Origin of the sequence: Aedoeadaptatus ivorii, assembly GCF_900638585.1 — a bacterium.
Classification (GTDB): Bacteria; Bacillota; Clostridia; order Tissierellales; family Peptoniphilaceae; genus Aedoeadaptatus; species Aedoeadaptatus ivorii.
Genome location: NZ_LR134523.1, coordinates 228,673 through 285,842 on the forward strand (window position 1 = coordinate 228,673; position 57,170 = coordinate 285,842).

Genomic DNA, 57,170 nt, shown 5'->3' on the forward strand with positions numbered 1-57,170 from the left:
TCGAAGAGCTGTTTCTGGAATTTACCCGGGACGCAGAACTTTAGGAGGCTGTATGCGCGAAAACTTATTTGCCATCGAAAAAAGAAAATACCGCGGCGTGTGGGAAGTTTTGTTCTTCGCATTGGTAAGCGCGGTGAGTTTGGGGATCGCTGCGGCGAATCTCTATGCAGGCGGAGACGGTGATGCGCTCTTTAGGCGGCTTTCGGCGGTGGACAGCTTTTTGTTTATAAAGATCATCGTCGAGCCGATTTTTCTCGCGGCGGTGGCGGGCCGATCGGTAGAAATCGAGAGCGATCGAGATATGTGGAAGATGATCCGTACGGCGGGGATCGATCTCGACAAGGTCTACGCCACAAAGTTTTGCTATTCACTTTCGAAGGTCGCCGTCTACCAAGCGGTGGAATGGGCAGCACTTCTAGTTCTGATCTCGGTATGGGTACCGGGACCGCTTCCGTGGGGGCGCATCGTCTTTTCCTATGCAGGGCAGTTTTGTGTGTCATTTTTGCTACTTGCCGTACACTATGTCCTCGCCCTTCGGCGGGGCGAGGCGCGCACGTCCGCCGCGGTGGCGCTGGTGGGCACGCTCGCGGGGCTGATCTTTCTGTTCTTGCCCGATGTCTTTTCGCTCGTCAATCCCTACAGTTGGTACGGGCGACTGATGCAGGTGGGCTATGACTACACCGGCGGAGAGCCGGTGCGGTATTTGATGGCGCCGTCGTATGGAATTCCGATCGTTGCGGTGCTATTGGGCGTGGCGGTACTCTACGGGGGCATAAAGCGAGGTGTGCGGGAATGAGAGAAGCGATTTTTATCGAATGGCAAAAAATAAAGGGAACCAAGGCGTGGATGCCGCTGTTATTCTTGCCCCTGGTCTCGGTCTTATACGGATCGGTAAACTACGCCAACAATACGGAACTCTTGCAGAGCGAATGGATCAGTCTGTGGACCCAGGTATATTTGTTTTACGGGTTGTTCTTTTTGCCGGGGCTGATCGGGTTTTTCGCATCCTATATATGGAGCGGCGAGCACCGCGGCAACAATATGAACTTGCTGTTGACATCGGCGGTGCCGCCCCGCATCATCATCTTTTCCAAGACGGCGACAGTCTTTCTCGCGGTCCTCTGTGGTCAATGTATACTGGCAGTGCTGTATGCCGTGGCGGGGAGCTTCTTTCACTTTTCATCGGCGTTTCCGGTGGGGCTCTTCCCGTATCTGCTCTTGTCGACGGCGCTTTCCCTTTGTATGATTGCCGTACAGATCTTTCTTTCCCTTAAGATCCGTTCCTTCGGCATACCCGTGGCGATTTCGGTGGCCATCAGCATTCTGGCGGTATTAGTGTCTCAGAATCCAGAGCTTCCGATTTTACAGTACCTTACGCCCAATGTGCTTATCACCCTCGCCATGAACCACTTTCCCGATACGGGCCTTACCGCGGCGGATAGTATAGGCATGGCGATCGGCGCGGCGGCGATTTTTGCACTAGCGACGGCAATGAGCATACGCGCGCTACACAAAAAGATATTATAAAGGCAGATCGAGAGGCCGAGGCCTCTCTTTTTTGCACAAAAAAATCCCGAGGCACATACCTCGGGACTATCATTATTTGTCGTGCAGTTCGAGCACTTTTTGTACGGCTTCGTCTTTTTCCATTCTTTCCATAAACTTCACCAAGTTGGGGTATTCCTTCCAGGACTTGGGGGTCATGGTGGTCCAGCGGGTGAGGATAAAGGCGTAGGGATCGAGGACAGTTTTCTTGTCCTTGTAGACGTGGTCTTTGCCTTCTAAGAGGGAATCCAAATGGCTGACCACTTTGTCGATGGCTTTATAGGACGCCTCTTTTACCTTTTCGAGATCGGCCTCGTCTTCGCTCGTGGTGTATTTTTTGGGGCCGAACATGGGCCAGAAGGCCGGGTGGTAGTCGCCGGTCAAAATGCCGCCCGTTCATTAAACAAAAACCGGTCTTCAGGGCTTTCGTCGGGACCGAGATCCGCTTCGGGATACATATCGGCGATATATTGCAAAATAGCGTTGGCCTGCGTTTTAATATTTCCGTCGCCGGAATCGAGGGCCGGCACGGCGCCTAAGGGATTGATTTTCTTGTATTCGTCCGATCCGAGTTCTACTCTTTCCACTTCGTAGTCGGCGCCCGCCCATTCCAAAGAGATCTATACGGAGAGGGCACAGGTGCCGGGTGCGTAATACAATTTCATCGTAATTCCTCCTTATGTTTCTTCTATACCCGAACCGCCGAAAAATAATTCGCATGAGAACGGGGTAAATATAAAGGGATCACGACATATTTTTATTCCATAAAGGAGCAACTATGAAGCGTATCATCGTATACGGAAGCAAATACGGCACAACGGCGCGCTACGCCCACGAATTGGCCGCGCGCATGGGGATTCCCGCCGTCGCCCACAAAAAGATCCGCGGCGACGAGGAGGCGGATCTCGTCATCCTGCTCGGCGGTCTTTACGCGGGAACGCTGCTGGGTCTAAAGCGGGCCTTGCCGCTGATGCGCCGGGCGAAGGGGTGTATCGTGGCGACGGTGGGGCTCGCGGATCCCGAGGACGAAACGGGCGCCGCAAAGATTCGCGCGGGCATTCGGCGCCAAGTGGACGACGAAATCTTCTCGAAGATGCGGCTATTCCACCTGCGCGGCGGCATCGACTACGACCGCCTGGGTACCGTGGACCGCGTTTTGATGAAGATGCTCTACTACAAAACGAGCCGCGTTCCCGAAGGGGAGCGAACCGAGGAGATGCGCGGTTTTTTGGAGAGCTACAATAAGACGGTGGATTTTGTGGACTTTGGAACCCTGGCGCCCATTCTCAAGGAAATCGGACGTAGCGAACTCTAAAAGGGGGAATGTCGATGGACAATATGAAAGAAAAGATTGCGGATGTGCTCCGCGAAATGTTGAACGAAACAAAATTGGAAAACATCACCGTAAAGGCACTGTGCGAGCGGGCGCAGATTTCGCGGCAGACGTTCTACTATCACTTTCACGATATCTACGACGTGGTGGAGTGGATCTTTCTGTCCGAAGCGGAGACGATTCTCGCCGCCTTCGATACCTTCGACGACTGGCAATATGTATATATGCTGATTATGAAATGGCTCGAGAATCACAAGACTTTGGTGCTCAACTGCTACCGATCGGTGCAGCGAGAGTATATCGAAACCTTTATCGACCGCATTCTCTACCGCTATATTTTCCATATGGTCGATGCCGAGGCGAAAGACGCGCGCATTTCGGAATCGCAAAAGGCGTTTATCGCGCGCTTTTTTACCCTGGCGCTTACCGGGATCTCGTTGGATTGGATCGGGCGGGGCATGAAAGACGATCCCAACGAGCTGGTGGGCCAGGTCTATATCCTTCTGGAAGGGGACTTTCACAAGGCGATCCATAATTTCGAGCGACAAAATCGCTGATCTTCCTTACACCGTGGGCGCGGTGTAAGGATTTTTTATACAGTTAGAGTATCTGTCTATTATCGTTTCATCACATACATCCTATACTGAACACAGAAACAAAAAAGGAGGTCCGGCGGGACGATGCCCGTTCTTTTGTGGCCCTTCGGCGCGAAACGGTATGCAAGGACGTAGCGTTTCGGCCGAAGGTCGCATCGGTTGTATCATTTGTTTACGGCATCTGCCCGCGGGCCGTGTTTCAAAAAGGAGTATGTCTATGAAACTGAAGACTTATGACGAACGACTCAAACTCACCAACGGGAACTACCATTCGCTGGTACAATCCCGTAAGCCCGAAGGCATCGAAAAGAAGACTGCGACCATCATCGGCACCGGCATTGCCGGTCTCGCCGCCGGTTGCTATCTGATCAAAGACGCCCATATGGACGGCAGCCGGATCACGTTTTTGGAACAGCTCGACGTGGCGGGCGGCTCCCTCGACGGCGCCCGCAGAGAAAACGCGGGCTATGTCGCCCGGGGCGGCCGCGAAATGGGGCACCACTTCGAATGTCTGTGGGATCTGTTCAGCGCCATTCCGTCCTACGAGGATCCGGAAAATATGTCGATATTGGATTATTTCTTCTACACCAATCTCGACGACCCCAATTCCAGCAACTGCCGCATTACCAAAAATCGCGGCGAGCGCCACGACAACGGCAAGTTCAACTTGGGTCAAGATGCGGCGAAAGAGCTGATGCACTTTATGAACATCGCCGACGAAGAGCTCGAAGGCAAGGCGATCGACGAATTCCTTTCCGATGCGGTGCTGGAATCCGACTTTTGGACATTCTGGCGTACCATGTTTGCCTTTGAAAACTGGCACAGCGCTTTGGAAATGAAGCTCTATATGAACCGCTTCGTGCACCATGTCGACGGACTGCCCGACCTGAGCGCCCTGCAGTTCTCGCGCTATGACCAGTACCATTCCTTTGTAAAGCCCATGGAAAAATACCTCAAAGACCACGGCGCCGAATTCCGCTATGGCGTTACCGTCGACAATGTGGAATTTTCGCTCTCCGACGACAAAAAATGCGCCCGCCGCATTGTCGCCACCGACGATACGGGGGCGGATGCGTCCATCGAACTCACGGACGACGATCTGGTCTTTATCACCAACGGCTCCCTCACCGAAAACTCCGGCTACGGCGACAACGACAATCCCGCGCCCATGGACAGCGCGCAATCGGGCAGCTGGAAATTGTGGAAGAATATCGCCGCCCAATCCGACGAATTCGGCCATCCCGAGGTATTTTGCGCCGACACCGAAAAGACCAACTGGGAATCCTGTACCATCACTTGCCACGACGAAAGCGCCGCAAAGTATATCGAAAAGATCACCAAGCGCAGTCCCTACGGCGGGCGCACGGTAACCGGCGGCATCGTCACCGCCGTCGATTCCGCATGGCTTTTGAGTTGGACGATAAACCGGCAGGGGCAATATCCCGAACAACCCGAAGGCGACGTGGCCGTGTGGGTATACGGCCTCTTTAGCGACAAAGACGGCGACTATATTCAAAAACCCATGCGCGAATGCACCGGCGAGGAGATCACAAAAGAGTGGCTCTACCACATCGGCGTGCCGGAAGAGGAAATCGAATCGATCGCCGACACCTGCACCGCCGTGCCGGTGATGATGCCCTATATTACCGCGCAATTTATGCCGCGCCACTTCGGCGATCGGCCCTATGTGGTGCCGAAGCACGCCGTAAACTTCGCCTTCCTCGGCCAATTCGCAGAAACCTTGGACATCCCCGCGCGCGACACCGTATTTACCACCGAGTACTCCGGCAGAACCGCCATGGAAGCCGTATATGTCCTCACCGGCGTGGAAAAAGGCGTGCCCGAAGTATACGCTTCCCGCTATGATATGCGCTACTTGATGGCCGGCGCCTCTTCGCTCCTCGACGGCGAAAAGCCCGACATCCACGTGCCCGAACTCGTCAAAAAGAAAGTAGCCGCCGCCCTCGAAGGCACCGACACCCTCAAAATGCTCAAAGAATACAATCTCCTCTAATCTCCTAGACGACAACCTTCTCCTTGGGATGCATACAAAAAACAGGCCCCGCCGCGCGCGAGGCCTGTTTTTGTGTGGCTATTCTTTTGTCTGCGCCCGGCGAATCGCCGCCTGAAAATCCGCCATCGGCGCGGCGCCGGCGATCGTGTATTTCTCGTCGAAGAGGAAAAACGGCACGCCGCGGATCCCGATCTCTTCCGCCCGCACCAAATCGCGAATATAAAAGCCCTCGTATTCGCCCTTGGCGAGCACCGATTCGGCTTCGGCGGGATTCAACCCGACCTCCTTTGCCAGCGCAACCAGCGTCGGGCGGTCGCTGATCAGTGCCCCTTCGAGAAACACCGCCTCTTGCGTCCGGCGAAAGAATTCCGTGCCCTTGCCCTTTGCCTTGGCGTACTGAAACAGCCGGTGCGCGTCCTTCGTATTGCCGCGCACGAGGGCGCGCCAATCGATGGAAAGGCCCGCCTCTGTCGCCAGCGCATCCACATCCGACCGGGCGGCGATAACCTTGTCCTCGCTCCATCCCTTTTCCGCCGCGAGCCGCTCCCAGTAGGGTTCGCCCTCTGCCGGATAGATCGCATCGGAAAGCGAATAACTCATATATTCCACCTCGGCCTCGGCACCCTCGGCGACCATCGCCGCTTCCATTTGCTTCGAGCCGATCAGACAAAACGGGCAGAGAAAATCCGCCCACACTTGAATCTTCATACAACGCCTCCTTTAAACATTTGCATACTATATCTACCCGGAGGCGACCGGCGTTATAGGGGGAGGCTTGTTTTTTCGATTGGCCGTCCTGCCTTTGCTTTTGTGAAATAAAAGCCCACCCCGCATAGCGAGGTGGGTGCTTTCTTATTTCTTCTGATATTCCTTTAGCTTGCGCGTAATCTCTTGGCCGGTCTTTCGATAGTACAAGTAAATTCCCGCCCAGAGGGCAAAGAAAATCACGATATTGATGATGAAAAACCCGATCAACGCAGATGCACCTTGCTGTACCGGCAGCCATCCCCCGTACAAGGCCGCGCCCGCCAACACCGTCGTCCCGATCGCGAGATGGATCAGCGTCTGTACGGGGAGCGAGAGCCGTTCGTCGTCGTAGACGATCGCCGGAAGCCCGAATCCCAAACCGATGAGAATCGACGCCAGCGTCCTTTTGCTGTAGGCGTAGTCGTGCATTTCCAAATGGCCGCCGGCGATCTGCTCGACAATGACATTGGCCAGGCAGAAGATGACCAGAGCGGCGCCGATGCCGATGGCGGCGTTGTACAATAATTTTTTCAACATATACTTCCTCCTTAGAGTCCCAGTCGCTTCTTAAACGCCGGCAGATAATGCCGGGAAATATACTCGCTTTCTCCGTTTTTCAGATAGAGCCGCATCATACCGCCCCAGGTGGCCTCCATCGATTCGCAGGCATTCAGATTGACCACGGCGGATTTCGAGATGCGCACAAAGTCCCTGCCCAGAGCGTCGTGGAGTTCGTACAACCGCCTGGGGGATTGCAGCGTGCGGTTTTTTGTGACAATCTGCGTCTTGCCGCCTTCGACCCGCAGCAGCAGGACATCCTCGGGCTCGACGAGATAGATCCTGTCGTCGCTCGTCGCGGAAAGCGGGCCACCTTCGTCGGTAAAAATCTTAAGAATGCGCTGCACCTCCTCGTCGATTGTCGCGGCATAAATCACCGCGTGGGGCGTTATACAATCGGGGTCGATCTTAATCTCGGCCTTCATCGTCTCTCTCCTTTCTTCTCTGCTTGCAGTATAGCACCCTTTTGGAGGGTTGTATCGTCGATTGCTGTAAGTGGTCCAAATGCGGGGGTGAAATGCAGGGGGAAGGGGAGTATTTTGAAATCCCATCTACTTAATGAATTAATATGTTAAAACAATGGAAAATTTGAATAGTTTCGCCTATAATCGTTTGCAGGAGGTCAATTTTGTTAGCTAAATTTCGATTATATTTTCCCCGTGAAGAATTGCATTATCGCATGGGCAGTGTTTTTCACGGATTCTTATTACAGGCCATGGACGGCAACTTGGCCACGCGATATCACGAAGCCGAACATAAACCGTTTAGACAAGCGATTTCCTTTGAAGGGGAGTTTGCCATTTGGGAGATTTCGACGGTAAATGAAGAAGCGTATGATGCCGTACAGACGGTAATTCAACCGCTATCGTCGATCCACATTGCGCATAGAGATGCCAATTACGAAATTCTCAAAAAGGAGATAGTCACAGAATCGCGCGATCAGTTTGTAAAGCGATTTTTGACACTACAATCGCCCAACCGCTTCGCAAACATTCGCTTTGTGACGCCGGCCGCCTTTAAATCTCAGGGGCGATATGTTCATATGCCGACGGTACATTTGATTTTACAAAGCCTCTTAAAAAAATTCGACGCCTTTGAAAAGAATTATGCGTATTTATCGCAAGAACTCTTGCAGGACATGGAAGAAAAGATCGAGATTCATAATTACCGTTTGAAATCGAATCCATTTCCATTGGAGCGGATTATCGTACCCGCTTTTATGGGAACGGTAGGCCTCAAAATGGCGGCCCCCGATCCCTTAAAATCCTTCGTCCATATGTTGGTCGCCTATGGCGAATATGCGGGAATCGGAATCAAGACGGCACTGGGCATGGGGAAAATTTGCAAAATGGGGAGTGACGCATGGAACGAGAACAATTCAATTTGATACTGGGCTGTCTCTTACATGATTTGGGAAAGATTTTGTATCGCTATGACGATCCCAGAAAGCATGCGAAGAGCGGCGGCGAGTTTTTACAAGAGCATCTGCATATAGACGATCCCACGGTACGAGAAATGGTGCTCTATCACCATTCGGATGCACTGCGTCGTAGCGGTTTGGCAAGAGACCATTTCGCCTACATCTCTTACATAGCGGACAATATCGCGGCATTTTCGGATCGGCGAGGCAGAGAAGGCGAAAACAAGAGATTTTTGCCCGACACGAATTTGGAATCGATCTTTAATATCCTAAACGGAAACAACCGACGCGGCGTATACCCCGCCACAATGCTCGACAGCAATGCGCCGATTTTTCCGCAATCACAGGAGCGCGGGCTGGATCGGGAGTTTTATGGAAAAGTGGTAGATCGCGTGCGAGACAATCTCGCACACTTAAGTCAAGATTTTGCCTATCTACAATCCTATTTGGAGGTGGTAGAGGCAACGATGTCGTTTGTCCCTTCTTCGACCAATACCGCCGAGTTTGCGGACATTTCGCTGTTCGATCACCTAAAGCTGACGACGGCGTATGGCGCGGCAATCTATGCGTATTTGCAAGAATGCGGAGAAAAAGATTATCGGGCCCGCCTTTTGGACGGCGCGGAAGATTTTTACGAAGAAGAGGCGTTTTTGCTGGTATCGCTCGACATGAGCGGAATTCAGAAGTTTATCTACCGGATTATCAAAAAGGGAGCACTCAAATCCCTACGGGCGCGTTCCTTTTATTTGGACATAATGCTCGAAGTCATTGTCGATGAAATCCTTGCGCGGTTAGATTTGATCCGCGCGAATCTCTTGTATATCGGCGGAGGCGGCGCGTATCTGCTCCTTCCCAATACCGAAGAGACGAAGCGGGTGCTCGAGGCCGTGCAAAAAGAGGTCAATGGTTGGTTTATGCAGGAGTTTTCGACCCAATTGTATTTGACCCTTGCCTATACGCCGGCTGCGGCAAATCACTTCCGCAATGTGCCGGAAGGAAGTTATGGCGCGCTGTTTCGGACGCTTTCGGAAAAGATCAGCGCACAAAAACTCAAACGGTATACATATCGGGACATTGTGGCATTCAATGAAGCTGTGGTTGTCGACGGCGATCGGGAATGCAAAAACTGCAACCGTACGGACCACTTGACCGAAGAAGGCATATGCGAAATGTGTGCCGACTTGCAACAGGTATCCGCGGGCATTTTCGAAAGGGACTTTTTCTTATTTACCGAAGAAAAGCTCGACAAAACCGGTCTCGCCTTCCCCTTCGGACAATGGATGTATCCCGTCGGAAAGCGAGATTTGGCAAAATACATGGAATCCGGAAAAGCCTATGTACGCGCTTATGCAAAAAACGAGTTCTATACGGGCGATGCCCTCTCGACCAATCTGTGGGTGGGAGATTATCACTACAACAAGTTTACCGATCAGCTGAGTCGAGGAGAAGGGATCGAACGCATCGGGGTACTGCGCGCCGATGTCGACAATTTGGGACAGACATTTGTAAAGGGCTTTGAACGCAACGGCAATACGGATCTCGTTACGCTGTCCAGGACCTCGACTTTGTCTCGCGTATTTTCCAACTTCTTTAAATCAAATATAAATCATATTTTGGAGCATCCGGAGTACCGCTTTCGCGATGGTGAAATAGAGCCCAGAAAATGCAACATCATCTACTCCGGCGGAGACGATATCTTTTTGATCGGCCATTGGGCGGATGTAATCGAATTTGCCGTGGATCTGCAGCGCGCGTTCCGCCGTTTTACAGAAGACAGCGTTACGATATCTGCAGGCATCGGCATCTATGCCTCTTCCTATCCCATCAGCCATATGGCCGAGGAAACGGGAGAATTGGAAAGCGCCGCCAAGGCATATATCGATCGGTGGGAGAATCCCAAAAATGCGGTCTGCCTGTTTGAAGAAAATATGGCATTTTCGTGGGAAGAGTTTACCGAAAATGTGATCGGTGAAAAATACGATCTGTTGAAGCGTTATTTCCATGCCATGTATCCGGACGATGTCCAATCGGGCCATTCGGCGTTGTATCAGATTTTATATTATCTGCGCGAGATCGAGGACAAGATCAATTTTGCGCGCATACTATATCTCCTTTCTCGAAAAAAACCGAAGGAGAGAGAAGCGCGGGCGGTACAACAAGAATTGATCCAAAAATTGTACGAATGGTTGAAGATTGGGGAAGAGCGCAAAGCATTAGAGATGGCAATGATATTGTTGGTATACGAAAATCGAGGTGACAACGATGTACAATGATCGAACAAACAAAGGGTACAAAAAAAGCAACCATAAGGGGCAGGGGCCTGCGGTGCGCGCGAAAGAGATTAGAATCGACAATTTTTCCGATATGGCGGAAAAGGTGATGGATTCTTATGGCGACAACATCCGCGTAACTTCCAGCCAAATTCGTCCGTTTTTGGCAATGGTCAACCATATTGCGGAAGGGAGCGTAAAGGCGCAGGGCCCCCTCACAGATATAGAGCTAGGGGAAATCCAATATTTAAAAACGCGCTTGGTCTATAGCGCCGGCAAGGAACGAGATACCGCAACTTTTGTAGAGAAGGCAGACATTCTGGCCTTTTTGGACCGCATTACACAGTCGAAAGACAGAGAAGAAATTCAGTTGTTGGGGAAGTATTTCGAATCGTTGGTGGCATTTCATAAATTTAAGGGAGGTCGTGACTAATGGCATACGGAAAAATTGCAATCACTGGAGAAATTGTTTTAAGAAGCGGATTGCATATTGGCGGATCGCAGGCATATTCTGCCATTGGCGCGGTGGATTCTCCGGTAATTAAAGATCCTTTGACGAAACTTCCGATGATTCCCGGCAGCTCTATCAAGGGAAAGCTACGCAGCCTTTTGGCACGAAAATACAATAAGGGCTTTGTGGAACATAAAGACGACGACGAGAGAATCTTACGTCTGTTTGGATCTCAAGAGCGCATAGCGCGTATCCTCGTTTCCGATGCCGTTATGTCGACAGAGGAAGAAGCGCGTCTACTAGCGCTGGGCGCAGAAGCGACCACAGAAGTAAAATTCGAAAATACCATCGGTCGCGTCGATGGGGTCGCCAACCCCAGACAGATTCAAAGAGTGATCGCCGGGGCTCGCTTTCCCTTCGAAATTATTTATGAGTACTACGACGAAGAAGAAGTGTTCGAGGATATGGCCATATTAAAAGAGGGGCTGGAGCTCTTAGAATACGATTTTTTGGGGGGACATGGGACCCGCGGTTATGGGCGGATAGAGTTTGATGCAATCGACATCTGGCCGGTAGTGGGCTCGGAGGCCGAAGCATTGGCGGAACAAGTCAAAGGAAGATGGTGAGATGAAGGCGTTACAGACAGTCGTTTATCGGCTAATATTTCCGAATGGCATTCATTTGGGCGGCAATAAATTGTCCGATGCCGAAAGCACGCTCCGCGCCGACACTTTGTTTTCCGCCCTTTGTCACGAGGCACAGAAGATACAAGTAGACGGAATTGAGAAGTTGGTGGCGCTTATCCGAGAAGGACTTCGGTTTTCCGATGCGTTTCCCTTCGATCGGGAGGAACTCTTCTTACCGAAACCCATGGTATCGATCCGCGGAGAGGACCGAGATTCGTCCCAAAAAAAGAAGTACAAGAAAATCGACTATATTCCGCTAAGCGAATGGAGCGAATATATCGCCGGCAATTCCGATCCCGACGATATACTCGATGTCCTTGAGGAAACGCGGCATCAAACGGTATATACAAAGATCCTTCACCGCCCTGTAGGGGATCACGAAATCTATAATCTCGGCGTGCGCTATTTTCCGGAGAATGCGGGATTGTATTTTATCATGCGCTGCCCCGAATCCCGGCTGGGATGTATGGACGAGTTACTCTATTCCCTATCGTATTCGGGCATCGGCGGCAAGCGCAAATCCGGCTTCGGGAGATTCGAGATCGCCTCCGCAGATACGGAAGTGCCCGTCGATTTGAAGAACCTATTGACGGGCTCCTGGAACAGCTGGATGAGCCTGACAACCTCTCTTCCCGGACGTGAAGAAGGAGAGAAAGTCGTCGACGGCGCCCTCGGGTACGAAGTGATTCGCCGCGGCGGGTTTATCGCCTCGGCGGATGCAAAGGGCAACTTTCGCAAGCCCGTGCGAAAGCGAGACATTTACTTTTTGCGTTCCGGCAGCGTCTTTCGCGATCGATACCGAGGAGAGCTCTACGATGTCTCGCCCGGCTATGGCCATCCTGTATACCGCTATGGAATGCCGATCTTTGTGGGGGTGAAGTCGTGAAAGAAAAAAACTACATCGTTCGCCTCACCGCGAAAGGGCCCGTGCATATCGGAAGCGGCGAGATTGCGCGCAAAAAGGAGTATGTATATAACCAAAAGGAAAATCGTATCGATTTTCTGGATATGCGAAAATTCACCTTTCTTTTGATGCAAGAGGGTCTGATCGAGTCCTATCACCACTTCATTCAAAGGGACAACCATAAAAAGGGGTTGTATGAATTTTTGGTGGACCACGATTTGCAAAAGAAGTATCGGTCTACGATTCGCTACAGCCTCGACAGTTCCACGCTTTCGTTTCGCAAGGGAAAGCCGCTGAACGACATTGCCCTCGCGATAAAAGATCCTTATGCCAATCCCTACATTCCCGGCTCGTCCCTTAAAGGCGCGTTGATCGAAAACCTCCTCTACGCCTGCGCGCTTAAAAATCGCGATCGTTTGGAAAGGAAATACCGCAATCGTTTTGCAGCGGCACGGGAAAAATACAAAAGATGGCGGGCGTATAAGGAAATCGGAGAAAGCCTTTCCGAGGACCTTTCTCGTCTCTTGATTGGCGAACACTATAAAGAGCTCGGAAAATACATCTCCGTCGGCGATTCCGTATCCGTAAAGAAAGACAATTTAATTTTGGCACAAAAGTCGGATTTGATCATCAGTCCGAAAGGGGAGGCGTATGACAAACAGAAGAACTTAAATCTCATTCGCGAATCCATAGACCGGGAAACGGAACTCTCTTTCCCTCTAAAACTCACCGACCCCCATAAAGTATCGGCAAGCAAGCTCTTAGATGCCATAGAGGATACCTTTATCGAACTCGATGGGCTTTATCGGGATTTAGCGGGATTCGACGAAATGCAAGCACGTCATATCTACGTAGGTGGCGGTACGGGCTATATCTCCAAGACCTTGGTCTATAGTTTGTTTGAACGGGACGAAGCGGTGGATGTCGCAATCGATGTATTGCGCGCGAATTTTAAAAAACACAAACGCGAGGAAGATCGAGCGGTCAAATTGGCGCCGCGCACGGTGAAGATGGCAAAGACGGTCCATGGAATCGAAGAGATGGGGCTTTGTAAAATCGACATTGAAGAGGTCTCAAAGTGATCTTGTACCTGACCTCCCAAGGGGCCGACGTGCATATTGAGGAGGGGCGCCTCATCATACAAGAGGCGGATCCCGGCGGCGTGCGCCGCTCCATTCCCAAAGAACAAATCGATGCTATATATGTTTTCGGGCAGATACAACTCACCACCGGCGCCATTCGGCATTGTTTGACAAGAGGCATTCCCGTGTCGTTTTTCTCCACAAAAGGAAAATACTTCGGCAAACTCTACACAACAAGTCACGGAAACATATTCCGACTGAAAAGACAAGTGGAAGCTGCCGAAAACGAGGACTTTGCCTTGGGAATTGCGAAAAAATTTGTGGCGGCAAAGAGCAACAACCAAATTACGATATTGCGCAGGCAGAATCGCGCGAACGGGAAGATGGATTCTAAAATTCGAGAGATTCAGATCCTGCGAAGAAAACTCGATTCCGTCGCGACCGTACCCGAACTCATGGGTTACGAAGGATCTATTGCAAGAATCTATTTCCGAGGACTTTCAAAGTCCGTTCCCCAAGCGTTTGCGTTCTGCGGTCGCAATAAGCAACCGCCGCGCGATCCTTTCAATTCTCTACTCAGTCTCGGGTACAGCATTTTGTTGAACGAGATCGTAGGCAACTTAGAGGCAGTGGGTTTACACCCGTTTTGCGGTTTTCTGCACCAGGACCGAGAGCGGCATATGACCTTGGCAAGCGACATGATCGAAGAGTTGCGTGCGCCCATCGTCGACAGTCTGGCCATAAAATTATGCAATCACGTATTCTCTCCCGAGGACTTCGAAATACAAAATGGGGGATGTTTTTTGAAACAAGAGACCTTAAAGATATTTTTGCGGGAACTCGAGGAAAAATTGATGCGTTTGCAGAACTACCGACAGGATGAAAATCCTATGTCGTTTCGAAAAGCATTGGGTCTGCAATCCCGCGATTTGGTGCGGGCCATCGAAGACATGGATCCCGAGAGGTACACGCCTTTATGGATACGCTAAGAGAGGAATTCTTGGTAGAGGATTTTAGAAAACCCACCGGACAGAAGAAATATCTCTACCTCATCATCTACGATATCGTCGACAACAAGCGAAGGAATCGGCTATTCAAATTTTTGAAAGGCTACGGCACGCCGGTGCAGAGATCCTGCTTTGAAAGCTACCTGACGGAAAGCGAGTACCTAAAAGTGGAAAGACGCATTTGTCGATGGATCGATCCCGAAGAAGACAATGTGCGCACCTATCAATTGCACGGATTGAACCGCGTCTTCAATTACGGAACCGACAACCCCAATGCCTACACTGAATTTATCATTTTCTAGGAGGAAATATGGAAACACGCATCTTATTTTCCTGTGTGGGAAATACCGACCCCATGAATCAAAACAATTTACACGATGGCCCCATACTCCACATCATACGCAACTACCGTCCGGCGAAAGTGTATCTATACCTCTCCCGACAGATGCTCAAGTGCCATAGAGAGGAAAACCGCTATGAACCCTATATTCAAAACTTGGCGGAGCGGGAAGGATTCGAAATTGAAATAGAACGGATCGAACGGTCCGAACTGGTGGACGTGCATCTGTTCGATATCTTATTTCGCGACTTTCGAACACTGATCGAGGACATCCACAAGCAGTACCCCCAAGCGCAGATCCTCTTAAATGCCTCGTCCGGAACCCCCGGCATGAAATCGGCCCTCTCGACCTTGTCGACCTTTATGGATTTTCCGACCACCGTCGTACAAGTCGCCACCCCAAAAACCGGAACCCACGATACGCCGAAAGACGTGGACGAAAACTTTTGGGATCTGCTGTGGGAAATGAACGAGGACAATCACCGTAACTCCAAACGATGTATTGAACTGAAGAATCCAAATCTGAACTACGAAATCAAATCGGGCATTATAGCCAATCTGATAGACAGCTATGATTACGATGCCGCCTACGATATCGCCCTTTCGATTCGCGATCTCTTGGATCCGAAAGCCTTAGAGTATCTGCGGGCGCAGAAGTACAGAAAAAACCTGGACTTTGAAAAGGCAGAAGCGGGACTGAAGCACATTAAGAAAAAAGATCTGTTGACCATAGAGCATAGAGAATATCGAAATATATTCGAGTATTTCTTAAAGTGGCAGAGCGATTTGCGCGTCGGAGATTATCGAGCCTTTATGATCGAAATCTCGCCGCTGTTGGCGGGGCTTCAGAGGCGAATCATAGAAAAATACTATCCCGAGCAGCCCAGAATCAAAGACGATGCGACTTGGGAAAAACAAAAGTTTTGCGAACCTATAGAAAAGCTACTGCATGGACAATTTTCGGGATTTGCAGGTGAATTGCGCGCCTGGCAAATCAATGCGTTACTCAAAAAACTGCCGAAGATACCTTCTGAAATCACAAAAAGACTGGTAGATCTTCGTAGTGTCGAAGAAAGACGCAATCGGTTTGCCCATCAGATCATTAAAATTTCGAAAGAAGATTTAGAAGGAAGAATGAAACAGCTGGACTTTATTGTCAACGACGCCTGGTACTTGGTCAACGAACTCTGCGAATTTAGCTCTACCAGTGAGCAAATCTTCAAAAATGCCTACGATGAAGTGAACAAAAAAATCAAAGCAAGCTTATAATCTTGCGAAGTGCTATACTATAAGAGGAGGAGCAATGTGAGCTGCGGGAACCTTTAAATTTAAGGGCAATTTTTTACAAAATCGGCCTGCCTCCCGCAAATCGCATCTAAGCCCCTCTTGCCGACGGGCGTACAGCGCCCGGGGTAGAACCAAAAAAAGCCCCTAACGGGGACGGAAACAAAATTTTCTTTTTTCATTTTTATATCTCCTTTTCTGATCGTAGAACCAAAAAAAGCCCCTAACGGGGACGGAAACTGTCCTCGACCTCCACCTCGACCCCCTTGCCATATTTGAGGGTAGAACCAAAAAAAGCCCCTAACGGGGACGGAAACCTCAACGATTTTAAGGTCAAGCATGCCACACAAACGTACAAGTAGAACCAAAAAAAGCCCCTAACGGGGACGGAAACTCGGAAAGTTCTTCGTAGGTTCTCGGTTTAATTACTTCAATGGTAGAACCAAAAAAAGCCCCTAACGGGGACGGAAACACAAAGCGGGCATACCCGATGCGGATCGGGCTGCTAAAGAGTAGAACCAAAAAAAGCCCCTAACGGGGACGGAAACTTGATTTGCAAATGATCAGTCAACAAGTCCGCCAAATCGTAGAACCAAAAAAAGCCCCTAACGGGGACGGAAACTTAATGCGCGGCTTTTGTAGTCCAATTTTGTGTTTTTGTGTAGAACCAAAAAAAGCCCCTAACGGGGACGGAAGCTCTTCTTCTCCTCCATTGATTAGTACGAGTTCGTAGTTGTAGAACCAAAAAAAGCCCCTAACGGGGACGGAAACTCTCGACATGACAGTTCTTCTACCAATTCTCGCGTAGAATAGTAGAACCAAAAAAAGCCCCTAACGGGGACGGAAACATACCATCGATTTATCCTTTCTTCGTCGACATCGTAGTGTAGAACCAAAAAAAGCCCCTAACGGGGACGGAAACAGGCTTTCGCAAAAACCTTCATATTCTCATTTTTAATTCTATGAACCAAACAAGCCCCTAACGGGGACGTAAGGCGTACAAGCCAATGGTTTCTTGCAAAAGTCTATGTTCCGCCAACGATGAGAATTCTCTAAAAAAAACAGCCACAGCGATTTCGCTGTGGCTGTTGCTATATGGAAGATTTCTTACCGTAGCCCTTCGATATAGCCGAATAGTTTTTCCAATGTCGATGCCAGTTCGCCGCGGGATACGGGGCGTTCGGCGTCAAAGGTTTTGCCTTCCAATATGCCCATATTTTCCAAGGCGCGCGCCGCATCGGCATACCAATGGCGGAATTCCGTTTTGTCTGTGAATGCAGACGGGGTGGCGCTATCCATGGGAAGGCCCGCGTTTTTAAGGAAACGGTAGAGGATGGCGGTCAGCTCGGCCCGGGTCATTACGCGGTCGCCGCCGAAGCTGCCGTCTTCGTAGCCCTTGGCAATGCCTTTGGCCTTTGCCCAGGTGGCGGCCTCTTCGTACCAGCGGCTTTTGCGTCGGCGAAGGGGACTGCTTTCGCATGGGTCTTGTCCTTGCTCATGCGGTAGAGCATGGTAAAGAATTGGGCGCGGGTGGTGCCGGTCTCGGGCGAGAAGCGATTGTCGCCGATGCCGTTCATCATGCCGCGAGAAGCGGTGTTTTGGATGGCTTGTTCGTAGGGCGTGCCTTTTATATCGATAAAGACGGGTGTTTTTACGATTCCTTTGGGAGGAATGGCGATTTTTGCGAAAAAGGCGACTTTATCGAAAGGCTTGTTGGCTTGAGATCGGGTGTGGTCGTCTTTGCAGGCGGGAGCCAGATGCCCGATGCCCACGGTCTTGCGGGCGGTTGCGGCCATGTGGGTTTTTCGGGGGTAACTGGGCTTTCGGGATCCTTGCCGGCCTCGCTCTTTACAAATGTTCCCTTGTCCTTGTCGCCGTTTTTGATGACGAATTGTACTTTTAATTCGTCGAGCGGTTTCGGTGCCGGATTTTTCGTAAAGGACCAGCTGCCGACGAATTGAATGTGATCGCCTTCGACGTATTGTACGGCGGGGTTCCAACCCTCAAATTTCCACTGAGCGTAAAGCTGCCCGGCTTAGAGGTATCGAAGTTTTCGGTATCCCATATTACAGGGACTTCCATGGTTTCGGTGGCGACCGATGCGGGTGCCGGCTCGATGCCGTCGACGGGAGAAGGTGGTGCAACAGAAGTATTTTTGTCGAGGTTTTTGATCCCCATGTTTTGATCCAGGTCGATAACCAAAGCATGGCGCTCCTCCTCGGAATTGTCTTTTGTCAATCGATATTTTTGACCGCCATTTACCCAGCTCAGTACACTTTTCTCAGAACTTCCGAACTTATAGACGACGCGGTTTTCATATACCACGGAATAGTTTCTGCCGGCCATCCATTCTAGCCTGTCCAGGGTTACATAGCCGTTCTGGACAGTATAGGCATAGAAATTTCCCCAGTGATCTTTTGAGAGACCGAGCTTCAGAGTGATGGGGTCCGTCACTAGCTTTCCGTTTTGTGTAACGGCAAGCTTCAAGACGTCGCGCTTTTTCTTGGTAGAATGTATGAACGTACCCAAAGGTTCTTTGTTCGCTTCCCTATTTGCTCGACTTCTGCTTTTGTTGTTGTGGGCAATCTGCCTTCATTATCGCCGACATAAAGCGTCAAATCGTTAGCTTTTGTAGCGTGAATTCGGTACGCAGTCTGTTCAACTGTGTATGTATTTTCGGAAAGAGCCGAGCTCTTATAGAAGTCGGAGAACGTGCCATTAGCATAGGCTGATTCGGTACCGAAACATAAAATCGCACACATGGTAAATGCGAGTAATAGAGATGCGTGTTGTCTTGCTTGCATGAATGCCTCCCATCTAAACAAAATAAAAATTTATATATCGTACAATCATATAATATTGAATAGACTGATAAATGGGAAGGAGAATACCGAATAACTATCTTGAGTTTTACGGTGAGATATTATATTAAATAGATAATTTCTATTCTAAAGTGGAAGTGTTTTGAATGGTCTTAGGTTTTTGTACTAGCGGCCGGTATTATAATGCGGAGCGAGGAAATTATTCTGAGTCGAAAGATCTCTTTCGCTAGATAGAGTCCGCAAAGAAGCCGGGGCCGAACCGTACGAATAGGATTTTATCGTCAATGTGTCACGCAATAGCCCACTGGAGATCGTTCATGACCTAACAGAAATCTTTGATTTCGTCGTAGGTCAGATGTCGCGCAGTCCAAATCTTTGATTTGGCTAACGAAAGCGGCCCGACTCCGCTCAGGATGACAGGGGCGGGGAGTATGGTGCGCCCGACTTCGCTTCGGATGACAGGGCCTTGTTCTGCACATTTGCTCTTTATTGTCATCTTGAGCAAGGGGCGAAGCCCCGCGTCGAAAGATCTCTTTCGCTAGATAGAGTCCGCAAAGAAGCCGGTGCCGAAACGCACGAATAGGATTTTATCGTCAATATGTCACGCAATAGCCCACTGGAGATCGTTCATGACCTAACAGAAATCTTTGATTTCGTCGTAGGTCAGATGTCGCGCAGCCCAAATCTTTGATTTGGCTAACGAAAGCGGCCCGACTCCGCTCAGGATGACAGGGGCGGGGAGTATGGTGCGCCCGACTTCGCTTCGGATGACAGGGCCTTGTTCTGCACATTTGCTCTTTATTGTCATCTTGAGCAAGGGGCGGAGCCCCGCGTCGAAAGATCTCTTTCCCTACATAGAGTCTGCATAGAAGCCGGTGCCGAAACGCACGACGTCTCTTTCTGTTTGGGGGAATAATACACGCAATAGCCCACTGGAGATCCTTCGACTCCGCTTCGCTCTGCTCAGGATGACATGGATGGGGAGTATGGTGCGGCCCGACTCCGTTCAGGCTGACAGGGGTGGGGGTGCAATAGCCTTTGGAGCGGCGCGACTCCGCTTCACTCCGCTCAGGCTGACAGGGGCGGGGAGTATGGTACGCCCGACCTCGCTTAGGATAATAAGGGTGGGGGCAATAGCCTAAAGAGCGATTGGCTTCCCATCCAAAGATCTCCATTTCGACAAAGCATTGACAGAACCGAGCTGTTATACTACAATTAAAACAGTTATAACACAGGAGGGCCTACGCTGAATATTCACATACGAAATACCGACAACGAGCCGATTTATCTGCAAATCGCCCGTCAGATTCGCGCGCAGATTGTATCCGGCGTTTTGCAGGAAGGGGAACAGTTGCCTTCGATCCGCGTGCTCGCCAAGGAGCTTAAGATCAGTATGCTTACGGCGAAGCGGGCGTATGACGAGCTGGAAGCGGAAGGGTTCGTGAATTCGGTACAGGGAAAGGGAAATTTTGTCGCGCCGCAGAATCGCGAATTTCTGCGGGAGGCGTATTTGAAGAAGATGGAAGCATTGTTGCAGGAGGCATCGGATCTCGCGGCTATGGCGGGGGTCGATGACGAAGCGTTGTTGCGTATGCTGTCGAATATGTTGGAGGGAAGGTATGAATAAATCGGCGATTGCGCTCTACGAAGTGGTGAAGCAGTTGGGAGAATTTCGCCTGGGACCCATTGATTTTTCGGTGCCGCAGGGGTCGGTGGTCGGCTTTATCGGCCAAAACGGAGCGGGTAAGTCGACGACAATGAAGCTGATTTTGGGTTTGTTGCGCGCCGATTCGGGCACGATTACCGTATCGGATGCTCCCATCGGCACGACGCAGTATAAGGATTCTATCGGGGTGGTGTTCGACGATCTCTTTTTGCCGGAGGAGATGGACGCGAAGGCCGTAGAGGCGTTTGCGGCGCGGGTGTATTCCCATTGGTCGAAGGAGCGGTTTTTTTCGTATATCCGGCGCTTCGACATTCCCGAGACGCGCATTCTGAAGCAGTATTCCCGGGGGATGAAGATGAAGCTGTCGATCGCGATGGCACTTTCGCATGAACCGAAGCTATTGCTTTTGGATGAGGCGACGAGTGGGCTGGATCCCATTGTGCGGGAAGAGATTCTCGACATTCTTCGGGATTATATGGCAGATGGCGAGCGGACAATTTTGATTTCATCGCATATTCTTTCGGATTTGGAAAAGATCGCGGATTATATCGCCTTTATTCACAAGGGGCAGTTGCTGTTTATGGAACCGAAGTACAGGCTGGAAGAAGAATACGGCATCTTAAGGATTTCGAAGGAAGAGGCCAAGGAACTGGATCCGGCAGCGGTGATCGGAAGGCGCGACAATGCGTTTGGCGAGGAGATATTGGTTCGTCGCGACCGCATCCCCGCCGGGATGGCGATGGAGAGGCCGTCGATCGAGGAGATTATGATCTTTTTTGTGAAGGGGGCAGAAGTATGCGGGCGTTGATTATTAAGGATTTGGCGACGATGAAAAAGAGCCTTGTGCTGGTGACGGTGCTCGCCGTGGCGATCGGCTATGTGGGCATTTCGCAGGAGTCGCTGTTGATGGTGGCGGGGTTGAGTGTGATGATCCCCATTATTTTGAGTTCGATCTCCTTCGGCTACGATGCGCGCTCGAATTTTCAGCAGCTCGCCTTTTCGATGCCGATTTCGCGTCGCGAATATGTGTTGAGCAAGTTCTTTTTTGCCTTTGTCTTCGGGCTGGCGGGGGCGATCGCGATTTTCTGCGCCCGCATCGCCGGGGGCGAGGGTTCGGTGGCGACGGCGCTGATTCTTTCCCTCGCGGTGCTCTTTATAACGCTATTGGTGCTCGCCGTGCAGCTTCCCTTTATTTTGCGATATGGTGCGGAGAAAGGGCGGCTGATTTTGGTGGTGACGTATTTTGTGATCTTCGGTGCCGTGCGGGTACTCAGGGATTTTCCCGGTCTCTTGCCGAATCGCTTGTTCGGCGGCGTGTCGCTCGTAACGGCGGGGGTGGTGTTTCTGCTCGCAAGTGCCCTCGCTACATATGCGCTGTATCGCGTGTCGGTGAAGGTGATGGAAGAGAAGGAGATATAATCTATCACAAGGCGACGCGTATCCTTTTAGACACAAAAACGGCTCCGTTTTGCCGCGGAGCCGTTTTTGTGTTCTTATTCTTCGTCTTCGTCCTCCTCGAGATCCAGCAGTTTGATCTCCACCCGGGCGATGCGCTTGTCGGTAACGCCGAGGGTGGTGAGTTGAATGCTGTTGTCGTAGAGGACGGTATATTTTTTGGTGTCGCCGGCTTCGGGAATAAAGCCCAGCCGCTCGATGGTAAGGCCCGAGATGGTCTCGTGGTTTTCGCTCTCGAGTTCCAGGTCGAGGAAGTCGTTGATGTCGTCGATGTCGGTCATGCCGTCGGCGACATAGGTGTGTTCGTCGAGCTTTAAGATGGGAAGAATGTCGTCGTCGTATTCGTCTTCGATTTCGCCGACGATTTCTTCGACGATGTCTTCGATGGTGACCATGCCCGCCAGGCCGCCGTATTCGTCGATGAGGATGGCGAGGTAGTTTTTGGTGGTCTGAAGTTCCTGCAGCAGGGTGTCGATGTTTTTGGTTTCGGGCACGAAGTAGGGTTTTTTCATGACCTTATCGATGTCGATGGAGCGATAGTTTGCCTTGGCGTATTCTACAAAGAGGTCTTTGATGTAGATGGTGCCGACGATGTTGTCGGGATTTTCTCGATAGACGGGTGCGCGGGAATAGCCGGAGCGCAGCATTTCTTGAATTTTATCGGTGTCGAATTCGTCGTAGTCGAGCATATATAGGCCCGTGCGGGGGGTCATGATCTCGTAGGCGAGTTTGTCGTCAAACGCCATAATGTTGACCATCATAACTTCGCCGCTTTCGTTGATGACGCCGTGTTGCTGGCCCACTTTGAGATAGCTCTTGATTTCTTCTTCGCTGATGTTTTTTTCCACATCGGTGGAATATTTTCCCATCATTTTCAGAATGCCGGTGGTGGTGAGGCCGGTGAGTGCCACAAAGGGAGAGACCAAGGTATAAAAGCCCGAAATAAATTTAACGCGCTTTAAGGCGATGCGCTCGGCGTCTTGGAGCGCCAACCGCTTGGGAACGAGCTCGCCCAAGACGAGGGTAATGTAGGAAAGCAAGATCAGGACCAGCACAAAGGCGATGGTGTGGCCGTAGGGCACGCCCGCACGCGCTAGCGCCGTGCCGGGATAGGCGGCGAGGTCTTTGGAAGCGATGGCGGCGGCAAAAAACCCCGCAAGGGTGATGGCCACTTGTATGGTCGCCAAAAAACGCGTTTGATCGCGCGTGATCTCCAAAAGCAATTTGGCGCGGCGATTGCCGTCCTCGGCGAGTTCTTTGATGCGCTGGGGATTGGCGGAAACGACGGCCATTTCGGTGGCGGTAAAGAATCCGTTGATCCAGGTGAGCGCGGCGATGATCAAAAGTTGGGGCAGTATCTGCGGGCCCGGGTCCATGTGTGCATTCCTCCTTTGTTCTTAATTTTCATTATACCCCGTATCGTCTTCTGTGCCTACGTTTTGCGGCGTTTCTATCCCATTTTCCTTCTGGTATACTGAACGTATGGAAAACGCATAGAAAGGATGATCCAATGATAGCCAAAGATGTAATGGAATTTATAGATCGCAGTCCCACCTCGTATCATGTGGTGGATAACATCCGCATGATGGCGGCGGGTTTTGTAGAATTAGACCCGGCGGAAGCGTGGCAGCTCGAAAAGGGCGGTCGCTATTTTCTCGTCAACGACGACGGCGCGGTGGTGCTGTTTCGCATGGGGAGCGACGATCCCGAGACGATGCTCTTTCGGATTGCCACCAGCCATTCGGACAGCCCGGGCTTTCGCCTGTTGCCCGGCGGCATAGAAGACGGGGACGACCACGTGCGTTTGGACGTGGAAGTGTACGGATCGCCGATTTTTTCCGCCTGGATGGACCGGCCATTGTCGATCGCGGGGCGGGTGTTGGTCCACGACGGCGACGCGGTACGGAGTCGCTTGGTGGATTTTAATGCGCCGGTAGTGACGATCCCCAATCTTGCGTTGCACTTAAACGGCGAGGTGAACAAAGGGCACGTCTATAAAATAGGAAAAGATCTCGTGCCCATCGGGAGCGCCGCCTGGAAGGACGGCGGATTTTTGCGCGCCTTGGCAGAACTCGCCGATGCGCGCCCCGAAGATGTGCTCGACTACGACTTGTACCTCTACCCCTACGAAGCGTCGTCTGTGATCGGGGCGGAGGAAGAGTGGATTCAGGCGCCGCGCCTCGACAATCTCGCCACCGCCTATACGGCCGTGCGGGCGCTGTTCGATGCCGATGCACCGGCAGATACCACCGCGGTGGTGCTGATTACCGACAACGAAGAGATCGGGAGCACCACCAAAAGCGGCGGCGACAGTACCTTTTTTGCCAATACGCTCCGCCGCATCGCGAGAGGCGCCGGGGAAGAGGGTTTTTACCGCGCGCTGGCACGCAGCTTTATCCTATCGGCCGATATGACCCACGCCTCGCACCCCAACTATCCAGAGCGGGGCAACAAGAGCTGTGCGCCGGTACTGGGCGGGGGCGTCACGGTAAAGGTGGCCGCCAGCCGCAGCTACGCCACCCAGGGCATGAGTGCGGCGCGATTCAAGTATTTGATGCGCACCCTGGGTCTTACGGTGCAGGACTTTGCCAATCCCCACGGCCAACGGGGCGGCACGACCATCGGTCCTTTAGGGCTCCGCCATTTAGATATCCTCTCTGCCGATGTGGGGATTCCGCTTTGGTCTATGCATTCGGTGCGCGAAACCGTCGCCGCAAAGGATGTGGACGATATGTACCGCGCTTTCGTGGGGTACTTCCGGTTTTAGGAACCGCTCAGAATGCCGCCGAGAGGCGGTTTTTTTGATGGAACGGTTCCGAATGCGAAAAAATACGACGCGGTTTTTTGTCGCATTTCCGAAAGATTTTATACTGATAGCCGCCGCAATTTGCAGATTATAAAATATATGGGTGTTTTTACGCCGATATTTCACAAATTTCCCTTATCTTCTATATTCTTTCCCCAAAATTGGTATAGGTTATAGTGTGAATAGGAGGAAATTCTTTTGAAAAAAATAATGATCATCGCCCTGGCCTATGTGGGTGTACTTACCGGTGCCGGACTTGCATCGGGTCAGGAGCTGTTGCAATATTTTACCGCATTCGGCAAAAAGGGCTTGATCGGCGTCCTCCTGGCAGGGGTATTACACGCCCTGGTAGGCGGTGCGATCCTGCAGCTGGGTTCGTATTTTCGCGCCGACGACCATCAGCAGGTCTTAGATGAGATCGCGCCCTCCGGTCTGGCGAAGTTTCTCGACATCGGGCTGGTGATTACCTGTTTTGTGGTCGGCTTTGTCATGATCGCCGGCGCCGGCAGCAACCTGCACCAGCAATACGGGCTCGCCCCGTGGATCGGTTCCGCCATTTGCGTGGCGCTCACCATCGTGATCGGCATGATGGACTTTAAGAAGGTGGCGCAGGCGATCGGCGCCTTTACGCCGGTGATCGTCGCCTTTATCGCGGTCGCCGCGATCTATACGCTGTGGGGATTCGACGGCGATTGGGATGCGCTGGACGCGGTGGCCCGCATCATTCCCACCAATCTCCCCAACTGGCAGCTCTCGCTGGTGAACTACTTCGCCATGTGCATGATCACCGGCACCAGTATGGCGCTGGTGCTCGGCGGGAGCGTAATGTATCCGAAGAAGGCGAAGCGAAGCGGGCTGATCGGCGGCGGCATCGTCGGCGTGATTACGGCACTATTGGGCTTTACGTTATTCGTAAAGGTCGATGCGGTAAAGGATGCGGATCTGCCGCTTCAGCTTTTGGTATCGGAGATCCACCCGGCATTCGGGGTGATTATGTCCGTGGTGATCTACGGCATGATCTTTAATACCTGCATCAGCCTGTTTTATGCCCTCGCCTCCCGCTTTAGCGGCGGCGACGACAAGCGCTTTAAGTGGCTGCTCGTGGGCATCACTTTGGTGGGCTATGCCGTCAGTTTTCTCGGCTTTAAGCGCCTGATCTCGATTATGTATCCGATCCTCGGCTATATGGGTATGGTGCTGATCGCCACTTTGATCTATGGCTGGGCAAAGAGAAAGCGCGCCATTCTCCGCGAAGACAAAAAACGACACGCCATCACACAGATTTTGGCGCGCAAACATACCGACACAAAGAAATTTACCCCGAGGGACCAAGAGCGGCTCGAAGCCATGGCAGAAGATGCCCATGTGGATCTGGAAGATATCGATGCCTTTGTCAAAGAGGTGGTCGAGTTCGGGGAAGCCTATTGAGAAAGTGCCTGCGGGCACTTTTTTGCTTTTTTTGAAGATTTCGGACCGATTCGGTGTAAGTATAGTATAGAGAGGAGTGGGAGAATGAAAAACAGACGGAGGGGACTTTGGGCCTTCGGCCTCGCCGCATTGGCAATTCCCCAAGTGGCGCGCTGGGTGCGCAAGGAGTGCTCGGTCAAAGCGATGCTCGACTGGCAAAAAGAGGGCATGTTCGATGCGGTGCAGATCCTCTACGAAGACGAGGCGCGCATCGACGGCATCTATTATTCGGTGGTGGACCGGCTGCCGCTGTCCTTTTCCATTCTAAAGGCAGAGCGTCCCGAGGGACTTTTGCAGGTGGTACACGGGGCACAGGAGCACAAAGGCTATTACGAGGATTTTGCGCAAAAAATGGCGGAGGCGGGCTTTACCACCCTGCTTTCGGACAACCGGGGGCATGGCGATTCGGTGTCTACGGCGCATCCGCGGGGCTTTATCTCTTCCATAGACGATATCGTCATCGACCAATACGCCCTGGCGGTATATTTTAAGCGGCGCTTCCCCGGGCTTTCTCTCGCCATGTTCGGCCATTCGTTCGGTTCTTTGATCGTACGAAACTTTATCATGCGCCACGACGACATACTCGACAAACTGATAATGACCGGCGTGGTGGCCTATCCCCCTTCGGCGCACTTCGGTCTCTTTGTGGGCAATGTGGAAGGCTTTTATACCGACGAGCAAAAGCGCGGCTTTTTTATCCGCATGATGGACCACAAGACCAAGGCGGCGCTCCATACCGTAAGCAACAACGCCGATTTTCTGCGCGCTTTCAAAGAAGATCCGTTGGTAATCGAAAACTACACCAATGGCGGCGCCATGGCGATTTGGGAGGCGGCGGCGCGGCTCAAGGACTACGGCCGGTATTTGGTCAAAAACCCAAATCTCGAAGTCCTCGCCCTAAACGGCACCCGCGACCCGTTGACCGCAGGCGCCAAGGGACTCGCGGATACGGCGAAGACATTTTACCGCTTGGGGTATCATAATTACGAGAACATCGTCTACCCCGCGATGTGCCACGACTTGCTGCACGAATCGGCGAGTCGGTATATTTTTGAAGACATGCAGGAATTTTTACAACGATAACAGGAGGCATACTATGGCAGTACTGGAACTTACCCTCGTGCCCATCGGCACCCAAACGACATCTTGCAGCGGCTATGTGGCAAAGGCATACGACGCGGTCAAAGACGACGAGAAGATCGACATCCGCCTAAATCCCATGGGGACCGTGCTCGAAGGCGAGATCGACGATCTGTTCGCCGCCGTACGCAAAATGCAGGAAGCGGTTTTTACCGCCGGCGCTCACCGGGTGTATTCGGTGGTAAAAATCGACGATAGGCGCGACAAAAAAGCGAATCTCGACCAAAAGGTCAATTCCGTAATGGAGAAACTCATCTAGGTCCGTAAACGGAGATTCTTTGTGTTAAAATATCCCCATGGAAGGGATGAGTTATGGATAAAAAACAATCGTTAAAAAAACCGCTGAACGAACATTCCAAGATCGATAAGGCCATCGCGGTCTTAAGCGGAAAGGGCGGGGTCGGCAAGTCCATGTTTACGGGCCTGTTGTCCTCGGAAATGCGCCGCCGAGGCCATTCCGTGGGCGTGCTCGATGCCGACATTTTGGGGCCTTCAATCCCCAAAATCTTTGGCGCGGACGAGACGGTCTTTCAGACGGAAAAGGGGATTCGCCCCATCAAGACCTCTTCGGGCCTGGAGCTGATGAGCGTCAACTTGATCCTCGAAAGCCCCACCGATCCCGTGCTGTGGCGCGCGCCGGTGGTGGGCAATATGCTGACCACCTTTTGGAGCGACGTATATTGGGGTGAGAAGGACTATCTCTTTGTGGACATGCCGCCGGGCACCGGCGATGTGGCGCTCACCGTGTTTCAGACCATGGACATCGACGGCATCGTCATCGTTACCTCTCCCCAGGATCTGGTGTCGATGATCGTGGAAAAGGCGCTGAATATGGCGAAGATGATGGGTATTCCCGTGGTGGGGATCGTCGAGAATATGAGCTATTTTGTGGCGCCCGACACCGGCGTTCGATACGATATCTTCGGCAAGAGCAAAACCGAGGCGATCGCAAAAGAGCGGGGCATTCCCTTTTTGGGGGCGCTTCCCATCGATCCCAAACTCGCCGAAGCGGCGGATGGAGGCTCTATCGAATATTACCAAAACGACGCCCTACAAGCCGTGGGCGATGCGCTGGAAGCCTTCGAAAAGAGACAAAAATAGAGAAAACGCCCGCGGGGGCGTTTTTTTATGACGAGTTTTAACAATGGCAAAAATATGTCTAAATCGGCGGTTTTTTGCCCCTTTCGACGCATTCGGACGGCCGGTGCGGTTTTTTCCCACGCGGTTTCGGTATATACTATAAATAGAAACAGTACAATCGAACAGGAGGAAAAAAGATGGATAGGGATGTAATCATCGCCTTGGACTTTTCTTCCCGCGACGAAGCGGCGCGTTTTCTCGCCCCCTTTGCCGATGCGGAACAAAAGCCCTATGTAAAGGTGGGAATGGAATTGTTTTATGCCGCCGGGGCGGATTTTGTGCGGGATCTGAAGGCGAAGGGATATAAAGTCTTTCTCGACCTGAAACTCCACGACATCCCCAACACCGTCGCTGGGGCGGTGGCCTCTCTTGCGGCGCTCTCTGCAGATATGCTGACCCTGCACGCATCGGGCGGGCGCGAAATGATTCGCCGCGCCCGAGAAGCGGCGGATGCGTGGGACCGGGCGCCGATCCTATTGGGCGTCACCGTCCTCACCTCCTTCGACGACGCGTCCCGAAGCGAGGTGCTCTTGGGCGAAGGCCATACCGCCGAAGAAGCGGTACTCGCCCTGGCCGATGTGGCGCTCGATGCGGGCTGTGGGGGCATCGTGTCCTCGGCCATGGAGGGAAAGGTGCTCCGGGAAAAGCTCGGCACAGATTTTCCCCTCGTGTGCCCGGGCATTCGGCCCGCGGGTACAGAGGTCGGCGATCAAAAGCGAGTTGTCACCCCGGCGGATGCCCGCGATCTCGGCGTAGACTATATCGTCGTCGGACGGCCCATTACCCGGGCAGAGGACCCCTTGGCCGCGTATCGCGCGATTTGTGAAGAATTTTTAGGAGGAAATCGGTGAAAGAAGTATGTGAGATCTTATTGGACATCGGGGCGGTAAGCCTTTCGCCCCAGGCGCCCTTTACCTGGGCGAGCGGCATCAAAAGCCCCATCTACTGCGACAACCGCCTTATCCTCTCGTATCCCGAGGAGCGCGAAGTGGTCGAAAAGGCACTGGCGGAGACCGTGCAGATGCAGTTTCCCGGTGCCGAGGGCATTTTGGGAACCGCCACAGCGGGCATTCCCCACGCCTCTTATATTTCGTGGATCCTTCACTTGCCGGCGGGCTTTATTCGCTCCAAGGCCAAGGATCACGGCAAGAACAAGCGCATTGAAGGGGCGTTCCGCCGCGGACAAAAGGTCGTGATCGTCGAAGACCTGTTTTCCACCGGCGGCAGCTCCATCGACGCCGCCAAAGCGGCAGAAGAAGAGGGGCTCGAGGTAATGGGCATCCTCGCCATCTTCAGCTATGATCTGAAGGCGGCGGAGGAAAACTTCCGCGCGGCGGGCTTTCGCCACGTGGCCCTCGCGAACTTTCCCGAACTCGCCCTGGTGGCGCGCGAACGGGGCGATCTCACCGCAGAAGACATCGAAAAACTGGAGAAATGGAGAATGAACCCCCGCGACGAAGGGTGGTTCCGATAGGAGGTCCCATGAACTGGTCCGGATTGTTACAACGCAAAATGCCCGGGGCGTCCCGGGTGGTGTCCGATCCCGATCGCCTAAAAAAATTGGCGAAGGACGGGTTTTCCATCGTAAAGGGAAAAAAGAAATTTTCCGAAGTGCAAAACGAGATCACGACCCTGATCACCATGGTCACCGATTCCGTGCGGGGCAGCTACAAGGGCTTGGGCAAAAAGAACCTGCTGATGATCGTGGCGGGGTTGATCTACTTGGTCAATCCCCTGGATATCGTACCGGATTTTATCTTCGGCATCGGTTTTGCCGACGACTTGAGCGTGTTGGTGTATATCATCTCCAAACTCAGCGAGGAAATGGCGAAATATAGATTTTGGAAGAAAGGGGAGGTCGAGACCGAAGAAGCGCCCGATTTGGAGGGCTATACGGTCATCGAAGATGAAAAATAACAGGAGGAACCCATGAAAAAGACAGCGACTTTGTTGGCAGCACTCCTTTTGGCGACGAGCGCGGCCGCATCGTACGAAAGCGTCGCCTACGCCTCCGCCGTCGAGGCGCGCGTCGATAAGGGCGTCGTCGCCGTACACCACGGCAGGGTCGCCGAAGACGGCAGCGTGCGCGGCATATTTATCGACAAAATTCTCTCCGGCGCCCGGACCGTCACCGGCATCGCCGCCGTAGAAAAAGACATCGTCGTAAAAAACGAAAAGGGCGTCGTGCTCGGGCAGGGCAAAAGCGACGAAAACGGCAGATTTTCCGTCGCCCTCAGCCGCAGCATCCAAAAGGGCGAAAAAATCGTCGTAGAGGATGCCTCCCAAGGCGCGGCGGAAGAAGTCGCGGTCGCCGTCGCTTCCGAGGGGCGCGCCGCCTATGTTCGGGGAAAGAACAACCGTATGCGTCCGGACGACGGCGTATCCCGCGCCGAGGTGGCCATGATGCTCGCACGGTTGCGCGCGGGGCGTATGGACATTTACGGCAAGAAAAAGACCGGCTACAAAGACGCCTCCCACGCGTGGTTTACCACCGCCGTCGACGATATGAGCCGAATCGGCGTCTTAAAGGGCTACCCGGGCAACAGCTTTCGGCCCCACCGCAACATGAGTCGGGGCGAATTCGCCGCCGTGCTTTCGCGCATGGCGCCCGTATCCGATCGCGATACGCACCCCTTTACCGACGCCGCCCGCCACTGGTCGAGCAAGTCCGTGGGACGCGCCTACAACGCCGGCTACTTACAGGGCTATCCCGACGGGCGCTTTCAGCCCGAGAAGAAAATCACCCGCGCCGAAGCCGTCGCCATACTCAACCGCGCAGCGCATCGCAATACCGCCGCCGCGAGCTTTCGCGACACGCGGGATATGCACAAACTCACCGGCTTTATCGACGTGCGCCCCGATCACTGGGCGTACTTCCACATCCTCGATGCGGCAAACGACCACCGCATTGGCGAGAAGAGCGATGCCAAGGACGTCGATCAATGGATTCGCGTGGAGTGATCGAGAAGAACCCGAAAGGGTTCTTTTTTATTGTGGGGATTGGTATTTGGTATCTTGAGCGGGGGAGGGGCGTGCGCTCCGGCAACAGCTTCTTTGCGGGCTTTAGGTTGGGGAGAGATTCTTCGACTCGGAACGAGTTCCTCGCTCAGAATGACAAAGGGGCGTGACAAGAACCTATCATCCTGAGCGGAGCGCAGCGAAGTCGGGCCGCTGCGTTGGCCAAATCAAAGATTTGGACTGCGCGGCATCTGACCTACGACGAAATCGAAGATTTCTGTTAGGTCATGAACAATCTCCGTCGGCTATTGCGGGTCGACAGGTTACACGGTACCCACTTCGGGTCTTATTGCCCGAAAGAGAAGGTACATCGTGCGGTTCGGCAATGGCTTTGTTGTGTACTCTGTATAGGGAAAGAGATCTTTCGACGCGGGGCTTCGCCCCTTGCTCAAGATGACAATAGGGGGTGTGGTCGACGGGTTGCGCGGTCTCTACGGTGTGTTCTATTGCTCAAAATAAAGGAGGGTCGTGCGTTTCAGCCCCGGCTTCTATGCGGGCTTTAGGTAGGGAAAGAGATTCTTCGACTCGGAACTAAAGTTCCTCGCTCAGAATGACAAAGAGGGAGGATCGTGTGTGGCGGCAGAGGCCATTGCGTTTAATATCCTTGTCATCCTGAGCGACGCCGAAGACGGAGTCGAATGGATCTCCGTCGGCTATTGCGGGTTGAAGGATTGTACGGTACCTATTGCGTGATGTATTACCTGAAACAGGAGGAGGGGGAGGCTCGTGCGCTCCTGCAATGGCTTTGTTGTGTACCCCGTGTAAAGAGAGAGATCTTTCGAAGCGGGGCTTCGCCCCTTGCTTAAGATGACAATAGGGGGTGTGGTCGACGGGTTGCGCGGTCTCTACGGTGTGTTCTATTGCTCAAAATAAAGGAGGGTCGTGCGTTTCGGCACCGGCTTCCTTGCGGGCTTTAGGTAGGGAGAGAGATTCTTCGACTCGGAACGAGTTCCTCGCTCAGAATGACAATGGGGGAGGGTCGTTCGTTTCGCACCGGCTCCCTCTTCTCCACAAAAAAACCGCCCCTTGGGGCGGTCCTCTTTCCACTATTCCTTTGAAAGGTCGGTCTGTTTCTTTTTGGTCTGTCCGTCGCCGGTCTTGGCATCGGTCTTAGTCGAGTTCGCCTTGGTCCCGGTTTTGGTCGCGGTGCTGTCTTTTGTCGCAGCGGTCTTTTTGTTATCCGTATCGTTCGAGGTTTTCTTTGTATCGTTCGTAGTCGTCGTCTTTTTCGTATCGTTTGTCGTGGTCGCGGACGGTTTCGTATCGGTTTTGGTATCCTTTTTATCGGTCTTTTCGTCGTCGCTTAGGCGATCGTCGACTTCGGCGTACTTTTTTTCCATATAGCGAAGCAAGGCGTCGTCGCTTCCGTCGACGCGGTAGAATCCGTTGGTGGCGTGGGTGGGCGCCACGGTGCCGTCGGCTTCATCGCGGTAGAAGATGATGTATTCTCGGTTGGGGGTAAGTCCCTTGGGGGCGGGAAGTTCAACGGTGCTCAGGGCGCCTTTGTAGTTTTTCACGAACTCGAGCCCCACCTCTCCGTTGGCGGCGGTGGAAAGTTCCACCAGGGCGATATAGTCGCTGGCGTCTTCCAATGCGGCGTAGCGGGTTTTTTCATCTTCGCTTTCAAAGAGCTCTTTTTCCTTTTTTTCCCGATCGCCTTCGGGGTCGTAGTCCGCATTTTCGTCGGCGGTGTCTTTGTCTTCTTCGCCATTCGTCGTATTTTTTTCGCCGGCGGCATCCCGTTCGGCGGCGAGGGCCTCTTCGCGCTGTGCCTCTGCATCGGCGGTGTCTTTGGCACCGTTGCCGCAGCCGAATAGGAAGAGGCAGGCCGCCAAGAGGGGTACGAGTTTTCTGAATTTCATGCTAAACCTCCGTCAGTGCCCGGTGGGCGTTTCGCAAGTCTTCGATTATACTCAGGTGCTGGGGACATATGGATTCGCAGCGGCCGCAGGCGACGCAGGCGCTTTGGTCGGTGCCGGCGGCGGTGAGCTTTGTATAGCTCGCTTTGTTCTTGAGTTCGCCGTAGGTATATAGGTTGTTGTAGAGTTTAAAGATTTTGGGGATCTCTACGCCGGCGGGGCAGGGCAGGCAGTATTCGCAGGCGGTACAGCCCACGGCGGTGCGGGCGTCCAAAATCTGCTTTGCCATGCGGTAGCTTTCGGTTTCTTCGCTCGAAAGACAGCCCGGCGTCGCCTCCGAGGCGGTGGCGATATTGTCCTTTACCTGCTCCATGGTACTCATGCCACTCAAGACCACCGAAACCTCGGGGCGGTTGAACAAAAAGCGCAGGGCGTGGGAGGCCATGGTGCGCTCGTCGGAAAAGAGCGCCCGCACGTCGTTCGGCGGATAGGCGAGTTTGCCGCCCTTGACCGGCTCCATAATCACGACCGAGATGCCGCGCTCGCCGGCGGTCGAAAGGCCCGTCAGGCCCGCTTGGTGGTAGATGTCCATGTAGTTCAGCTGGATCTGGCAAAAATCCCAATCCCGATAGGAGAGGATTTCTTCGAATACGCTGTATTCGTCGTGGAAGGAAAATCCCAGATTGCCGATCAGCCCCTCGGACAGAGCGCGTTCCATATCGGAAAAGGCATCGAGGGCGAGGAGGGCCTCCCATCGTTCTTTATCCAGTGCGTGGAGCAGATAAAAATCCAGGCGATCGGTCTGAAGCCGCGCGAGTTGCGATTTCAGCAGGCGGTAAAAGTCACCCTTTTCCTTTGCCTTCCATACGGGACATTTGGAGACGAGAAAGATCTCGTCGCGCCGCCCGTTTTTGCGAAAGTATTCGCCCAAAAAGATCTCCGATTGTTCTCCGTGGTAGGGATATGCGGTATCTATGTAGTTGACGCCGTGGTCGATGGCGTAATCCAAAATCTCTGTGGTGAGCGCTTCGTCGATGTGGCTGTTGTCGCCGTCTACGACGGGAAATCGCATACATCCGAAGCCCAGTTGCGAGACCCGATGCTCGTCGGGGGTAAAACTTCTGTATAACATAGATGACCTCCTTTTCATGATTATACCATAGGGACAGAGGGCGGACTGTGGGAAAACGGAGAAAAAACTTGCGAGATAGTGATATAATATCCCTATGAAACTACCGGCTGATATAAAATATATATGGAACCGCTTTGCCCAAGCGGGCGCAGAAGTGTATGTGGTGGGCGGCGCGGTGCGGGACTCACTTATGGGTAGAGTCCCCCACGACTACGACCTCACCACGGCAGCGCTTCCCAACGAGATCGTGGAAATGTTTGCCGATCACACCACCTTTCGCGCCGGCGCAGCCTATGGCACCGTGGGCGTCGCGATGGATTCGGGGGTGGTGGAAATCACCACCTTTCGGGTGGACGGCACCTACGGCGATAGCCGCAGGCCCGATTCGGTGCGCTTTACCCGCTCTTTGGAAGAGGACCTGGCGCGGCGCGATTTCACCGTAAACGCCATGGCATACAGCCCGGAGCGGGGCATTGTGGATCCCTTCGGCGGACGTGACGCCATTCGAAGACGCGCGATCGAGACGGTGGGGGATGCGGAGCTGCGCTTTCGAGAAGATGCATTGCGCATACTTCGAGCGCTGCGCTTTCGGGGACAACTGGGTTTCGATTTGACGGAATCGGTACGAACGGCCATCCGCCGAGAGCGGGACCGCCTCAGCGCCCTTTCCGGCGAGAGAATCGCCGATGAAATGGGTAAAATACTAGCAATCGAGCGGCCGTCCACGGTGTTTTACGAAATGGAAGCCCTGGGCGTGCTAGCGGTGCTTTTTCCCGAACTCGTGCCCACCGTAGGCTACGACCAAAGGAGTCCCTACCACGACAAGACGCTGTTCGACCATATTTTGTGTGTGGTGGATCATACACCGCCCAAGCTCCCCGTCCGCTATGCGGCGCTCTTTCACGATGTGAAAAAGCCCGACACATTGAGCATAGACGAAGACGGCAAAGGCCACTTTTTCGGCCACGACACCTTGGGCGCCGAGACGGCGGCCGAGATCCTTCGGCGCTACAAGGCGTCAAAGCGCCTGGTGCACGAGGTTTCGGCGCTGATCCGCGAGCATATGAAGGTGCACGATGTGATGACCGACCGGGCGCTCCGGCGGCAGATTCGGCGGGTGGGCGAAGAGTATATTTTAGACCTATACGATCTGATGGCGGCGGATATGGCTTGTACCTACGGCGCCAGAGATATTTCCTTTATAATAGAACGCAAGGCGCGCATACGCGCGTTGATGGAAGAAGGCGTGCCCAAGCGATGCGATCTCGCCGTAGACGGCAACGATTTGATCGAAATCGGCATCGCGCCCGGCCCCCTTATGGGGAAAATCCTCGGGGAAATGGAAGCGCGCTTTATCGACAATCCGGAGGAGAACGACAAGGCGCATTGGCTCGCCTATGCCGAGCGGCGCTACGACGAGCTCCGAGGAGACGACAGGAGGAACAGATGAAACTTTTCGGAACCGACGGAATACGCGGCGTGGCCAACGAGGACCTTACGCCCGAACTCGCCATGCGCACCGGCGCCGTCCTGGGCGATCGGATTGCAAAGAACAGCGCGGAGCGTGGCTTTGTGCTCTTGGGGCGAGACACGAGAAAGTCCGGGGAGATGCTCGCCTCCGCCGTCGCGGCGGGTATTATGTCCGCCGGCGTGGACGTGGTGGACCTTTCGGTCATCCCCACCCCGGGCGTGGCGTATTTGGTGCGCAAATACGGCGCCCGGGCGGGCATCGTCATCTCCGCCTCCCACAATCCCTATCCCTATAACGGCATCAAAATCTTTGCCGATACCGGCTACAAACTGCCCGATGCCGTAGAAGAGGAGATCGAAGCCCATATCGTCGACGATCACTTTCAACCCCGCCGCGCGGTGGGGGCGGCGGTGGGGACCTACCGCCGGGAATTTACCGGCGCGGGCGACTACGAGGCCTATCTGAAAAGCCTTATCGGCGGCGACCTGAAGGGCTTAAAAATCGCCATCGATCCCGGAAACGGCGCGCTCTATGCCATGGCGCCACGGGTGCTCACCGAACTCGGCGCCGAGGTGATCGCCATCTCCACCGCACCGGACGGCGAAAACATCAACGCCGAATGCGGCTCCACCGCGCCGGAAAAGATCCAACTACTGGTCAAACAAACCGGCGCCCATATCGGATTTTCCTTCGACGGCGACGCCGACCGCATCATCGCCGTCGACGAGACCGGCGCCATCGTAGACGGCGACCACATCCTCGCCATCTGCGCCGCCCAACTCAAGGAAAAGGGCGAACTCGACGGCAACACCGTCGTCGGCACCGTGATGACCAATATCGGACTGGATCGCTACTTGAAGGAACAGGGCATCGACCTCATCAAGACCAAAGTCGGCGACCGCTACGTATTGGAAGCCATGCGCGATGCGGGCTATGTACTCGGCGGCGAGCAGTCGGGGCATATTATCTTCAGCCGCTACAACACCACCGGCGACGGCCTCGCTACGGGCCTGCACCTATTGGACGTCCTAAAGGAGCGGGGCGTTCCCATGAGCGCGCTGAACGGCCTGATGACATCCTATCCCCAGGTCCTCGTCAACGCCACGGTGGACAAACACAAAAAAGAAGCCTATAAAGAACATCCTGGCATACAAAAGCGCATTCGCGAAATCGAAGCCCGCTTTCAAGACGAAGGACGCGTCGTCATCCGCCCCTCCGGCACCGAACCCTTGGTGCGGGTGATGATCGAAGGCGAGGACCAAGCGGTGTTGGACCGGGAAGCCCGGGCCCTGGCCGCGTACATCGAAAAGGAGTTGCAATGACAAAGATCAGAATCATCGCGGATACCTCCGCGGACTTTACCCGAGAAGAAGCGGAAGCCATAGATCTTATCTTCGTGCCCTTTACCATCGAAGTGGGGGGAAAGACCTATGTGGACGATTACGACGTAGACATTGACGCCATGTATAAAGATATGGCGGCGTCGAAAGATCCCATCCGCACCGCCTGCCCCTCGCCTTACCATTATGAGACGGCACTGGAAGAAGCGGATGCCGACGCGGTGTTCGTCGTCACCATCTCCTCGAAACTTTCCGGCAGCTACAACGCCGCCTATACCGCCGTGGAGCGCTATAAGCGCGAACACCCCGATCGCAAAGTCGCCTTGATCGACTCCAAATCCGCCTCCGCCGGCACCGCCAATGTGGTGGATCGGATCGCATCGGGCATCGAAAAGGGTGCGGACTTCGACGAAATCTTGCGCGATGTCGAACGCTATGTCGACGAGCAGACCACCTTCTTTATCCTCGAGACCATGGACCAACTCGTGAAAAACGGCCGCGTCCGCAAACTCACCGGACGCGCCATGAACGCCTTAAATGTAAAGCCCATCATGCGTTCTAACGACGGCAACATCGAACTGCACCAGGTCAACCGGGGCTTCAAAAAGAGCCTGGCGCGCTTGGGCGAGCACATCGTAAAAATGGCAAAGGAGAAGAGCTACGAGCTCATCACCATCTCCCATTCCGAGGCGGAAGAGAAGGCGAAAGAGCTCAAAGACATCATCGCCAAAGAGATCTTCGACGTCACCATCCGCATCGTACACACCAAGGCATTGGCAAGCGGTTACGCCGACTTCGGGGGCATCGTCGTCGCCCTATAGAAATCTTGCATTTTCCCGAAATTTGGGGTAACATACACGTATATACTCTGCGAAAATTAGGAGGACAATTATGGCAAAAGGAAAATTTGAAAGAACGAAACCGCACGTAAACGTCGGCACCATCGGTCACGTCGACCACGGCAAGACCACCCTGACCGCAGCGATCACCTACGTTCTCAACAAGAGATTCGGCAGCGGTGAATTCGTAGACTACGAAAACATCGACAAAGCCCCCGAAGAAAGAGAACGCGGCATCACCATCTCCACCTCCCACGTGGAATACGAAACCGACAAGCGTCACTACGCCCACGTGGACTGCCCGGGTCACGCCGACTACGTCAAGAACATGATCACCGGCGCGGCACAAATGGACGGTGCGATCCTCGTCGTCAGCGCGGCAGACGGCCCCATGCCCCAAACCCGTGAACACATCCTCTTGTCCCGTCAAGTAGGCGTACCCAAAATCGTCGTCTTCTTGAACAAACAAGACCAAGTCGACGACGACGAACTCATCGAACTCGTCGAAATGGAAGTGCGCGACCTCTTGAACGAATACGACTTCGACGGCGACAACACCCCCATCACCGTGGGTAGCGCCCTGAAAGCCCTCGAAGATCCGGACGGAGAATGGGGAGACAAAATCGTCGCCCTTATGGAAACCGTCGACGAATACATCGACGACCCCGTTCGCGACGTCGACCACCCCTTCCTCATGCCCGTAGAAGACATCTTCTCCATCACCGGTCGCGGTACCGTAGCCACCGGTCGTGTTGAAATGGGTACCATCAAAGTCAACGACAACGTAGAAATCGTCGGCCTTACCAACGAAAAGAGAAGCGTCGTCGTCACCGGTGTGGAAATGTTCCGCAAACAACTCGACCAAGCAGAAGCTGGCGACAACGTAGGCCTCCTCTTGCGTGGTGTTCAAAGAGACGAAATCGAACGTGGACAAGTATTGGCAGCCCCCGGCACCATTCACCCCCACACCAAATTCGAAGCCGAAGTCTACGTCCTGAGCAAAGAAGAAGGTGGACGTCACACCCCGTTCTTCAACGGCTACCGTCCCCAATTCTACTTCAGAACCACCGACGTAACCGGTAACATCAGCCTGCAAGAAGGCGTAGAAATGGTAATGCCCGGAGACAACGCAACCTTCTCCGTAGAACTCATTACCCCCGTCGCCATGGACGAAGGCCTGCGCTTCGCAATCCGCGAAGGTGGCAGAACCGTCGCATCCGGCGTCGTTTCCAAAATCGTCGAATAAGAACCGAAAGAAAAAGAGCGCGGCACGCCGCGTTCTTTTTTGTGGGTAAAAAGGCTGTTGGTGGCGTTGTGCGCTATTAAAAACAAAAGGTACGTCGTGCGTTTCGGCAATGGCTTCGTTGCATACCCCTTGTAGGGAGAGAGATTCTTCGACTCGGAACTAAAGTTCCTCGCTCAGAATGACAAAGAGGGCGGTTCGTGAAAAAACAATTGTCATCCTGAGCGGAGTGTAGCGAAGTCGGCCGCTCCGTTAGCCAAATCAAAGATATGGACTGCGCGGCATCTGACCTACGACGAAATCGAAGATTTCTGTTAGGTCATGAAAGGATCTCAAGTTGGCTATTGCGGGTCGACTGCTTGCATGGTGTCGATTGCGTGTCTTATGGTCCGAACCAGAAATGTACATCGTGCGTTTCGGCAATGGCCTCGTCGTGTACCCCATGTCGGGAGAGAGATCTTTCGACGTGGGGCTTCGCCCCTTGCTCAAGATGACAATGTGGTTGCGGTTTTCCGCACACAAAAAGAGCGAGGGGGTCCCTCGCTCTGTATCCGCGCGGCATCAGCGGGCGTGCACTTTTTCTTTTCGTTCGCGTAAGGTCTTTTCCCAAAGCTTGCCGGAGGTCTCGGCCCACATATCGGCGGTGTCGTGGCATTTGGCGCAGAGGTCGTCGACGTTTTCGGGGTTAAGCAGATCGGTCGACTTGGCGCCGGAGGCGTGGACCATATCCGCCAAGCGGTCTTTGTTGTCCAAGAGGGGACAGGGACGCAGCAGATTGTCGTTGAAGGGCTGTCCGTCTCGGTAGGCCCGAAAGAGGGGGTTGGTGAGGGCATCGAGCAGCGAAACTTCGCGGATGTTGGCGTCGGAGTAGTGGATAAAGGCACAGGGCTCCACGTCGCCATTGGCGTTGATGTGCAGATAGTTGCGGCCGCCGGCGATACAACCGTGTACGTATTCGCTGTCGTTCCAGAAGTCAATGGTAAAGATCGGCTTTTCGTTGCGGAATTTGCGGATGGTGTGATAGATCTCTTCCCGCTGTTCGGGCGTCGCCATCAGTTCGGTGGGAGAGCCGACTCCGACGGGCATAAAGGTGAAGAACCAAGCGAAGAGGGCGCCCTTTTCGACCATAAAGTCGAAATATTCTTCGGAGGCGATGGCCTCGGTATTTTGCGAAGTATAGGCGCAGGATACGCCGAAGGGCAAATGGTGGGCCTTCAAAATATCCATGGCGCGCTCGATTTGGGCAAAGGTGCCGCTGCCGCGGCGGCCGTCGGTGGCGGCTTCAAAACCTTCCACGCTGATGGCGGGCACGAAGTTTTTGACCCGGAGCATCTCCTCGGCAAAGGCGTCGTCGATCAGGGTGCCGTTGGTAAAGGCGAGGAAAAAGCAGTCGTCGTGCTTTTCACAGAGCCGGATGACGTCGTCTTTGCGCACCAAGGGCTCGCCGCCCGAGAACAAGAACACGTGCATGCCCAGTTCTTTGCCCTGGCGGATGATGTCGTCGAGCTCCTCGAATCGCAAATTCAAGTGGTCGTCATACTGCGCCGCCCAGCAGCCATCGCAGGCCAGGTTGCAGGCGGTGGTGGGGTCGATGAGCATTGTCCAGGGAATATTGCAGTCGTATTTTTTCTCGAGGGCGTCTTTTTTCGGCGCCCAGTCCACGAATCCGTTGATGACGAAGTTTTGGAAAAAGGCGTCGATGACGCCGGGGTCGATGTCTTCGAACACGTGGTCCATAAGTATATGCCAATTGTTGTTCGGGTCCTTGACCATGGGACGCAGGAACTGAAATTGGGAGTAACCCGCGAGTTTGGGATAGAATTTCTCTAAGAAATCGTATGCCTTTTCTATATTGTCGGCGGGATCTTCTTGCACAAATTGAATCAGTTTTTTGACCGTAAAATTTTTTAACATAAGAACCTCCCTTGTAGCTATATCATAGTCTCCACCGGGTCGGATTGATATAGACAAATGAAGCGTTCTGTCTGAAAATCGCGTTTTTTGTAGATTTACGAAGATTTTGCCATGGAATCGAGGGTATGAGAAAGGCTTTCTTTGAGCAAAAAGCGAATCTGATCCCGATACACCTGAAAATTCTCGTCCATATTGCGCTGTACCCAGTAGAGATAGATGCCGGTAAAGCTGTAGGTAAAAAAGTCGACGAGGAGTTCGGCGGCGTCCGGATCGACGGGGCGCCGCGGCGCATCCGCTTCGATGCGCTTGCGAATAAAAGGCCGCATATGGCCCATGATATAGTCGCCGATCCACTTGGGGTTGACGGAGTGGTAGATGTTTAAGATGATTTTTTTCTGCTTCAACGACTCCTCGAAGATCTTGAGCAGAAGATCGTCACCGCCCGCGAACAAAGGCGAAATGTCTTCGTCCAGGGTGTATCGCAAGAGGTCATAAATGTCTTCGAAGTGGTAGTAAAAGGTCTGCCGGTTGACCCCCGCCTGATCGGAGATTTCTTTGACGGTGATCTCGTCGAGACTGCGGGTCTTTAGGCAATCGACCAATGCCTCCGCCAATGCGTTTTTCGTATCGTGGGCCACGGTGTCCCTCCTTTCTGCGGTTTTTTCGCCGTTACTATATCTTTACCCAATCGCAGCATGAAAATTTGTCGCAAAGAAAAGCGGAAATACGGTTGACAGCGTACGGATCTATGTAGTATCCTTTCTAACAACAGCAAACCACAGAAAAGAAGAGTACCCTTCCGAGATGCGTACAGAGAGCTTTGTTTGGTGAGAAAAGCGGATTCGACGGAGGCGAAGATGGTCTTTTGTCCGGGAGACTTCGATACTAGGGGTCTACGGGGGCGCCCGTTATAGCGCTAGGGTATGATGGTACCTGAAGAGGCTTTTGCCGCGAGGCATAGGCGAAATAAGGTGGTAACACGGAGTAAAACTCTCGTCCTTTGGGACGGGAGTTTTTTTGTTGGCAAAAGGAGGATTTACAATGACGGATTTGAATCGCATCGACATCGAGAGCTTGTGTGTGCAGGGCGGCTATCAGCCGAAGAGCGGCGCGCTCAGAACGCTTCCGATCGCGCAGGGCACTACCTACAAATACGACGACGCCGACGAAGTGGCGGAGCTGTTCGACTTAAAGCGCGAAGGGCATTTGTATACGCGCATCTCCAACCCCACCACGGCGGCATTTGAAGAAAAGATCGCCCAACTGGAAGGCGGCATCGGCGCCGTCGCCACGGCATCGGGACAGGCGGCGAATTTGATGGCGGTCCTCACCATCACCAAGGCCGGCGAAAATGTCGTCGCCATGAACAATATTTACGGCGGCACCTATACGTTGTTGGGTTCCACCCTAGAAAAATTCGGCATCGAATGCCGCTTTGTGGCCCTAAACGATTTCGAAGCGCTCGATGCCGCCATCGACGAGAACACCAAGCTCGTATTCGGCGAAACCGTAGGCAACCCCGGCGTCGCGGTGTTGGATATCGAAGGGGCGGCGGAAATCGCCCACGCCCACGACATTCCCCTCGTGGTCGACAACACCTTTGCCACGCCGTATCTGTGCCGGCCCTTCCGATTTGGCGCCGACATCGTCACCCATTCCGCGAGCAAATATATCGACGGTCATTCCTTCTGCATGGGCGGGGTCGTCATCGACGGCGGCCGCTTCGACTGGACCGGCGGCAAATTCCCCTGCCTGACCGAAGCGGACCCGAACTACCACGGCCTCAGCTATACCGAGACCTTCGGCGATGCCGCCTATATCACCAAGGCGCGGGCGGTGTTTCTGAGGGATTTGGGCGCATCGCTCAGCCCCCTGCACGCCGCGAGCTTTCACAAAAGCCTAGAAACGCTGGCGCTGCGTATGGAACGCCACAGCGCCAACGCCCTCGAGATCGCGAAATATCTGGCGAATCACTCCAAGGTGGAATGGGTGCACTACCCCCATCTGCCCGATTCCGAAAGCTATGCGCTCGCCCAAAAGTACCTGCCCGACGGCGGAAGCGGCGTGATCTCCTTCGGCGTAAAGGGCGGTTTGGAAGAGACCAAGGCGTGGATCAACGGCCTCGAGATGGTGAGCCTGGTGGTGCACGTGGCAGATACGAGAAGCCATGCCCTTCACCCAGCGAGCATGACCCATCGCCAGCTCAGCGACGAAGCCCTAAAGGCGGCGGGGATCTCGCCCAATATGGTGCGACTCTCCGTGGGAATCGAAAAAGTAGACGACATCATTCGCGATTTGGACGCATCGTTTTCGAAGCTATAACAAGACGAAATCAGGAGGGAAGGATGACGGCGTTGTTTGGTACAAAGGAAGGGAAACAGAATATAGACACACGAAAGAGCGCGCGGCATAACGCGCCGCTTCGCATCGCGCTGGTCAATCTGATGCCCGACAAACGCGCGACCGAAATGCAGTTTCGCGCCCTGCTTTCGCGGAGCGGGGCCGAAATCGACTGTATCCGCATGGCGAGCTATACGAGCAAGCGCGGCAGAGATCTGGACTGCGTGCGGCGGTACAAAACCTACGACGAGATCCAAGGCGAGCACTACGACGCCATGATCTTTACCGGCGCGCCGGTGGAATGCATCGACTACGCGGATATCGTCTACTGGGAGGAACTGACCCGGCTTTTCGACTACGCCGAGAGGCGCGTCGAGAGCACCATGTTTATCTGCTGGGCGGCGCAGGCGGCCCTCCACTACTTTTACGGCATCGGCCATCGAACCGCGTCGCACAAAATCTTCGGCGTATACGACTACCCGCGGCGCGAGGAAAATGCCCTATTTGCGGGCTTCGACGACCGCTACTATATTCCCCATTCCCGCCACACCTATGTGCGAAGTGGGGATGTGGCAGTGGATTCCATCGACATCCTGGCGGCGAGAGAAGAGACCGGCATCAGCCTCGCGGCAGATGGTAACCGCGGCTTTCTCTTCAACTTCGGCCACTGGGAATACGACCGCAACACCCTCCACCGGGAATACCTGCGCGATCTGTCCCGCCAAAAACCCATACGTCCGCCCGAAAACTACTACCGCGGCGACGATCCGGCGGCGGAAATCTGCGTGCGCTGGCGGGCATCGGCGACGCTGTTTTTCGAAAACTGGGCGCATCTCGCCCGCCAAAAGGCAAGAGCGGTGCAGTAAGACGAAAAAAACATCTCCTGTCAACACGGGAGATGTTTTTGATTGCGCAGATTATAGATACGGAATCACCGCCGTCGCCAGGCCGAAATAGACGATCAGTGCAAAGGCGTCGCAGAGGGTGGTGATAAAGGGGCCCGATGCCACCGCGGGATCGATCCCGATTTTGTCGAAGAGCGTGGGGATAATATAGCCGATGGCGGCAGAAATCGTAAGCGTCAACAGGATCGACGTGCCCACCACCGCGGCGAGCAGCAGATTGCCTTCCACCACCAGCACCACGATCCCGATGGCGAGAAAAGCCGCCATCCCGATAAAAAAGCCCGAAGCGAGTTCGCGGAGAATGCTCTTTATAAAGCTCTGGTTGCGGTCTTGGTGAAACGCCAAGCGGCGAATGGCGAGGGCGAGGGATTGGGTGCCCACATTGCCGGCGCTGTCCAAAATAATCGGCATAAAAATCGCGAGCGCCACTACTTCCTCGATCGTGTCTTCAAAGAACGAAATCAGATTGGCGGAGATTAGGCCCAAAAAAATCAAAGTCACGATCCAGGGCACCCGCGCCTTTACCGCTTCGAACACGGAATCCGCGGGGGAAGGCCGGCTATCTGTGTCTTCTACCAGCGTAAACAACCGCGTGAGCTCGTCGCCGTCCAAGCAGGCGGTAAGGCGGGTTTTGTTGACGGGGTAGAGGGATTGGAACAGCCGCTTTTGTTCGTTCGTTCGCAGGGAAAAAAACATATCCCGGAACTTTTCGTACTCTTCGTATTTTAAGAACCGATACATCAGGTCGAATTTCTTTTCGGTGGTCATATTTCTATCTCCTTTCGGTCGTGCGTTATTCGCGCTTCCAGTAGCGTCTCTCTCGGGGAAGAGGGTCTGACATAGTATGCTCCTTTCTGTGGGAGGACGATACAGAAACCCCGGAAGATAGAAAACCCCCACTGCGCAAGTGGGGGCATAACCGATACTTTCTATTGAGTTTCAGCACTTTACAACGTAACGTGAGGTAGCTGCATTATGTCTTTCCTTGGCGAAAAGACCTGTTCGACCCGTTGGCGTCTCTCGACATTTCCGGGCAGCAGCGTGTATTTGTAAAGGAGCCTCCCTTAATAACTGTATGATATTCATTTTTACTATGTCATCATATCATGGATTCCGAATCGGGGCAAGGTGTGAAAATTTACATGGGGATCACGCAAATTTTAACCACCCCGTATTGTTTTTTTTCCTCGGAAGCGTATAATGGGGAACAATATATTTTAGCACGGTAATGTGTGAATTGATCCAGGAGGGATTGCTATGGCGAGAAAACGAAACTTCTCAGCGGGTCCGGCGACTCTGCCCGAGGCGGTATTGAACAGAGCCGCGGCGGAGATGACGAATTTCAAGGACAGCGGTATGTCTGTGATGGAGCTGAGCCACCGCAGCGCGCTGTACGAGTCTATCCACGACGAAGTAAAAAGTCGGCTCTCTCGTTTGCTCTCACTTCCGGCGGATCGGGAGGTTCTCCTCCTACAAGGCGGGGCATCTTTACAGTTTGCCATGGTTCCCATGAATCTATTAGAACCGGAGGATAGGGCGTCCTATCTGATCACCGGATCTTGGGCAAAGAAGGCCTATAAGGAAGCGCAGTTTTTCGGCCATCCCGAGATCCTCGCCTCGACGGAAGCGGAGGGATTTCGACGGATTCCGTCCTTTTCGGTAGAGGACGTGCCGAAGGCCGCCCGCTATCTCTATCTATGTACCAACAACACCATCTACGGCACCCGCATTGCCCCGGAAACGATCCCCGAGGTGGGGGTGCCCTTGGTGGCGGATATGTCGTCGAACATTTTGTCGGAACCTTACGATATGCGCCACTTCGACCTCGTCTTTGCCGGGGCCCAAAAAAATCTGGGGCCTGCAGGGCTTACGGTGGTCATTCTTAAAAAGGGGCTGCTCCGCAAAGCGTCGGGGGCCCTGCCCGCTATACTGGACTACCGCACCCATATGGAGAAGGGGTCTTTGTATAACACGCCCCCGACCTACGCCATCTATATCTGCAATCTGGTTTTGGCGTGGATCGAGGAGATGGGCGGATTGGATGCCGTGGCGGAACGAAATCGGGACAAAGTGCAGATGCTCTACGATTGCATCGACGAGAGCGATCTGTTTTTTAACGACCGCGCCCGAGAAGATCGCTCCCGCACCAATGTGGTCTTTACCACAGGGGACGCAGACATCGACCGCGCCTTTGTGGATGGGGCGGCGGAGCGGGGGCTTATAAACCTCAAGGGGCATCGAAGCGTCGGCGGTATGCGGGCGAGTTTGTATAACGCCATGGAACCGGAAGGGGTGGCGGAATTGGTGACTTACATGAAGGAATTTGAGGTGCGAAATGGACGCTGAGCGGAAAAAAGAAAGCAGAATGTATAAGATTCGAACCATCAACGAGATCTCCAAGGAGGGACTGAAGCTCTTGCCGCCGAACTTTTTTGCCAGCCCGGAGGAGCCGAATCCGGATGCGATCCTGGTGCGTAGTGCCGACCTCCACGATTTTGATTTTACCGAGAACATTCGCTTTATCGGCAGAGCCGGTGCCGGGGTGAATAACATCCCCGTGGCGCGCTGTTCGGAAAAAGGCATCGTCGTCTCCAAAGCGCCGGGGGCCAATGCCAACGGCGTCAAGGAACTGGCCCTTTGCGCCCTGCTCTTGGCTTCAAGAAATATCGTCGGGGGCATCGATTGGGTGCGGGGCTGCGAGGAGATCGACCTGCCCAAGGCCGTGGAGTCCAACAAAAAGCGATTTGCCGGCCCCGAACTCGCCGGAAAGACCTTGGGGGTGATAGGGCTCGGAGCCACCGGGCGTTTGGTGGCCAAGGCGGCCATCGATCTGGGCATGGATGTATTCGGCTACGATCCCTACCTTTCCGTAGAAAACGCCCTTCATTTGGACAGCCGGGTCTCTGTCGTAAACTTTAGCCGCACCTTGTTCAAAAATTGCGACTACATTTCCCTACATTTGCCCCTGACCGAGGAAAACAAACACTTCGTCGGCGCCGAACTCCTCTCCGTCGCCAAGCCCGGCTTGCGTCTGATCAACATCGCCCGGGGCGGATTGGTGGACCACGCCGCCTTAAAGGCGTATATCGATTCCGACATCGTCGCCGCCTATGTGGTGGACTTTCCCGACGCCGAAACCCTGGCTTTGCCGAACACCGTCAACATTCCCCATTTGGGGGCATCCACCCCGGAAAGCGAGGAAAACTCCGTGCGCCTGGTAGTGCGGCAGCTCGTCGACTATCTGAACAACGGGAATATCAAAAACTCGGTGAATTTTCCCGATTCCGATATGGGCGTCTGCAAAAGCGCTTGGCGAATCACCGTGAACCACCGCAACATCCCCAATATGATCGGGCAGATCACCACCGTACTGGCGGAGGAAGGCATCAACATCGCCAATCTGCTGAATCGACACAAAAATGGTTGGGCCTACACCATGATCGACGTCGATTCCCCGGTAGACGAGACCATGCGCGATCGCCTGTGGGCCATCGACGGCGTCGTGCGGGTTCGCTTTATGAAATAGGAGGAAATATGGTACAGATACGAGGATTTCGGGCCTTACGGCCGATGCCGAAAGAGGCGGCACAGATTGCGGCCCTGCCCTATGATGTGTATTCGCGAGAAGAAGCCCGGCGGGAGATCGAAAGCCATCCCCTGTCCTTCTTGCGCATCGACCTTCCCGAGGCGATGATGGCGCCGAAAGAGGCATACGGCGATAGGAATCGCCGCGCCCGTAGAGAACTCGATGCCATGGTGGCGGAGGGGCATTTTTATCGGGAAGAGGTGCCGGGCCTGTATATCTACGAATTGGAAAGGGAGGGGCGGCGCCAAAAGGGTTTGGTGTGCTTAGCGTCGGTGGCGGAATACGAAAACGGCACCATTCGACGCCACGAAAAGACCCGCCGAAAAAAAGAAGCCGACCGGGTGGATCACATCCGCGCCCTGAACGCCCAAACCGGGCCCATCTTCCTCGCCTATCTGGAGCGGGACGAAATACGGAGACGGATCGACGAGGAGAGTGCCCGCCCGCCGGAGATCGAATTTACCACAGACGACAAGGTGGTGCACCGCATTTGGAGCCTGCGGGATTCCGATACCGTAACCGCCATCGAAAACCTTTTTCGCGCCGTGCCGTCGATGTATATCGCCGACGGACACCATCGCTGCGCTGCCGCCGCGCGGGTTGCCGCCGAGACCGAGAAGGAGAATGCGGGCTTCCTCGCCATCCTCTTCTCCCATAGGGATTTGCAGGTCTACGATTACAACCGCGTCGTAGCGGATCTGGGCGGCCTCAGCGAAAGGGCGTTTTTCGAAAAGCTCGGGGCGCACTTTGCGGTAATAGAAGCAGAAGGTCCCCTTCGGCCCGCGCAAAAAGCCACATTCGGCATGTATACGGGGGGCCGGTGGTACCGACTGGAATTTACGGGTCAAATGCCACGCGATCCCGTGGCCGCTTTGGACGTATCCCTTTTGCAAGACAATGTCTTGGGGCCGATACTGGGCATCGACGATCCCCGCACCTCTGAGCGCATCGACTTCGTCGGCGGCGTGCGGGGCATGGAAGCGCTCGAGCGGAGAGTGGATGCGGGCATGGCCGTCGCATTTTCCCTGTATCCCACCGCCCTGGAGGAACTTATGGACGTCGCCGATGCCGGTCGCGTAATGCCGCCCAAATCCACATGGTTTGAACCCAAACCTCGATCGGGATTGTTTATTCACGAACTGAGGTGAGTACGGCAACGGGAGAATTGGCGAGATGCACATTCGTTCCCTATTGTCCGGGCGACAAGACACGCAGAAGGTAACGTGCAAACCGTCGACCCGCAATAGTTCTCGGAGATCCTTCGACTCCGCTGCGCTCCGCTCAGGATGACAAATTCTTGTCACGCCTCATATTGTCATTCTGAGCGAGGAATTTATTCCGAGTCGAAGAATCTCTTTCCCTATATGGGGTACGCAAAAAAGCCCATGCCGAACCGCACGATGTACCTTCTCTTTCGGACAACAAGACCCGCAGTAGGTACCGTGCAAACAGGCAACCCGCAATAGCTGTCGGAGATCCTTCGACTCCGCTTCGCTCCGCTCAGGATGACAGGGTTGGGGGTGCAATAGCCTACGGAGCGTCCGACTTTACTTAGGATGACAAGTATATTTCCACGTTACACCCTTATTGTCATCTTGAGCAAGGGGCGAAGCCCCGCGTCGAAAGATCTCTTTCCCTACACGGGGCCCGAAACGAAGCCATAGCTGAACCGCTCGATGTACCTTCTCTTTCGGGCAATAAGATCCGAAGTGGGTACTGTGAAATCCGTCGACCCGCAATAGTTCTCGGAGATCCTTCGACTCCGCTGCGCTCCGCTCAGGATGACAAAGGGGATTCGCGACCCGCCCCTTATTGTCATCTTGAGCAAGGGGCGAAGCCCCGCGTCGAAAGATCTCTTTCCCTATATGGGGTACGCAAAAAAGCCCATGCCGAACCGCACGATGTACCTTCTCTTTCGGACAACAAGACCCGCAGTAGGTACCGTGCAAACAGGCAACCCGCAATAGCTGTCGGAGATCCTTCGACTCCGCTGCGCTCCGCTCAGGATGACAAAGGGGATTCGCGACCCGCCCCTTATTGTCATCTTGAGCAAGGGGCGAAGCCCCGCGTCGAAAGATCTCTCTTCCTACACGGGATCCGAAACGAGGCCATTGCCGAGCCGCACGAATAGGATTTTATCGTAAATTTCCACACAAAAAGAGGTATACCACACGGTATACCTCTTCTCTTTCCCCTATCGACAGAAGGCGGTGGCGCCGACGAGGATGCCGACGTTTTTTGCCCCCGGCTCTTCGCGCATTTCCTCTCCCGCGTAGAGTTGTACGTTCACGGTAGAGTAGAGGGGCGACAGCATGTTCTCCCGGTGTCCGGGGCTCTTCCACCAGGCGTTAAAGCTGTGGTGGGCGAGATACACGGGATCGGTCATGATCTGCCGCGTATTCTCGTCCATTTCTTTTTTGAGGGGCACCTGAATCAGGTTTTCGCCCACAAAGTAGCGGGGATTCAGCACGGGCAGGTAGGTGTAGGCGGTGTAGTAGGGCGTGCCGTCGGGACGCACGTGGCGATTGCCGCGGATCCGCATATTGCCGTAGAGGGCGAGTTCCTTTGCCCGCACATACGCGCCCTGCTGCAAATCCACTGTGAGGCGGAGCGGCTTTTGTCCCGCCGAGGCGCGGGCGTCGTTGATGAGTTTCAGCAGTTCCTTCTGGTACACGCGGTGGTCGAAGGTGGAGCGGGTGTTAAAGCTGTCTTTGTAGTCGCTGAAGCCCGGCGCCTTTTCTTTTTCCGGCGGCACGACGAGGGTCGCAAAGCCCTCTTCGTCGGCCATGGCGTCGTAGAGCATGACGAACACATCGCGGCGGAGTGCCGGCGCATTGCCCGCCACATCCTCGGGGGCGAGACCCAGTTCCCGCGCCCGGTGCATCCACCCGTCGGGCCAAGGTTCGGACGGATCGGGGTAGCGCGCCTCTTTGTCGTCGAGGACGACGAGGATTTTTGCCACCTCGCCATAGCTCGCTTTGCGATCGGGCTGAAATTTGCCGTCTGCGTAGCCATTCAGTACCGGGGCGGGCCGCTTTGCATTGGCGCCTTCAAGGGCGGCGATATATCCCTTCGCCCAGTGGGCATCCGCCACGTCGGGGAAGGGGGAGGGGAGCGACTTGGCGGCATCGGCGCTGTCTTTCAAACCCATGGCGAGCACGATCAGTTTGCTGAGCTCCGCCCGGCTTACGGCGCGGTCGAGCCCTAAGTCGTCGTCTCCGTAGCCGCGCACGATGTTTTTTTCCTGCAAAATGCGGATCTTTTGCGCTTCGGGGGCGGCGTCCGATTCTGCCGCAAAGGCGCCCGAAGCACAAGAGAAGAGCATCCCCGCGGCGAGGGCCGCCGCGGCAAGGCCGGATTTGAAAGATGATAACATAGCTACCTCCTAAATTTTACCTGCATTTCATGTAGTACTAGGATTATAACCGAAAATGGGGTCCCGCTAACAGGAAAATTGCAGTTTGCAGAGACCTCGCGGCGAGATTTTGGGCAAAACACGGGTATGTACCCCATAGACACAGAAAGGAGATTATCTATATGAAACGTTCGTTGTCTCCGAGCGTGATCGTCATATTGATTTTTGGCGTCATCAGTTTGTTCGGGGATATGGTATACGAAAGCGCCCGCAGCGCCAACCCCCAATACTTCCAGTTGCTGGGAATCGGGGCGGCAAAGGTCGGTCTCGTGTTCGGGATCGGCGAATTTTTAGGCTATTTTTTGCGATTGGTGGCGGGCATTTTATCGGATAAAACCCAGCGGCCTTGGCTGTTTATGTTTATCGGCTACGGCATGTTGATCGCCGTGCCGATTATGGGGCTCTATTACGATTGGAACATCCTCGTGGTGCTCATCCTCGCCGAGCGGATCGGCAAGGCGCTGAGAAACCCCGCCAAGGACACGGTCCTGTCGGGCGTCGCCCAGGGCGAGGTGGGCGTCGGCTTTGCCTTTGGCCTGCAGGAAGCCCTCGACCAGCTGGGCGCCTTTTTGGGGCCGCTGATTTTTACCGCGGTGTTTTATTTTTCCGGCGCGCGGGGCGTAGGCGCCTATCGGCAGGGGTACCGGCTGTTGGCGATTCCCTTTGTCGCCCTTATGCTCTTTTTGTTCTTTGCCTACCGCAAAGTAGAGGGAAACCGCCTCTTGCCCGATGCCGATACAGCGGGGCTTCGGCAGCAGCGCTTTGAGCCGGTCTTTTGGCTCTATACCGCCTTTACCTTTTTCGCCACATTGGGCTTTGTAAACTTCAGCACCATCGGGTATCATCTCAAGGCGGCGAATCTGTTTACCGACGCGCAGATTCCCATGCTCTACGCCTTTGCCATGGTGGTCGACGCCGTCACCGCCCTCGTGGTGGGGCGCGCCTACGACAAGAAAAAGGAACAATCCGGCGCCCGGGCGGGCCTCGGCGTGTTGATCGTCATCCCCGTCCTCTCGGCGCTATTGCCCCTGGTTTCCATCACAAAGAACAAAGCCGTCATCGTGGCGGGGATGTTCGTATTCGGCGTCATCCTCGGCATTCACGAGACCATTATGCGCTCGGCGATTTCGGATTTGACGCCGTACCACAAGCGGGGCACGGGCTACGGCATCTTTAACGGCGCCTACGGGCTCGCCCTGCTGGGCGGTGCGGCGTCGATGGGCGCCTTTTACGAAGCGGGGCAGATCGGTGCCATCATCGCCTTTGCCCTCGCGGTAGAAGCGGTGGCGCTCCTTCTGTACTTCCGCATGCGAAAGGTCGCCGGTTAAAATACGATTGCACACAAAAAGAGACGAGCCATTTTTTTGGCTCGTCTCTTTCTTTTGCCTTCGATTATGATTCCGTGCGCACCGCGTGGATCACCATGCGGTCGTCCCGGTCGGAACAGGTGGAGAGGGTGAGTATTTTTCCGTTTCGCGGCATCGTGTAGGGAAGCAGATTCTCCGCGTCGATCCGCGAAAGGAAGCGCGCCTTGTCTTCGCCGCTATACTGCGGCTTGCGGTAGTCCGCATAGGCGGAGACGTCGTAGGCCGCCACCACCCGATACGCCATTTGCCCGCGGGGCGTATCGACATAGATCAGCGGGTGCGCGGCGCGAAATTCTTCGTCGCCATACTGCACCAACTCGTGGAACACGTGGCCGCTGCGGACATTGTGCCCGTAGAGCACCGTGTTATAGTCCGAAAAATCCGCCGCGTCTCGCGCGTCCATAAACACCGCGCCGAAGGGGTGGTACTCGCCCTTGTAGTTGTGGTCCAGGTAAAAGGCATTGTCCTCGCCCTGCACCACCGGAAAGTCCACCGCCGTGCCCGGCACGCGAATGCGGCCCACCACATCGGGGTAGCGGTCTTTTAGGGAGCGGATGGCATTTTTAGAAGAAGCGGGCGCCGCCTCTGTGCGCGCTTTCTCTGCGGCGGGGGCGGGCGCTTCCTCCCGTGCCGCTTCCCGTGTCTCGGACGCGGGTGCCGCCTCTTCCGGCTTTGCCTCGGCAGACTTGGCGGGGAGAGGAAGGGCGGGCGTCTCTTCCTTTGCCGCTGGCTCTGCGGGATTCTCGGGCGGGGTAGCGGCAGGCGAAGCGGCCTCCGCCCTTTCCATCGCCTGCACAAATTCCGCCTGATCCGCCTGAAAGCTTTGGTTGGAATGGTAATAATCGAAGATCTTATAGGCCGAGAATAGAATACACAGGACCAACGCCAATTCTACGGCGCGTATCAGATATTTTTTCATGGACGGTCCTTTCTATAACCGGCAAATATCGTGCTTATTTCTTTCTGCGCTTGGATTCGAAGAAACCGAGAATCGCAGATGCCAAAACGCTCAGCCGAAGTAGCCGCTTACACCGGCATCGAAGGTTTGGGGCGCCTTGTCGGCGTCGTCCTTCGCCTTGGTTTCGACCTTCTTCGTCGTATCGCCCTTGTCGGATTTCTTTACCACGCCGGTCTTTTCGGGGGCGTAGGGTTTGTCCGTAGAGGGCTTGTCTTTGGGTTGCTTTTCGGGAGCAGTGGGTTCACCCGGCTTATTGGGCGTGGGTTCACTCGGCTTGTTGGGGGTGGGATCTACCGGTCCGCCAGGAGTGCCGGGGTTCCAGGGCTTGCCGGGCGTCGGGTCGGACGGCGTTCCCGGGGTCGGATCGGACGGACCTTCCGGCGTGGTCGTCTTCGTGTCTTTCTTGTAGACATAAGTGACCTTGAGTTCTTTTTTGGGAACAAAGTTGTCCTTCACTTCGCTGCCGTCGATGGTCTTCGTGATTTCATCAGACTTTTCAATTCGTTCGGGAACGAGTTCAAAGTCTTCTTTAGGATTCTCTTCAGTACCGTTAGGTTTGGCAGCGGTAGTAAACTGTTCGTCTTTTGTACCTTCTGTTTTCGGAATGGTGATGGTATTGGTATTTACCAACTTTCCGTCCTTGTCATATTCATAGTATTCATGAATTTCAGTAAAGGAACCTCTTTCTTCCATGGGATCTTCGGAAGTGATATCTTTTCTATAGACATAGGTAACTTCAAGATCTTCGTTCGGGATAAAGTGGATGTCTTTTGGTTCTCCATCCAATTCGTCGGTAATCTTATCAGACTTTTTGATCTCTTCTTTTACTAGGGTAAATCCTTCTTTTTTGTTATCATCGGTCCCATCGGGCTTGGCAGAAGTGGTAAAAGTTTCTTCCTCTGTACCTTCGACCTTGTCGAGGTGGATGTTTGTGGTTTGATCTTCTTGCTTTTCACCATCTTTGTATACTTCGTAAATGTGGTGTTCAGTGAAAGAACCCTTTTCTTCCACGGGATCTTCGGAAGTGATGTCTTTTCTATAGACATAGGTAACTTCAAGATCTTCGTTCGGGATAAAGTGGATGTCTTTCGGTTCTCCATCCAATTCGTCGGTAATCTTATCAGACTTTTTGATCTCTTCTTTTACTAGGGTAAATCCTTCTTTTTTGTTATCATCGGTCCCGTCGGGCTTGGCAGAAGTGGTAAAATTTCCGTCGTTGCCGTAGAATTTAGCGGCGGAATATAGATTTATATTCTCTTTTTTGGGATCGACTTTAGAGACGACTTTAATGACATAGGGATTGTCAATGGTCTTTCTATTAAAATTCACTCTGGCCTTGCCGGTTTGATTGTTAAAACCCACCTCACTAGCGGTATCGATCTTGTCATCGGTGAGCCAGTCTCCGTAGACGGCATGGGGCATAACGGTATCTTTATCGAGTTTGTATACGGTTACCTTGGTGTTGTCATTGGTGAAGAATACGTTGCTGCGGTAGCCGGTAACTGTTTCTGCCTCGTTTTCATCGTTTCCATTGTGAAGAATAACGCCGACAGATAGTTGAAGATCGTTTTCCGAAGAATAGTTTACATCTTTAGAGTTGGGGTTAATATAGTAGATTTGGGTAAATTCGCCGGTTTCCGGATTCCATTCGGTGAATTCACTCTTTCCCTCTAAGCCTTCATGATTATAAGGTTCACCATAATCCACATTTAAGGTAATGGAATCAGTGGTCTCGCCCATATCAACAGTAAAAGTTTGCTCTTGACTGTTTTGGATCTTCTCTTCCCGGTCAAAAGCGACGTGTTCGGCGCGTGCCTTAGCGTAGCCTCTTCCATTGATGGCATCGGTAAAAGTATAGACGATTGTGTTTTTATCCACGTCATACTTTCCAGTTGCAATGACGGTATCGCCGAATGTGATGTCTAAAAGATCGGTGGGTACCGGCTCGAGTCCCTTTAATCCGAAGTTATCGGAGTGGGTAATGGTTACGGTGTCTCCGTCCCGGGTGTCCTTCGGAGTGACAAAGGAAATTCAAAGGAGAGGGCTTCGCCACCGGCTACGTCTAGCGTGCCTTCAGTATCCTTTGTTTCCGTCTCGCGAATCTTTACCACGGGGTTAATTAGTTCGTTGGTAATATCCTTAGCATCTCTTGTAACTTCTTCGGCCAGTGTGGAGGGATCGACTTCGACGGGTGCGATTTCGAGCTTTTCGGGTTGCAGGGCCTCTGCTTTGAGGAGGGCGTCTTTTTCTTCTTGGGTTCGATCGGCGGGGTCTTTTGCCAAGGCGGCGGCGAGGCGTTCGTCGTTCGCGTCGGCTTCTTTGGCCTCGGCGGCGGGCGCTTTTTCTTCTGCGGGCTTTGTGTCGGCCTCTTCGATTTCTTCGGGCGCTACCGCTTTGGCGGGCGCTTCTTGTGCCGGTGCCGATTGGGGCTTGGCGCTTACGGTTTCGTAGGCGGTCTCTGCCACGGATTGGGTGGCAACGAGTGCTGCCACGTCTTCTGCCTCTTGGGCGTGGACGGTGATTGGCGCCGCCAGTACGGTCATGATGAGAACGTTACGAATGGCGTTCTTTTTAAAGTTGTTCATGGATCATCTTTTCTCCTTTACAATTGACGTTCGAGAACCCCGTGTACCCGTGTATATGAATGTATACACTTAGTTCTATATGTTACTATACCACGATTGACGGTGTTCAATCTATTGAATTATACAAAGCATGTGTAGTTTTCTGGCGGGAAAGGTTTCCCGTATTTACAGTATTTAAAACCATTTTCACATTATTCAATAAATTAATTTTTGAATTCTCGAAGAAAACACGCCTTGCATCGGATCGTACGGCGGATGTGGGGCAGGTATATAAAATTTATATATAGATGTCATCCTATGGATTTTGAGGATATATGGTTGCCTTGTTTTCCCGCCAAAAAAACCGACGCCCATAAATTTGTAATCAGAATGACTTAAATTGCCTTCGGTTTTGCGGATTGCTATACTATTTATGTAGGCTCCTTCGGGATAAAAGGGGAAGTCGCCGTTTGCGCACGGTCCCGC

Annotated in this window: 56 protein-coding genes, 1 CRISPR repeat array and 2 riboswitches (2 of these 59 only partly in view); of the genes, 37 read left to right on the top strand and 19 right to left on the bottom strand. The window is 53.6% G+C overall.

Translation table 11 applies throughout. From position 1 onward, the window contains the following. The 3 genes in view from EL294_RS01075 to EL294_RS01085 are tightly spaced (at most 8 nt apart) and all read left to right on the top strand, a layout consistent with a single transcriptional unit that may run on beyond the window. Positions 1-44 carry the end of an ABC transporter ATP-binding protein gene (locus EL294_RS01075; protein ID WP_232006511.1) on the top strand. It extends 853 nt beyond the left edge of the window, so the window shows 44 of its 897 coding nt (coding positions 854-897); its start codon lies beyond the left edge, outside the window; its stop codon occupies positions 42-44. A gap of 8 nt (positions 45-52) precedes the next feature. Further along, complete coding sequence (locus EL294_RS01080; protein ID WP_126464692.1) at positions 53-796, top strand: ABC transporter permease; 744 nt, start codon at positions 53-55, stop codon at positions 794-796. Further along, on the top strand, positions 793-1,527 hold the full coding sequence (locus EL294_RS01085; RefSeq protein ID WP_126464693.1) for an ABC transporter permease: 735 nt from the start codon (positions 793-795) through the stop codon (positions 1,525-1,527). Before EL294_RS01080 ends, EL294_RS01085 begins: the two co-directional genes overlap by 4 nt. Positions 1,528-1,599: 72 nt before the next feature. Here EL294_RS01085 and EL294_RS07985 read toward each other — a convergent pair whose 3' ends face one another. After that, entirely contained in the window at positions 1,600-1,929 is a 330-nt protein-coding gene (locus tag EL294_RS07985) for a glutathione S-transferase family protein (RefSeq protein ID WP_232006485.1), read from the bottom strand. Continuing rightward, positions 1,926-2,159, bottom strand: coding sequence for a glutathione S-transferase N-terminal domain-containing protein (locus tag EL294_RS07990; RefSeq protein ID WP_232006486.1), 234 nt, complete (start codon positions 2,157-2,159; stop codon positions 1,926-1,928). The genes EL294_RS07985 and EL294_RS07990 overlap by 4 nt, the downstream gene beginning before the upstream one ends. A gap of 164 nt (positions 2,160-2,323) precedes the next feature. Here EL294_RS07990 and EL294_RS01095 point away from each other — a divergent pair, with 164 nt between their 5' ends. The 3 genes from EL294_RS01095 to EL294_RS01105 all read left to right on the top strand — a co-directional run bounded on the left by EL294_RS01095 (position 2,324) and on the right by EL294_RS01105 (position 5,488). Continuing rightward, positions 2,324-2,860: a flavodoxin domain-containing protein gene (locus tag EL294_RS01095; RefSeq protein ID WP_126464694.1), complete on the top strand. Its 537-nt coding sequence runs from the start codon at positions 2,324-2,326 to the stop codon at positions 2,858-2,860. Positions 2,861-2,874: 14 nt separating this feature from the next. Then, on the top strand, positions 2,875-3,435 hold the full coding sequence (locus EL294_RS01100; protein WP_164715168.1) for a TetR/AcrR family transcriptional regulator: 561 nt from the start codon (positions 2,875-2,877) through the stop codon (positions 3,433-3,435). Between the two features lie 256 nt (positions 3,436-3,691). Beyond that, positions 3,692-5,488 (top strand): oleate hydratase, encoded by a 1,797-nt coding sequence (locus EL294_RS01105; RefSeq protein ID WP_126464696.1) that lies wholly within the window; start codon positions 3,692-3,694, stop codon positions 5,486-5,488. Between the two features lie 78 nt (positions 5,489-5,566). Here the strand turns inward: EL294_RS01105 and EL294_RS01110 are convergent, their stop codons facing one another. From EL294_RS01110 to EL294_RS01120, 3 genes are all read right to left on the bottom strand, one after another. Continuing rightward, a complete protein-coding gene (locus EL294_RS01110; protein WP_126464697.1) occupies positions 5,567-6,196 on the bottom strand; it encodes a DsbA family oxidoreductase in 630 nt (209 codons plus the stop codon). A gap of 144 nt (positions 6,197-6,340) precedes the next feature. Beyond that, complete coding sequence (locus EL294_RS01115; protein WP_126464698.1) at positions 6,341-6,772, bottom strand: DUF3021 domain-containing protein; 432 nt, start codon at positions 6,770-6,772, stop codon at positions 6,341-6,343. Positions 6,773-6,783: 11 nt separating this feature from the next. After that, a complete protein-coding gene (locus tag EL294_RS01120) occupies positions 6,784-7,218 on the bottom strand; it encodes a LytTR family DNA-binding domain-containing protein (protein ID WP_164715169.1) in 435 nt (144 codons plus the stop codon). Positions 7,219-7,421: 203 nt separating this feature from the next. Between EL294_RS01120 and cas6 the strand changes: the two genes are divergently transcribed. Genes cas6 through csm6 form a run of 9 tightly spaced genes read left to right on the top strand, consistent with a single transcriptional unit; the run spans position 7,422 to position 16,222 of the window. Then, positions 7,422-8,180, top strand: coding sequence for a CRISPR system precrRNA processing endoribonuclease RAMP protein Cas6 (cas6, locus tag EL294_RS01125; protein WP_126464700.1), 759 nt, complete (start codon positions 7,422-7,424; stop codon positions 8,178-8,180). Continuing rightward, a complete protein-coding gene (gene cas10, locus EL294_RS01130) occupies positions 8,156-10,486 on the top strand; it encodes a type III-A CRISPR-associated protein Cas10/Csm1 (protein WP_126464701.1) in 2,331 nt (776 codons plus the stop codon). The genes cas6 and cas10 overlap by 25 nt, the downstream gene beginning before the upstream one ends. A 52-nt stretch (positions 10,487-10,538) precedes the next feature. Next, positions 10,539-10,916 (top strand): type III-A CRISPR-associated protein Csm2, encoded by a 378-nt coding sequence (gene csm2, locus EL294_RS01135; RefSeq protein ID WP_164715170.1) that lies wholly within the window; start codon positions 10,539-10,541, stop codon positions 10,914-10,916. Beyond that, positions 10,916-11,560, top strand: a complete 645-nt coding sequence (gene csm3, locus EL294_RS01140; protein ID WP_126464703.1) for a type III-A CRISPR-associated RAMP protein Csm3 — start codon at positions 10,916-10,918, stop codon at positions 11,558-11,560. The genes csm2 and csm3 overlap by 1 nt, the downstream gene beginning before the upstream one ends. Before the next feature lies 1 nt (position 11,561). After that, positions 11,562-12,506, top strand: coding sequence for a type III-A CRISPR-associated RAMP protein Csm4 (csm4, locus tag EL294_RS01145; protein WP_126464704.1), 945 nt, complete (start codon positions 11,562-11,564; stop codon positions 12,504-12,506). Continuing rightward, the gene (gene csm5 / locus EL294_RS01150; protein WP_164715171.1) at positions 12,503-13,606 is read left to right on the top strand and encodes a type III-A CRISPR-associated RAMP protein Csm5; all 1,104 of its coding nucleotides are present in this window, start codon (positions 12,503-12,505) and stop codon (positions 13,604-13,606) included. The genes csm4 and csm5 overlap by 4 nt, the downstream gene beginning before the upstream one ends. Beyond that, complete coding sequence (gene cas1, locus EL294_RS01155) at positions 13,603-14,595, top strand: CRISPR-associated endonuclease Cas1 (protein ID WP_126464706.1); 993 nt, start codon at positions 13,603-13,605, stop codon at positions 14,593-14,595. Before csm5 ends, cas1 begins: the two co-directional genes overlap by 4 nt. Continuing rightward, positions 14,583-14,915 carry a CRISPR-associated endonuclease Cas2 gene (cas2, locus tag EL294_RS01160; RefSeq protein ID WP_126464707.1) on the top strand — a complete coding sequence of 111 codons (333 nt, stop codon included), beginning with the start codon at positions 14,583-14,585 and terminating at the stop codon, positions 14,913-14,915. Before cas1 ends, cas2 begins: the two co-directional genes overlap by 13 nt. 8 nt (positions 14,916-14,923) lie before the next feature. Next, a complete protein-coding gene (gene csm6, locus EL294_RS01165) occupies positions 14,924-16,222 on the top strand; it encodes a type III-A CRISPR-associated CARF protein Csm6 (RefSeq protein ID WP_126464708.1) in 1,299 nt (432 codons plus the stop codon). 143 nt (positions 16,223-16,365) lie between these two features. After that, positions 16,366-17,159: a CRISPR direct-repeat array (repeat unit 36 nt; unit sequence GTAGAACCAAAAAAAGCCCCTAACGGGGACGGAAAC). 185 nt (positions 17,160-17,344) lie between these two features. On the opposite strand, the gene EL294_RS01170 is transcribed toward csm6, so the two are convergent. The 4 genes from EL294_RS01170 to EL294_RS01185 form a co-directional block, all read right to left on the bottom strand. Then, complete coding sequence (locus tag EL294_RS01170) at positions 17,345-17,641, bottom strand: S-layer homology domain-containing protein (protein ID WP_503487458.1); 297 nt, start codon at positions 17,639-17,641, stop codon at positions 17,345-17,347. After that, positions 17,596-18,033, bottom strand: a complete 438-nt coding sequence (locus EL294_RS08230; RefSeq protein ID WP_126464710.1) for an S-layer homology domain-containing protein — start codon at positions 18,031-18,033, stop codon at positions 17,596-17,598. Before EL294_RS08230 ends, EL294_RS01170 begins: the two co-directional genes overlap by 46 nt. A 103-nt stretch (positions 18,034-18,136) precedes the next feature. Then, positions 18,137-18,691, bottom strand: coding sequence for an Ig-like domain-containing protein (locus EL294_RS01180; protein ID WP_126464711.1), 555 nt, complete (start codon positions 18,689-18,691; stop codon positions 18,137-18,139). Positions 18,692-18,720: 29 nt separating this feature from the next. Then, positions 18,721-19,041 carry a hypothetical protein gene (locus tag EL294_RS01185; RefSeq protein WP_126464712.1) on the bottom strand — a complete coding sequence of 107 codons (321 nt, stop codon included), beginning with the start codon at positions 19,039-19,041 and terminating at the stop codon, positions 18,721-18,723. A gap of 1,312 nt (positions 19,042-20,353) precedes the next feature. Here EL294_RS01185 and EL294_RS01190 point away from each other — a divergent pair. From EL294_RS01190 to EL294_RS01200, 3 genes are read left to right on the top strand one after another with little or no spacing between them, the layout of a single operon-like run. Next, positions 20,354-20,686 carry a GntR family transcriptional regulator gene (locus EL294_RS01190; RefSeq protein ID WP_269471187.1) on the top strand — a complete coding sequence of 111 codons (333 nt, stop codon included), beginning with the start codon at positions 20,354-20,356 and terminating at the stop codon, positions 20,684-20,686. Beyond that, positions 20,679-21,533, top strand: a complete 855-nt coding sequence (locus tag EL294_RS01195; RefSeq protein ID WP_126464714.1) for an ABC transporter ATP-binding protein — start codon at positions 20,679-20,681, stop codon at positions 21,531-21,533. Before EL294_RS01190 ends, EL294_RS01195 begins: the two co-directional genes overlap by 8 nt. After that, positions 21,521-22,144, top strand: coding sequence for an ABC-2 transporter permease (locus EL294_RS01200; protein ID WP_126464715.1), 624 nt, complete (start codon positions 21,521-21,523; stop codon positions 22,142-22,144). The genes EL294_RS01195 and EL294_RS01200 overlap by 13 nt, the downstream gene beginning before the upstream one ends. Before the next feature lie 74 nt (positions 22,145-22,218). Here EL294_RS01200 and EL294_RS01205 read toward each other — a convergent pair whose 3' ends face one another. Beyond that, positions 22,219-23,556 (bottom strand): hemolysin family protein, encoded by a 1,338-nt coding sequence (locus EL294_RS01205; protein ID WP_126464716.1) that lies wholly within the window; start codon positions 23,554-23,556, stop codon positions 22,219-22,221. A 134-nt stretch (positions 23,557-23,690) separates the two neighbouring features. On the opposite strand from EL294_RS01205, the gene EL294_RS01210 reads away from it, so the two are divergent. The 9 genes from EL294_RS01210 to EL294_RS01250 all read left to right on the top strand — a co-directional run bounded on the left by EL294_RS01210 (position 23,691) and on the right by EL294_RS01250 (position 31,694). After that, positions 23,691-24,947 carry a M18 family aminopeptidase gene (locus EL294_RS01210; RefSeq protein ID WP_126464717.1) on the top strand — a complete coding sequence of 419 codons (1,257 nt, stop codon included), beginning with the start codon at positions 23,691-23,693 and terminating at the stop codon, positions 24,945-24,947. A 237-nt stretch (positions 24,948-25,184) separates the two neighbouring features. After that, the gene (locus tag EL294_RS01215; protein ID WP_232006488.1) at positions 25,185-26,414 is read left to right on the top strand and encodes a YkvI family membrane protein; all 1,230 of its coding nucleotides are present in this window, start codon (positions 25,185-25,187) and stop codon (positions 26,412-26,414) included. A gap of 84 nt (positions 26,415-26,498) precedes the next feature. Next, complete coding sequence (locus EL294_RS01220) at positions 26,499-27,536, top strand: alpha/beta fold hydrolase (protein WP_126464718.1); 1,038 nt, start codon at positions 26,499-26,501, stop codon at positions 27,534-27,536. Between the two features lie 13 nt (positions 27,537-27,549). Then, positions 27,550-27,852, top strand: coding sequence for an MTH1187 family thiamine-binding protein (locus EL294_RS01225; protein ID WP_126464719.1), 303 nt, complete (start codon positions 27,550-27,552; stop codon positions 27,850-27,852). Between the two features lie 53 nt (positions 27,853-27,905). Further along, positions 27,906-28,694: an Mrp/NBP35 family ATP-binding protein gene (locus EL294_RS01230; RefSeq protein WP_126464720.1), complete on the top strand. Its 789-nt coding sequence runs from the start codon at positions 27,906-27,908 to the stop codon at positions 28,692-28,694. 176 nt (positions 28,695-28,870) lie between these two features. After that, complete coding sequence (gene pyrF, locus EL294_RS01235) at positions 28,871-29,584, top strand: orotidine-5'-phosphate decarboxylase (RefSeq protein WP_126464721.1); 714 nt, start codon at positions 28,871-28,873, stop codon at positions 29,582-29,584. Next, positions 29,581-30,207, top strand: a complete 627-nt coding sequence (gene pyrE / locus EL294_RS01240; RefSeq protein ID WP_126464722.1) for an orotate phosphoribosyltransferase — start codon at positions 29,581-29,583, stop codon at positions 30,205-30,207. The genes pyrF and pyrE overlap by 4 nt, the downstream gene beginning before the upstream one ends. An 8-nt stretch (positions 30,208-30,215) precedes the next feature. Continuing rightward, on the top strand, positions 30,216-30,650 hold the full coding sequence (locus EL294_RS08000; RefSeq protein ID WP_232006489.1) for a YkvA family protein: 435 nt from the start codon (positions 30,216-30,218) through the stop codon (positions 30,648-30,650). 12 nt (positions 30,651-30,662) lie between these two features. Next, a complete protein-coding gene (locus EL294_RS01250; RefSeq protein WP_126464723.1) occupies positions 30,663-31,694 on the top strand; it encodes an S-layer homology domain-containing protein in 1,032 nt (343 codons plus the stop codon). 1,103 nt (positions 31,695-32,797) lie between these two features. Here EL294_RS01250 and EL294_RS01255 read toward each other — a convergent pair. After that, entirely contained in the window at positions 32,798-33,613 is an 816-nt protein-coding gene (locus EL294_RS01255; protein ID WP_126464724.1) for a hypothetical protein, read from the bottom strand. 1 nt (position 33,614) lies between these two features. Beyond that, positions 33,615-34,742: an aldo/keto reductase gene (locus EL294_RS01260; protein WP_126464725.1), complete on the bottom strand. Its 1,128-nt coding sequence runs from the start codon at positions 34,740-34,742 to the stop codon at positions 33,615-33,617. A 94-nt stretch (positions 34,743-34,836) separates the two neighbouring features. Between EL294_RS01260 and EL294_RS01265 the strand changes: the two genes are divergently transcribed. The 4 genes from EL294_RS01265 (at position 34,837) to tuf (ending at position 39,638) form a co-directional block, all read left to right on the top strand. Next, a complete protein-coding gene (locus tag EL294_RS01265; RefSeq protein ID WP_126464726.1) occupies positions 34,837-36,192 on the top strand; it encodes a CCA tRNA nucleotidyltransferase in 1,356 nt (451 codons plus the stop codon). Further along, on the top strand, positions 36,189-37,535 hold the full coding sequence (gene glmM / locus EL294_RS01270) for a phosphoglucosamine mutase (RefSeq protein ID WP_126464727.1): 1,347 nt from the start codon (positions 36,189-36,191) through the stop codon (positions 37,533-37,535). The genes EL294_RS01265 and glmM overlap by 4 nt, the downstream gene beginning before the upstream one ends. After that, complete coding sequence (locus tag EL294_RS01275) at positions 37,532-38,374, top strand: DegV family protein (RefSeq protein WP_126464728.1); 843 nt, start codon at positions 37,532-37,534, stop codon at positions 38,372-38,374. Before glmM ends, EL294_RS01275 begins: the two co-directional genes overlap by 4 nt. A 70-nt stretch (positions 38,375-38,444) precedes the next feature. Then, positions 38,445-39,638, top strand: coding sequence for an elongation factor Tu (gene tuf, locus EL294_RS01280; protein ID WP_126464729.1), 1,194 nt, complete (start codon positions 38,445-38,447; stop codon positions 39,636-39,638). A gap of 558 nt (positions 39,639-40,196) precedes the next feature. Here tuf and EL294_RS01285 read toward each other — a convergent pair. Both EL294_RS01285 and EL294_RS01290 read right to left on the bottom strand, forming a co-directional pair. Next, complete coding sequence (locus EL294_RS01285) at positions 40,197-41,549, bottom strand: radical SAM/SPASM domain-containing protein (RefSeq protein ID WP_126464730.1); 1,353 nt, start codon at positions 41,547-41,549, stop codon at positions 40,197-40,199. A 95-nt stretch (positions 41,550-41,644) separates the two neighbouring features. Further along, positions 41,645-42,187 carry a TetR/AcrR family transcriptional regulator gene (locus EL294_RS01290; protein WP_126464731.1) on the bottom strand — a complete coding sequence of 181 codons (543 nt, stop codon included), beginning with the start codon at positions 42,185-42,187 and terminating at the stop codon, positions 41,645-41,647. A 403-nt stretch (positions 42,188-42,590) separates the two neighbouring features. Between EL294_RS01290 and EL294_RS01295 the strand changes: the two genes are divergently transcribed. Both EL294_RS01295 and EL294_RS01300 read left to right on the top strand, forming a co-directional pair. Beyond that, positions 42,591-43,871 (top strand): O-acetylhomoserine aminocarboxypropyltransferase/cysteine synthase family protein, encoded by a 1,281-nt coding sequence (locus EL294_RS01295; protein ID WP_126464732.1) that lies wholly within the window; start codon positions 42,591-42,593, stop codon positions 43,869-43,871. 23 nt (positions 43,872-43,894) lie between these two features. Continuing rightward, positions 43,895-44,755, top strand: a complete 861-nt coding sequence (locus EL294_RS01300; RefSeq protein ID WP_126464733.1) for a homoserine O-acetyltransferase/O-succinyltransferase family protein — start codon at positions 43,895-43,897, stop codon at positions 44,753-44,755. A 51-nt stretch (positions 44,756-44,806) separates the two neighbouring features. On the opposite strand, the gene EL294_RS01305 is transcribed toward EL294_RS01300, so the two are convergent. Further along, entirely contained in the window at positions 44,807-45,562 is a 756-nt protein-coding gene (locus EL294_RS01305) for a magnesium transporter (protein ID WP_126464734.1), read from the bottom strand. Between the two features lie 150 nt (positions 45,563-45,712). Continuing rightward, positions 45,713-45,873, bottom strand: a riboswitch (M-box (ykoK) riboswitch). A 178-nt stretch (positions 45,874-46,051) separates the two neighbouring features. On the opposite strand from EL294_RS01305, the gene serC reads away from it, so the two are divergent. The 3 genes from serC to EL294_RS01320 are packed head-to-tail and all read left to right on the top strand — an operon-like array spanning position 46,052 to position 49,528. After that, positions 46,052-47,140, top strand: a complete 1,089-nt coding sequence (gene serC / locus EL294_RS01310) for a 3-phosphoserine/phosphohydroxythreonine transaminase (protein WP_126464735.1) — start codon at positions 46,052-46,054, stop codon at positions 47,138-47,140. 19 nt (positions 47,141-47,159) lie between these two features. After that, the gene (locus EL294_RS01315; protein ID WP_126464736.1) at positions 47,160-48,320 is read left to right on the top strand and encodes a phosphoglycerate dehydrogenase; all 1,161 of its coding nucleotides are present in this window, start codon (positions 47,160-47,162) and stop codon (positions 48,318-48,320) included. A gap of 8 nt (positions 48,321-48,328) precedes the next feature. Next, on the top strand, positions 48,329-49,528 hold the full coding sequence (locus EL294_RS01320; protein WP_126464737.1) for a DUF1015 domain-containing protein: 1,200 nt from the start codon (positions 48,329-48,331) through the stop codon (positions 49,526-49,528). A gap of 1,046 nt (positions 49,529-50,574) precedes the next feature. On the opposite strand, the gene EL294_RS01325 is transcribed toward EL294_RS01320, so the two are convergent. Beyond that, positions 50,575-51,756 carry a CAP and S-layer homology domain-containing protein gene (locus EL294_RS01325; RefSeq protein ID WP_126464738.1) on the bottom strand — a complete coding sequence of 394 codons (1,182 nt, stop codon included), beginning with the start codon at positions 51,754-51,756 and terminating at the stop codon, positions 50,575-50,577. Between the two features lie 161 nt (positions 51,757-51,917). Here EL294_RS01325 and EL294_RS01330 point away from each other — a divergent pair, with 161 nt between their 5' ends. Beyond that, positions 51,918-53,123: an MFS transporter gene (locus EL294_RS01330; protein ID WP_126464739.1), complete on the top strand. Its 1,206-nt coding sequence runs from the start codon at positions 51,918-51,920 to the stop codon at positions 53,121-53,123. A gap of 64 nt (positions 53,124-53,187) precedes the next feature. Here the strand turns inward: EL294_RS01330 and EL294_RS01335 are convergent, their stop codons facing one another. The 3 genes from EL294_RS01335 to EL294_RS01345 form a co-directional block, all read right to left on the bottom strand. Beyond that, positions 53,188-54,081, bottom strand: a complete 894-nt coding sequence (locus tag EL294_RS01335; protein WP_126464740.1) for a class B sortase — start codon at positions 54,079-54,081, stop codon at positions 53,188-53,190. A 90-nt stretch (positions 54,082-54,171) separates the two neighbouring features. Next, positions 54,172-56,151, bottom strand: a complete 1,980-nt coding sequence (locus EL294_RS08095; RefSeq protein ID WP_331852445.1) for a fibrinogen-binding adhesin SdrG C-terminal domain-containing protein — start codon at positions 56,149-56,151, stop codon at positions 54,172-54,174. Then, positions 56,106-56,705 carry a prolipoprotein diacylglyceryl transferase gene (locus tag EL294_RS01345; RefSeq protein WP_126464742.1) on the bottom strand — a complete coding sequence of 200 codons (600 nt, stop codon included), beginning with the start codon at positions 56,703-56,705 and terminating at the stop codon, positions 56,106-56,108. The genes EL294_RS08095 and EL294_RS01345 overlap by 46 nt, the downstream gene beginning before the upstream one ends. A 399-nt stretch (positions 56,706-57,104) precedes the next feature. After that, a riboswitch (cobalamin riboswitch) is annotated at positions 57,105-57,170 on the top strand; it runs 96 nt beyond the window's last position.

What these genes read in the sequence shown, in the direction of transcription:
- EL294_RS01295 (WP_126464732.1), top strand. Translation starts at nt 42,591, where the DNA reads ATGACGGATTTGAATCGCATCGACATCGAGAGCTTGTGTGTGCAGGGC.
- EL294_RS01265 (WP_126464726.1), top strand. Translation starts at nt 34,837, where the DNA reads ATGAAACTACCGGCTGATATAAAATATATATGGAACCGCTTTGCCCAA.
- EL294_RS08000 (WP_232006489.1), top strand. Translation starts at nt 30,216, where the DNA reads ATGAACTGGTCCGGATTGTTACAACGCAAAATGCCCGGGGCGTCCCGG.
- EL294_RS01230 (WP_126464720.1), top strand. Translation starts at nt 27,906, where the DNA reads ATGGATAAAAAACAATCGTTAAAAAAACCGCTGAACGAACATTCCAAG.
- EL294_RS01105 (WP_126464696.1), top strand. Translation starts at nt 3,692, where the DNA reads ATGAAACTGAAGACTTATGACGAACGACTCAAACTCACCAACGGGAAC.
- EL294_RS01085 (WP_126464693.1), top strand. Translation starts at nt 793, where the DNA reads ATGAGAGAAGCGATTTTTATCGAATGGCAAAAAATAAAGGGAACCAAG.
- EL294_RS01335 (WP_126464740.1), bottom strand. Translation starts at nt 54,081, where the DNA reads ATGAAAAAATATCTGATACGCGCCGTAGAATTGGCGTTGGTCCTGTGT.
- csm6 (WP_126464708.1), top strand. Translation starts at nt 14,924, where the DNA reads ATGGAAACACGCATCTTATTTTCCTGTGTGGGAAATACCGACCCCATG.
- EL294_RS01275 (WP_126464728.1), top strand. Translation starts at nt 37,532, where the DNA reads ATGACAAAGATCAGAATCATCGCGGATACCTCCGCGGACTTTACCCGA.
- EL294_RS01200 (WP_126464715.1), top strand. Translation starts at nt 21,521, where the DNA reads ATGCGGGCGTTGATTATTAAGGATTTGGCGACGATGAAAAAGAGCCTT.
- csm3 (WP_126464703.1), top strand. Translation starts at nt 10,916, where the DNA reads ATGGCATACGGAAAAATTGCAATCACTGGAGAAATTGTTTTAAGAAGC.
- EL294_RS01120 (WP_164715169.1), bottom strand. Translation starts at nt 7,218, where the DNA reads ATGAAGGCCGAGATTAAGATCGACCCCGATTGTATAACGCCCCACGCG.
- pyrF (WP_126464721.1), top strand. Translation starts at nt 28,871, where the DNA reads ATGGATAGGGATGTAATCATCGCCTTGGACTTTTCTTCCCGCGACGAA.
- tuf (WP_126464729.1), top strand. Translation starts at nt 38,445, where the DNA reads ATGGCAAAAGGAAAATTTGAAAGAACGAAACCGCACGTAAACGTCGGC.
- EL294_RS01220 (WP_126464718.1), top strand. Translation starts at nt 26,499, where the DNA reads ATGAAAAACAGACGGAGGGGACTTTGGGCCTTCGGCCTCGCCGCATTG.
- EL294_RS01315 (WP_126464736.1), top strand. Translation starts at nt 47,160, where the DNA reads ATGTATAAGATTCGAACCATCAACGAGATCTCCAAGGAGGGACTGAAG.
- EL294_RS01300 (WP_126464733.1), top strand. Translation starts at nt 43,895, where the DNA reads ATGACGGCGTTGTTTGGTACAAAGGAAGGGAAACAGAATATAGACACA.
- glmM (WP_126464727.1), top strand. Translation starts at nt 36,189, where the DNA reads ATGAAACTTTTCGGAACCGACGGAATACGCGGCGTGGCCAACGAGGAC.
- EL294_RS01255 (WP_126464724.1), bottom strand. Translation starts at nt 33,613, where the DNA reads ATGAAATTCAGAAAACTCGTACCCCTCTTGGCGGCCTGCCTCTTCCTA.
- EL294_RS01250 (WP_126464723.1), top strand. Translation starts at nt 30,663, where the DNA reads ATGAAAAAGACAGCGACTTTGTTGGCAGCACTCCTTTTGGCGACGAGC.
- EL294_RS01330 (WP_126464739.1), top strand. Translation starts at nt 51,918, where the DNA reads ATGAAACGTTCGTTGTCTCCGAGCGTGATCGTCATATTGATTTTTGGC.
- EL294_RS01080 (WP_126464692.1), top strand. Translation starts at nt 53, where the DNA reads ATGCGCGAAAACTTATTTGCCATCGAAAAAAGAAAATACCGCGGCGTG.
- EL294_RS01325 (WP_126464738.1), bottom strand. Translation starts at nt 51,756, where the DNA reads ATGTTATCATCTTTCAAATCCGGCCTTGCCGCGGCGGCCCTCGCCGCG.
- serC (WP_126464735.1), top strand. Translation starts at nt 46,052, where the DNA reads ATGGCGAGAAAACGAAACTTCTCAGCGGGTCCGGCGACTCTGCCCGAG.
- cas2 (WP_126464707.1), top strand. Translation starts at nt 14,583, where the DNA reads ATGGATACGCTAAGAGAGGAATTCTTGGTAGAGGATTTTAGAAAACCC.
- EL294_RS01320 (WP_126464737.1), top strand. Translation starts at nt 48,329, where the DNA reads ATGGTACAGATACGAGGATTTCGGGCCTTACGGCCGATGCCGAAAGAG.
- EL294_RS01205 (WP_126464716.1), bottom strand. Translation starts at nt 23,556, where the DNA reads ATGGACCCGGGCCCGCAGATACTGCCCCAACTTTTGATCATCGCCGCG.
- csm4 (WP_126464704.1), top strand. Translation starts at nt 11,562, where the DNA reads ATGAAGGCGTTACAGACAGTCGTTTATCGGCTAATATTTCCGAATGGC.
- EL294_RS01100 (WP_164715168.1), top strand. Translation starts at nt 2,875, where the DNA reads ATGGACAATATGAAAGAAAAGATTGCGGATGTGCTCCGCGAAATGTTG.
- EL294_RS01260 (WP_126464725.1), bottom strand. Translation starts at nt 34,742, where the DNA reads ATGTTATACAGAAGTTTTACCCCCGACGAGCATCGGGTCTCGCAACTG.
- EL294_RS01115 (WP_126464698.1), bottom strand. Translation starts at nt 6,772, where the DNA reads ATGTTGAAAAAATTATTGTACAACGCCGCCATCGGCATCGGCGCCGCT.
- EL294_RS01185 (WP_126464712.1), bottom strand. Translation starts at nt 19,041, where the DNA reads ATGCAAGCAAGACAACACGCATCTCTATTACTCGCATTTACCATGTGT.
- EL294_RS08230 (WP_126464710.1), bottom strand. Translation starts at nt 18,033, where the DNA reads ATGGCCGCAACCGCCCGCAAGACCGTGGGCATCGGGCATCTGGCTCCC.
- cas10 (WP_126464701.1), top strand. Translation starts at nt 8,156, where the DNA reads ATGGAACGAGAACAATTCAATTTGATACTGGGCTGTCTCTTACATGAT.
- EL294_RS01210 (WP_126464717.1), top strand. Translation starts at nt 23,691, where the DNA reads ATGATAGCCAAAGATGTAATGGAATTTATAGATCGCAGTCCCACCTCG.
- EL294_RS01095 (WP_126464694.1), top strand. Translation starts at nt 2,324, where the DNA reads ATGAAGCGTATCATCGTATACGGAAGCAAATACGGCACAACGGCGCGC.
- EL294_RS01345 (WP_126464742.1), bottom strand. Translation starts at nt 56,705, where the DNA reads ATGAACAACTTTAAAAAGAACGCCATTCGTAACGTTCTCATCATGACC.
- EL294_RS01285 (WP_126464730.1), bottom strand. Translation starts at nt 41,549, where the DNA reads ATGTTAAAAAATTTTACGGTCAAAAAACTGATTCAATTTGTGCAAGAA.
- EL294_RS01195 (WP_126464714.1), top strand. Translation starts at nt 20,679, where the DNA reads ATGAATAAATCGGCGATTGCGCTCTACGAAGTGGTGAAGCAGTTGGGA.
- EL294_RS01225 (WP_126464719.1), top strand. Translation starts at nt 27,550, where the DNA reads ATGGCAGTACTGGAACTTACCCTCGTGCCCATCGGCACCCAAACGACA.
- EL294_RS01305 (WP_126464734.1), bottom strand. Translation starts at nt 45,562, where the DNA reads ATGACCACCGAAAAGAAATTCGACCTGATGTATCGGTTCTTAAAATAC.
- EL294_RS01110 (WP_126464697.1), bottom strand. Translation starts at nt 6,196, where the DNA reads ATGAAGATTCAAGTGTGGGCGGATTTTCTCTGCCCGTTTTGTCTGATC.